This window comes from Nonomuraea sp. NPDC050663 (genome assembly GCF_044456985.1).
Lineage (GTDB): Bacteria > Actinomycetota > Actinomycetes > Streptosporangiales > Streptosporangiaceae > Nonomuraea.
In genome coordinates this window covers 53,762-109,226 of the sequence record NZ_JBITGL010000005.1, presented here as the reverse complement: position 1 = coordinate 109,226, position 55,465 = coordinate 53,762, and the positions used below count along the sequence as shown (strand labels likewise).

The 55,465-nt window shown below is 69.2% G+C and carries 55 protein-coding genes and 1 riboswitch (1 of these 56 only partly in view); of the genes, 30 read left to right on the top strand and 25 right to left on the bottom strand.

Annotated elements, in window-relative coordinates:
- Positions 1–26: 26 nt before the first annotated feature.
- Positions 27–1,526, bottom strand: a complete 1,500-nt coding sequence (locus ACIBH1_RS17495) for a GH25 family lysozyme (protein WP_397314791.1) — start codon at positions 1,524–1,526, stop codon at positions 27–29.
- 6 nt (positions 1,527–1,532) lie between these two features.
- Positions 1,533–1,696, bottom strand: a riboswitch (cyclic di-AMP (ydaO/yuaA leader).
- A 213-nt stretch (positions 1,697–1,909) separates the two neighbouring features.
- Here ACIBH1_RS17495 and ACIBH1_RS17490 point away from each other — a divergent pair.
- The 3 genes from ACIBH1_RS17490 to ACIBH1_RS17480 are packed head-to-tail and all read left to right on the top strand — an operon-like array spanning position 1,910 to position 4,531.
- The gene (locus ACIBH1_RS17490) at positions 1,910–3,103 is read left to right on the top strand and encodes a cytochrome P450 (RefSeq protein ID WP_397314790.1); all 1,194 of its coding nucleotides are present in this window, start codon (positions 1,910–1,912) and stop codon (positions 3,101–3,103) included.
- A gap of 6 nt (positions 3,104–3,109) precedes the next feature.
- On the top strand, positions 3,110–3,547 hold the full coding sequence (locus ACIBH1_RS17485; RefSeq protein ID WP_397314789.1) for a GNAT family N-acetyltransferase: 438 nt from the start codon (positions 3,110–3,112) through the stop codon (positions 3,545–3,547).
- A gap of 27 nt (positions 3,548–3,574) precedes the next feature.
- Complete coding sequence (locus tag ACIBH1_RS17480) at positions 3,575–4,531, top strand: hypothetical protein (protein ID WP_397314788.1); 957 nt, start codon at positions 3,575–3,577, stop codon at positions 4,529–4,531.
- Positions 4,532–4,699: 168 nt separating this feature from the next.
- On the opposite strand, the gene ACIBH1_RS17475 is transcribed toward ACIBH1_RS17480, so the two are convergent.
- Entirely contained in the window at positions 4,700–5,494 is a 795-nt protein-coding gene (locus ACIBH1_RS17475) for an AraC family transcriptional regulator (protein ID WP_397315326.1), read from the bottom strand.
- Between the two features lie 70 nt (positions 5,495–5,564).
- Here ACIBH1_RS17475 and ACIBH1_RS17470 point away from each other — a divergent pair, with 70 nt between their 5' ends.
- The 4 genes from ACIBH1_RS17470 (at position 5,565) to ACIBH1_RS17455 (ending at position 9,530) form a co-directional block, all read left to right on the top strand.
- Positions 5,565–5,978, top strand: coding sequence for a DUF2000 family protein (locus ACIBH1_RS17470; protein ID WP_397314787.1), 414 nt, complete (start codon positions 5,565–5,567; stop codon positions 5,976–5,978).
- 398 nt (positions 5,979–6,376) lie between these two features.
- The gene (locus ACIBH1_RS17465; RefSeq protein WP_397314786.1) at positions 6,377–7,114 is read left to right on the top strand and encodes a hypothetical protein; all 738 of its coding nucleotides are present in this window, start codon (positions 6,377–6,379) and stop codon (positions 7,112–7,114) included.
- 466 nt (positions 7,115–7,580) lie between these two features.
- A complete protein-coding gene (locus ACIBH1_RS17460; protein ID WP_397314785.1) occupies positions 7,581–8,744 on the top strand; it encodes an L-histidine N(alpha)-methyltransferase in 1,164 nt (387 codons plus the stop codon).
- Positions 8,745–8,747: 3 nt separating this feature from the next.
- Entirely contained in the window at positions 8,748–9,530 is a 783-nt protein-coding gene (locus ACIBH1_RS17455) for a hypothetical protein (RefSeq protein ID WP_397314784.1), read from the top strand.
- A gap of 37 nt (positions 9,531–9,567) precedes the next feature.
- Here ACIBH1_RS17455 and ACIBH1_RS17450 read toward each other — a convergent pair whose 3' ends face one another.
- Positions 9,568–10,590, bottom strand: coding sequence for a GDP-mannose 4,6-dehydratase (locus ACIBH1_RS17450; RefSeq protein WP_397314783.1), 1,023 nt, complete (start codon positions 10,588–10,590; stop codon positions 9,568–9,570).
- A 241-nt stretch (positions 10,591–10,831) separates the two neighbouring features.
- Here ACIBH1_RS17450 and ACIBH1_RS17445 point away from each other — a divergent pair, with 241 nt between their 5' ends.
- The 4 genes from ACIBH1_RS17445 to ACIBH1_RS17430 all read left to right on the top strand — a co-directional run bounded on the left by ACIBH1_RS17445 (position 10,832) and on the right by ACIBH1_RS17430 (position 14,951).
- Positions 10,832–12,070, top strand: a complete 1,239-nt coding sequence (locus ACIBH1_RS17445) for a glycosyltransferase family 4 protein (protein ID WP_397314782.1) — start codon at positions 10,832–10,834, stop codon at positions 12,068–12,070.
- Positions 12,071–12,091: 21 nt separating this feature from the next.
- The gene (locus tag ACIBH1_RS17440) at positions 12,092–12,802 is read left to right on the top strand and encodes a class I SAM-dependent methyltransferase (protein WP_181612921.1); all 711 of its coding nucleotides are present in this window, start codon (positions 12,092–12,094) and stop codon (positions 12,800–12,802) included.
- Positions 12,799–13,839 (top strand): prenyltransferase, encoded by a 1,041-nt coding sequence (locus tag ACIBH1_RS17435; RefSeq protein ID WP_397314781.1) that lies wholly within the window; start codon positions 12,799–12,801, stop codon positions 13,837–13,839. The genes ACIBH1_RS17440 and ACIBH1_RS17435 overlap by 4 nt, the downstream gene beginning before the upstream one ends.
- Before the next feature lie 215 nt (positions 13,840–14,054).
- Entirely contained in the window at positions 14,055–14,951 is an 897-nt protein-coding gene (locus ACIBH1_RS17430; RefSeq protein WP_397315325.1) for a DUF1702 family protein, read from the top strand.
- 14 nt (positions 14,952–14,965) lie between these two features.
- On the opposite strand, the gene ACIBH1_RS17425 is transcribed toward ACIBH1_RS17430, so the two are convergent.
- On the bottom strand, positions 14,966–15,580 hold the full coding sequence (locus tag ACIBH1_RS17425) for a class I SAM-dependent methyltransferase (RefSeq protein ID WP_397314780.1): 615 nt from the start codon (positions 15,578–15,580) through the stop codon (positions 14,966–14,968).
- A gap of 68 nt (positions 15,581–15,648) precedes the next feature.
- On the opposite strand from ACIBH1_RS17425, the gene ACIBH1_RS17420 reads away from it, so the two are divergent.
- From ACIBH1_RS17420 to ACIBH1_RS17400, 5 genes are all read left to right on the top strand, one after another.
- Positions 15,649–16,089 (top strand): pyridoxamine 5'-phosphate oxidase family protein, encoded by a 441-nt coding sequence (locus ACIBH1_RS17420; RefSeq protein ID WP_397314779.1) that lies wholly within the window; start codon positions 15,649–15,651, stop codon positions 16,087–16,089.
- Positions 16,089–16,280, top strand: a complete 192-nt coding sequence (locus ACIBH1_RS17415; RefSeq protein ID WP_181612926.1) for a ferredoxin — start codon at positions 16,089–16,091, stop codon at positions 16,278–16,280. Before ACIBH1_RS17420 ends, ACIBH1_RS17415 begins: the two co-directional genes overlap by 1 nt.
- Before the next feature lie 7 nt (positions 16,281–16,287).
- Positions 16,288–17,373: a Zn-dependent alcohol dehydrogenase gene (locus ACIBH1_RS17410; RefSeq protein WP_397314778.1), complete on the top strand. Its 1,086-nt coding sequence runs from the start codon at positions 16,288–16,290 to the stop codon at positions 17,371–17,373.
- 93 nt (positions 17,374–17,466) lie between these two features.
- Positions 17,467–18,768: a hypothetical protein gene (locus tag ACIBH1_RS17405; protein ID WP_397314777.1), complete on the top strand. Its 1,302-nt coding sequence runs from the start codon at positions 17,467–17,469 to the stop codon at positions 18,766–18,768.
- Positions 18,765–19,649 carry a hypothetical protein gene (locus ACIBH1_RS17400; RefSeq protein WP_397314776.1) on the top strand — a complete coding sequence of 295 codons (885 nt, stop codon included), beginning with the start codon at positions 18,765–18,767 and terminating at the stop codon, positions 19,647–19,649. Before ACIBH1_RS17405 ends, ACIBH1_RS17400 begins: the two co-directional genes overlap by 4 nt.
- Here ACIBH1_RS17400 and ACIBH1_RS17395 read toward each other — a convergent pair.
- Genes ACIBH1_RS17395 through ACIBH1_RS17385 form a run of 3 tightly spaced genes read right to left on the bottom strand, consistent with a single transcriptional unit; the run spans position 19,646 to position 21,303 of the window.
- Positions 19,646–20,032 carry a VOC family protein gene (locus tag ACIBH1_RS17395; RefSeq protein WP_397314775.1) on the bottom strand — a complete coding sequence of 129 codons (387 nt, stop codon included), beginning with the start codon at positions 20,030–20,032 and terminating at the stop codon, positions 19,646–19,648. The two genes, ACIBH1_RS17400 and ACIBH1_RS17395, sit on opposite strands and share 4 nt — an antisense overlap.
- Complete coding sequence (locus tag ACIBH1_RS17390) at positions 20,029–20,310, bottom strand: ArsR/SmtB family transcription factor (RefSeq protein ID WP_397314774.1); 282 nt, start codon at positions 20,308–20,310, stop codon at positions 20,029–20,031. The genes ACIBH1_RS17395 and ACIBH1_RS17390 overlap by 4 nt, the downstream gene beginning before the upstream one ends.
- A 21-nt stretch (positions 20,311–20,331) precedes the next feature.
- A complete protein-coding gene (locus ACIBH1_RS17385; RefSeq protein ID WP_397314773.1) occupies positions 20,332–21,303 on the bottom strand; it encodes an AraC family transcriptional regulator in 972 nt (323 codons plus the stop codon).
- 70 nt (positions 21,304–21,373) lie between these two features.
- Here ACIBH1_RS17385 and ACIBH1_RS17380 point away from each other — a divergent pair, with 70 nt between their 5' ends.
- A complete protein-coding gene (locus tag ACIBH1_RS17380; RefSeq protein WP_397314772.1) occupies positions 21,374–22,222 on the top strand; it encodes an SDR family oxidoreductase in 849 nt (282 codons plus the stop codon).
- Complete coding sequence (locus ACIBH1_RS17375; RefSeq protein ID WP_397314771.1) at positions 22,219–22,602, top strand: DUF4440 domain-containing protein; 384 nt, start codon at positions 22,219–22,221, stop codon at positions 22,600–22,602. Before ACIBH1_RS17380 ends, ACIBH1_RS17375 begins: the two co-directional genes overlap by 4 nt.
- A gap of 9 nt (positions 22,603–22,611) precedes the next feature.
- Here ACIBH1_RS17375 and ACIBH1_RS17370 read toward each other — a convergent pair whose 3' ends face one another.
- Positions 22,612–23,172: a DinB family protein gene (locus ACIBH1_RS17370; RefSeq protein WP_397314770.1), complete on the bottom strand. Its 561-nt coding sequence runs from the start codon at positions 23,170–23,172 to the stop codon at positions 22,612–22,614.
- Positions 23,173–23,262: 90 nt separating this feature from the next.
- Between ACIBH1_RS17370 and ACIBH1_RS17365 the strand changes: the two genes are divergently transcribed.
- Positions 23,263–23,499 carry a hypothetical protein gene (locus ACIBH1_RS17365; RefSeq protein WP_397314769.1) on the top strand — a complete coding sequence of 79 codons (237 nt, stop codon included), beginning with the start codon at positions 23,263–23,265 and terminating at the stop codon, positions 23,497–23,499.
- On the opposite strand, the gene ACIBH1_RS17360 is transcribed toward ACIBH1_RS17365, so the two are convergent.
- The 4 genes from ACIBH1_RS17360 to ACIBH1_RS17345 form a co-directional block, all read right to left on the bottom strand.
- Positions 23,430–24,434: a sugar phosphate isomerase/epimerase family protein gene (locus tag ACIBH1_RS17360; RefSeq protein ID WP_397314768.1), complete on the bottom strand. Its 1,005-nt coding sequence runs from the start codon at positions 24,432–24,434 to the stop codon at positions 23,430–23,432. The two genes, ACIBH1_RS17365 and ACIBH1_RS17360, sit on opposite strands and share 70 nt — an antisense overlap.
- Positions 24,435–25,568, bottom strand: a complete 1,134-nt coding sequence (locus ACIBH1_RS17355; RefSeq protein ID WP_397314767.1) for a Gfo/Idh/MocA family protein — start codon at positions 25,566–25,568, stop codon at positions 24,435–24,437.
- Entirely contained in the window at positions 25,565–26,692 is a 1,128-nt protein-coding gene (locus ACIBH1_RS17350) for an ROK family protein (protein WP_397314766.1), read from the bottom strand. Before ACIBH1_RS17350 ends, ACIBH1_RS17355 begins: the two co-directional genes overlap by 4 nt.
- 73 nt (positions 26,693–26,765) lie before the next feature.
- Positions 26,766–27,635: an SDR family NAD(P)-dependent oxidoreductase gene (locus tag ACIBH1_RS17345; RefSeq protein ID WP_397314765.1), complete on the bottom strand. Its 870-nt coding sequence runs from the start codon at positions 27,633–27,635 to the stop codon at positions 26,766–26,768.
- Between the two features lie 164 nt (positions 27,636–27,799).
- Here ACIBH1_RS17345 and ACIBH1_RS17340 point away from each other — a divergent pair, with 164 nt between their 5' ends.
- A complete protein-coding gene (locus ACIBH1_RS17340) occupies positions 27,800–28,846 on the top strand; it encodes a dihydrodipicolinate reductase (protein WP_397314764.1) in 1,047 nt (348 codons plus the stop codon).
- A 19-nt stretch (positions 28,847–28,865) separates the two neighbouring features.
- Here ACIBH1_RS17340 and ACIBH1_RS17335 read toward each other — a convergent pair whose 3' ends face one another.
- The 7 genes from ACIBH1_RS17335 to ACIBH1_RS17305 all read right to left on the bottom strand — a co-directional run bounded on the left by ACIBH1_RS17335 (position 28,866) and on the right by ACIBH1_RS17305 (position 34,656).
- Positions 28,866–29,357 carry a flavin reductase family protein gene (locus tag ACIBH1_RS17335; protein ID WP_397314763.1) on the bottom strand — a complete coding sequence of 164 codons (492 nt, stop codon included), beginning with the start codon at positions 29,355–29,357 and terminating at the stop codon, positions 28,866–28,868.
- Positions 29,354–29,866, bottom strand: a complete 513-nt coding sequence (locus ACIBH1_RS17330) for an NADPH-dependent FMN reductase (protein WP_397314762.1) — start codon at positions 29,864–29,866, stop codon at positions 29,354–29,356. The genes ACIBH1_RS17335 and ACIBH1_RS17330 overlap by 4 nt, the downstream gene beginning before the upstream one ends.
- Complete coding sequence (locus tag ACIBH1_RS17325) at positions 29,863–31,143, bottom strand: LLM class flavin-dependent oxidoreductase (RefSeq protein WP_397315324.1); 1,281 nt, start codon at positions 31,141–31,143, stop codon at positions 29,863–29,865. Before ACIBH1_RS17325 ends, ACIBH1_RS17330 begins: the two co-directional genes overlap by 4 nt.
- Positions 31,144–31,310: 167 nt before the next feature.
- Complete coding sequence (locus tag ACIBH1_RS17320; protein ID WP_397314761.1) at positions 31,311–32,369, bottom strand: MBL fold metallo-hydrolase; 1,059 nt, start codon at positions 32,367–32,369, stop codon at positions 31,311–31,313.
- Complete coding sequence (locus ACIBH1_RS17315) at positions 32,366–33,649, bottom strand: MFS transporter (protein WP_397314760.1); 1,284 nt, start codon at positions 33,647–33,649, stop codon at positions 32,366–32,368. The genes ACIBH1_RS17320 and ACIBH1_RS17315 overlap by 4 nt, the downstream gene beginning before the upstream one ends.
- 1 nt (position 33,650) lies before the next feature.
- The gene (locus ACIBH1_RS17310; protein WP_397314759.1) at positions 33,651–34,208 is read right to left on the bottom strand and encodes a helix-turn-helix domain-containing protein; all 558 of its coding nucleotides are present in this window, start codon (positions 34,206–34,208) and stop codon (positions 33,651–33,653) included.
- Positions 34,209–34,245: 37 nt separating this feature from the next.
- Positions 34,246–34,656: a hypothetical protein gene (locus ACIBH1_RS17305; protein ID WP_397314758.1), complete on the bottom strand. Its 411-nt coding sequence runs from the start codon at positions 34,654–34,656 to the stop codon at positions 34,246–34,248.
- Between the two features lie 86 nt (positions 34,657–34,742).
- Between ACIBH1_RS17305 and ACIBH1_RS17300 the strand changes: the two genes are divergently transcribed.
- The 5 genes from ACIBH1_RS17300 (at position 34,743) to ACIBH1_RS17280 (ending at position 40,919) form a co-directional block, all read left to right on the top strand.
- Positions 34,743–35,321, top strand: coding sequence for a B3/4 domain-containing protein (locus tag ACIBH1_RS17300; protein ID WP_397314757.1), 579 nt, complete (start codon positions 34,743–34,745; stop codon positions 35,319–35,321).
- Between the two features lie 204 nt (positions 35,322–35,525).
- Positions 35,526–39,191, top strand: coding sequence for a multifunctional oxoglutarate decarboxylase/oxoglutarate dehydrogenase thiamine pyrophosphate-binding subunit/dihydrolipoyllysine-residue succinyltransferase subunit (locus ACIBH1_RS17295; RefSeq protein ID WP_397314756.1), 3,666 nt, complete (start codon positions 35,526–35,528; stop codon positions 39,189–39,191).
- A 73-nt stretch (positions 39,192–39,264) separates the two neighbouring features.
- Complete coding sequence (locus ACIBH1_RS17290) at positions 39,265–39,441, top strand: DUF6104 family protein (protein ID WP_397314755.1); 177 nt, start codon at positions 39,265–39,267, stop codon at positions 39,439–39,441.
- Positions 39,442–39,480: 39 nt separating this feature from the next.
- Positions 39,481–40,278, top strand: coding sequence for a DUF4097 family beta strand repeat-containing protein (locus ACIBH1_RS17285; protein WP_397314753.1), 798 nt, complete (start codon positions 39,481–39,483; stop codon positions 40,276–40,278).
- Positions 40,275–40,919: a PadR family transcriptional regulator gene (locus ACIBH1_RS17280; RefSeq protein WP_397314752.1), complete on the top strand. Its 645-nt coding sequence runs from the start codon at positions 40,275–40,277 to the stop codon at positions 40,917–40,919. The genes ACIBH1_RS17285 and ACIBH1_RS17280 overlap by 4 nt, the downstream gene beginning before the upstream one ends.
- On the opposite strand, the gene ACIBH1_RS17275 is transcribed toward ACIBH1_RS17280, so the two are convergent.
- The 4 genes from ACIBH1_RS17275 to ACIBH1_RS17260 form a co-directional block, all read right to left on the bottom strand.
- A complete protein-coding gene (locus ACIBH1_RS17275; protein ID WP_397314751.1) occupies positions 40,907–41,704 on the bottom strand; it encodes an oxygenase MpaB family protein in 798 nt (265 codons plus the stop codon). The two genes, ACIBH1_RS17280 and ACIBH1_RS17275, sit on opposite strands and share 13 nt — an antisense overlap.
- Before the next feature lie 15 nt (positions 41,705–41,719).
- Positions 41,720–42,679: a zinc-binding dehydrogenase gene (locus ACIBH1_RS17270; RefSeq protein WP_397314749.1), complete on the bottom strand. Its 960-nt coding sequence runs from the start codon at positions 42,677–42,679 to the stop codon at positions 41,720–41,722.
- A gap of 9 nt (positions 42,680–42,688) precedes the next feature.
- Entirely contained in the window at positions 42,689–43,567 is an 879-nt protein-coding gene (locus ACIBH1_RS17265; protein WP_397314748.1) for a hypothetical protein, read from the bottom strand.
- A gap of 77 nt (positions 43,568–43,644) precedes the next feature.
- Positions 43,645–45,090 (bottom strand): acetyl-CoA synthetase, encoded by a 1,446-nt coding sequence (locus ACIBH1_RS17260; protein WP_397314747.1) that lies wholly within the window; start codon positions 45,088–45,090, stop codon positions 43,645–43,647.
- A gap of 277 nt (positions 45,091–45,367) precedes the next feature.
- On the opposite strand from ACIBH1_RS17260, the gene ACIBH1_RS17255 reads away from it, so the two are divergent.
- From ACIBH1_RS17255 to ACIBH1_RS17240, 4 genes are all read left to right on the top strand, one after another.
- Entirely contained in the window at positions 45,368–46,480 is a 1,113-nt protein-coding gene (locus ACIBH1_RS17255) for a trypsin-like serine peptidase (RefSeq protein ID WP_397314746.1), read from the top strand.
- 141 nt (positions 46,481–46,621) lie between these two features.
- Positions 46,622–47,671: a trypsin-like serine peptidase gene (locus ACIBH1_RS17250; RefSeq protein WP_397314745.1), complete on the top strand. Its 1,050-nt coding sequence runs from the start codon at positions 46,622–46,624 to the stop codon at positions 47,669–47,671.
- A gap of 399 nt (positions 47,672–48,070) precedes the next feature.
- A complete protein-coding gene (locus ACIBH1_RS17245; RefSeq protein ID WP_397314744.1) occupies positions 48,071–49,657 on the top strand; it encodes a trypsin-like serine peptidase in 1,587 nt (528 codons plus the stop codon).
- A 441-nt stretch (positions 49,658–50,098) separates the two neighbouring features.
- Positions 50,099–51,679 (top strand): trypsin-like serine peptidase, encoded by a 1,581-nt coding sequence (locus ACIBH1_RS17240; protein ID WP_397314743.1) that lies wholly within the window; start codon positions 50,099–50,101, stop codon positions 51,677–51,679.
- 277 nt (positions 51,680–51,956) lie between these two features.
- Here ACIBH1_RS17240 and ACIBH1_RS17235 read toward each other — a convergent pair whose 3' ends face one another.
- Both ACIBH1_RS17235 and ACIBH1_RS17230 read right to left on the bottom strand, forming a co-directional pair.
- Positions 51,957–53,309 (bottom strand): hypothetical protein, encoded by a 1,353-nt coding sequence (locus ACIBH1_RS17235; protein WP_397314742.1) that lies wholly within the window; start codon positions 53,307–53,309, stop codon positions 51,957–51,959.
- 130 nt (positions 53,310–53,439) lie between these two features.
- Positions 53,440–54,618, bottom strand: a complete 1,179-nt coding sequence (locus ACIBH1_RS17230) for an NADP-dependent malic enzyme (protein WP_397314741.1) — start codon at positions 54,616–54,618, stop codon at positions 53,440–53,442.
- Positions 54,619–54,821: 203 nt separating this feature from the next.
- Here ACIBH1_RS17230 and ACIBH1_RS17225 point away from each other — a divergent pair, with 203 nt between their 5' ends.
- A protein-coding gene (locus tag ACIBH1_RS17225) for an ABC transporter substrate-binding protein (protein WP_397314740.1) crosses the window boundary here: on the top strand, positions 54,822–55,465 show its 5' portion. 193 nt of this gene lie beyond the right edge of the window; 644 of the gene's 837 nt are visible here — the first part of the coding sequence; its start codon is at positions 54,822–54,824; the stop codon falls past the right edge of the window.

The window sequence follows — 55,465 nt, the reverse complement described above, 5'->3', positions numbered from 1 at the left end:
CATCGCCCGGCCGATGGGGATCGGGCTCAACCGATCGGTGGAGCCTGGTAGCCCAGCTGCCGCAGGTGCTCCGGCGAGACACGGGCGACATTGTGGTCGTGGTCGGTCGAGGCGTACTGGTGCAGGGCCCACTCCTTCCACGGTTGCGGCGCCTCGACCTCGCCCTTGTCCTTGCCGTAGTGGGCGACCCAGAGGGGGTAGTCGCCCAGGCCCTCGCCGTGGGTCTTGGCGAAGGACCAGGAGCTGTAGAACATCGGCCTGACCCCGGTGGCCTCGCGCACGCGCTCCAGCCACCGCTTGGCCCAGGCGTTGACCTCCCCGGCCGGGCGGCCGTCGGTGACCTCCAGGTCGAGGACGAGCAGGTCGCCCTGCTCCAGGCCGTGCTTGCGCACCTCGGCCAGGAACCTGTCGGCCTGCCGCACCGGGTCCTGGCCCGGACGGCCGAAGTGGTAGGCGCCGCGCACCAGGCCGTTCTTCTTCAGCTCCGACCAGTTGCGCGCGAAGGTGCCGTCGGTGAACGTGAGCCCCTCCGTGACCTTGGCGATGCCGAACGACAGGTTGTCGGCGCTCCAGTCGAAGCCTTGGTCGTGGTTGGAGACGTCGACGCCGTACGGCTGGGACGGCTCGGCGGGGGCGGCCTGGACGGCGGCTCCCGTCGCGGCGGCTCCCGTCGCGGCGGCTCCCGTCGCGGCGGCTCCCGCCGTGGCGGCTCCCGCCGTGGCGGCTCCCGCCGTGGCGGCCATGGCGGGTTCCGCCGTGGCCATCGCGGGGATCCCGGCCGCGAGCGCGGCGGCCAGGGCCGATCCGGCCAGCATCGGCCACCTGCGTCGGCGGGCCCGGTGGCGGCCCTGCGCGCTCTGGGTCCTCAGGCGCTTGCGCAGGGGTTGGACGGCGGCGGCCGCGAGGGTGACGGCGAGCGCGCCGGTGACCACGAGCGCGCCCTCGCCGCCGGCGGGAGGGGGTTGCTCCGTACGGCTCAGCGCGATGGGCACGGTCTCGGCCTCCGAGGTCGGGGGTGGAGGGGGTCCGGCGGCCTTCGCCCTGGCTTGTGCCTCCTCGAAAGTCAGGCCGTCGACTTTCACCTTCCTGGGAAGGCCGTAGCCCACGATGGTGCTGTTCGTGTCGCGAACCTTCCGTTTGAGGTGGACGCCTTCGGTGTTCGCCTCGATCGTGTGGATCTTGCCGTTGGCGACCTTCTCGACGATGCCGATGTGGCTGATTCTCGCGCCCGAGAAGTTGAAGAACACGAATGCGCCGGGCTCCGGTTTCGTGGACCATGCGCCCTGCTGCTTGAACCAGTTCGCGTGGGACGGGGTGTAGGCGAACTGGCCGGTGTACTTCCAGACACCCGCCTTACTGGCGGCCCAGGCAAGGAACATGTCGCACCAGGCAGCGGAGTCGTAGCCGCCGGACTGGGCGATGTTCTCGCCATACCAGTCGCCGTACTTGGTGTAGCCGCCCGCTTCCTCTCTGTACGGCAGTTCAGCTTCGATGACCTTGAACAGCTTGTCCGAGATCGGATCCAAGGGGGAGGGTCCTCTCCTTAGGACGCCTACCGGGTTAGCTGACGGGTTCGGGCCAGGAGATGCCCTACCGCGAAATTCGAGCGCGCCGCACAGCGCTCGGGGCTCTCGGATTCACCCCGGAAAGTTGGGTCCCCGGTTCCCCGCGGAGGGGGATTCGGCGATCGGACGTCGCCCCCTGGGTGGAGGCGTATCACCGTCCGATAACGAGGGACCTTAATAACAGTCTGAATAAAACCCAAAATCTGGAAAAGTAAAATCACGCTTCGGTGGCGGATCAGTCACGCCGGGTCACCACTTGACGGTCGTACAGGAGCGGGGTAGAACACGTTTCAATACGGTTGTCTACCAAGCGCTTGATCAAATCTACGCGATGAGGTGGCCCGGTGCACATCGACCTCGTTGACCAGGACCAATACGCCGAAAACGGTCCGCCGTTAGCCCAGCTCGCCTGGCTCAGATCCCACGCGCCCGTCTACTGGCACGAGGGAGAACCAGGTTTCTGGGCCGTCACCCGCCACACGGACGTCGTCCACGTCTCGCGACACTCCGAGCTGTTCTCCTCCTCCCGCAAACTCGCCCTGTTCAACGAGATGCCCGAGGAACAGCGCGAGCTCCAGCGCATGATGATGCTCAACCAGGACCCGCCCGACCACACCCGGCGGCGCGCCCTGGTCAACCGCGGGTTCACCCCGCGCACCATCGCCGCCCTCGAACAGCACATCCGCGAGATCTGCGACGACCTCCTCGACCAGTGCTCGCCCTCCGACGAGATCGACTTCGTCACCGAGATCGCCGCCCCGCTGCCGCTGTACGTGATCTGCGAGCTGATCGGCGCCCCCGTCGAGGACCGCGACAAGCTCTTCCACTGGTCCAACCAGATGATCGGCGCCCAGGACCCCGACTACGCCTCCTCCCCCGAGGAAGGCGGCGCCGCGGCCACCGAGGTCTACGCCTACGCGGCCGAGCTGTCCGCCAAACGCGCCGCCGCGCCGCCGCGCGACGACATCGTCGGCAAGCTCCTGCAGCCCACCGAGGCCGGTGAGCGGCTGACCGACAACGAGTTCGAGCTGTTCGTGCTCCTGCTGGCGGTGGCGGGCAACGAGACCACGCGCAACGCCGCCTCCGGCGGCATGCTCGCCCTGTTCGACCACCCCGACCAGTGGCAACGCCTCGTCGACGACCCCACGCTGGCCCCCACCGCCTCGGAGGAGATCGTGCGCTGGGTCGCCCCGGTCAACCTCTTCCGCCGCACCTCCACCCGCGACCAGGAGCTCGGCGGGCAGCAGATCGCCGAGAACGACAAGGTCGTGATCTTCTACTCCTCGGCCAACCGCGACGAATCCGTCTTCGCCGACCCCGGCGTCTTCGACATCGGCCGCGACCCCAACCCGCACCTCGGCTTCGGCGGCGGCGGAGCGCACTTCTGCCTCGGCAACCACCTGGCCAAGCTCGAGCTCAGAGTGCTGTTCGAGCAGCTGGTGCGCCGCTATCCGAAGATGCGCCAGACCGGCCAGGCCCGGCGGCTGCGCTCCAACTTCATCAACGGAATAAAGGAGTTGCCAGTCCGCCTAAGCTGATTTTTCATGCGCCTCTCCGATATTTCTCCAGATGAGACCCTCTGGAGCCTGCAGCGGCTCTCCTACGCCGTCGAAGCCGAACTCATCGGCGACGACCGCATCCCGCCGCTGCACGAGTCGCTCGACGACCTGCTCGCCGAACCGCTGACCTGGGTCGGCGCCTTCGACGAGGACGAGCGGCTCATCGGGGCGATCGCCTGGTCCTTCGCCGACGACGGGCTGCTCGACATCGAGCGGCTCGTCGTCGCCCCCACGGCCTTCCGCCGCGGCATCGGCCGCACCCTGGTCACCGAGGCGCTGACGCGGGCCGGCGACCGCGGAGCCGTCGTGTCGACGGGCCGGGACAACAAGCCGGCCAGATCGTTGTACGAGCGGCTCGGCTTCGCATGGGTGGAGGACGTCGAGGTGATCCCCGGGCTGTGGATCACCCGCTACGCTCGCTGAGCCGTTCTCCCCAGGGTCTGGAATTTCGTGTTACGTCGCCACCTAGGGCTCGTGGTCGCCGGGCTCTACCTGCTCGCCTGCGCGGCGGCCGCCGTCATCAGCATGCTCGATGGCCGCCTGCGGGCCCTCTGGCTGGCAGTCGCGTGGGACACCCCTTACTCGTTCGCCGCGATCGTCTACCCTCCACCGGCTTCGCCCGGTGTCCAGGTCGCAGGACTGGCCCTGCTCTGCCTGCTCAAAGCATGGATGCTCTGGCAGGTCCTCCTGCCAGGACCGGGCGCCGCTCCGCCCCGCCTGCTGCGGCGCCTGCTGTACATCGCGGCGGCGCTCCACGCGGCCGGCTGGCTCCTGCTCGACCAGCTGCCCGAATACGTGTCGGCTGGCGTGTACCTGCTGGTGTGGGGCCCGCTCGTGATCCTCTTCAGCCGCATCGCGGCCGGCTGGCTTCGGACCGTGCTGCTCGTGCTCGCCGTCCTGGACATCGTGTCGAGGGTCGAGAATCTCGCCGACGAGATCCCCGGACTCGAGTCTCCCGCCGTCCTCGGCCTCACCCGGGTTGCGTTCGTGGTGTGGAGCCTGCTGATCCTGCTGGCCCAGCGGCGCGACGACTGCTTCAGCGTCACCACGCTCAGGATCGGAGGACTCTCCTTCGTCATCGGGCTGATCGCCCCGATAGCCGCAGGCGCGCTCGACCTGAAACTGATCGGCCACCACCTCGACGTCTTCTTCGCCGTCTGGCTCGTGCGCTCCGCCCACGACCTCGGGAGGACCTCTCTGCCCACGAGCCCCCTCCTTTGGCCCCGGCGGCTCCTGATGTCCACCGGCGCCGTGCTGCTCGCCCTCGGCCTGCTCAAGCCCGAGAGCGCATCCTTACAGACTTTCACCGGCCGAGAGATCGACTGCATGGCGTGGACCTTGGAGCACCGCGGAGACAGCGACACCGCCCCGGAGGACAGGGAGCAAGCCTTCCTCTGCCCGAAGTGATCGGCGGGAGGGAATTGCGGATCCTGCAGTCGGAAGTACGCCTGCCGACCTGCGTCAAGGGGCCCCGGCCACTCCCGCGTCAGGGTCCACATGCGCCTGCGAGGAGCACCTGATCCTCGTCTCTACCCGGGAAGGTCCAAGCGCACGGTCCGTCCACCGCACCTCACGCTAGGAGGCCTTCCCCGCCTCCTGGTAGGCGCGGGGCGTGATCCCGAAATATCGTCCGAACCATCGGGTGAGGTGGCTCTGGTCGGCGAACCCCGTCTCACCGGCCACCTGCCCGATCGGCCGGCCCGCCGCGATGCGCCTGCGCGCCTCCCTGAGCCGAAGCTGGCGCTGGTAGTCGCTGGGCGCCATGCCGTACCTCGCCTGGAAGGCCCGGTAGACCGCGAACCGGCTGCCTCCGGCGGCCAGGGCCAGGTCCTCCGCCGTCAGGTCGTCGAGGAAGCCCTCGTGGATGCGCCGCCGCACCCTCTCCGCGATCATCGCCCCGCCCCTGAGTCCTTCGATGGGAAGCGCGGCGGGTCTGGTCGAGGCGCGCCTGACGATCGCCGCCACGGTCGCGTCGAGCAGCTCGTCGCGCCTGAGCGCCGGAGCGTTGCCGAGCAGCGCGCCGTGCAGCGCCCTGAGCGCGGCGGCGAGCACCGGGTCGTCGACCACCGGCTCGGCGAAGAGCGGCATGCCGGGGACCAGCTCCGGGCCGATGTGGACCATCCGGTAGGTGAAGCCGAGCTCGGTCGCCGAGTGGCCGTCATGAGGGTCGTCCGGGTTGAACGCCATGATCATCCCGGTCGCGCTCGTGTGCCTGCCGCCCCGGCACCTGAACGTCTGCGCGCCGTCGTCGGTCACCCCGAACGAGTACGTCTCGTGGCTGTGGCGGTGGTAGACGTGCTCGGTGAAGTGCGCGTGCATCGCCTCCACGGGCTGCTGCCGCGCTCGCCAGTAGCGGGCCCACTCCGGCATCACCCTCCCATTGTGCCTGCCGCACCAGCGTTCAAGACGCGGCCCCGTACGGCAGGCGATGCTGAGGGCCATGCGTTTCGACACCAAGATCGCGATCGTCGTCCGTTCCGACCTGGCCACCTGGCAGAGGCTCAACGTCACCGCCTTCATGGCCAGCTCGGTGGCGGGTGGCGTGCCCGAGACCATGGGGCTGCCCTACGCCGACGCATCGGGCACCGCCTACCTGCCGATGTTCCGCCAGCCCGTGCTCGTCTACGAGGGCGCCGACGCGGCCGCGCTGCGTGCCGTACGGGAGCGTGCGGCGGGGCGGGGGATGGAGGTGGCGGTGTACATCGAGGAGATGTTCAAGACGGGCAACGACGACGACAACCGGGCGGCCGTGGCCGGGGTCGAGACGGACGCGCTGGACCTCGTCGGGGTCGCCGTGTACGGCCCGCGGAACGCGGTGGACAAGGTCATGAAGGGGCTGCCCCTGCATCCGTGAGGCGCCACTTATCCACAGAACCCGTTCGCCCCGCCCCCGGCCGCCTGTCCGCGGCGCATCCTTCCCCCGTGCCTCCCACCGCCCGCCCCAGCCACCCCTCCCCCGAACCCCCCGCTGCCCAGTCCGCCCAGTCCGCCCGGTCCACCCGGTCCACCCGGTCCACCCGGTTCGCACAGTCCTCCCCATCAGCCACAACTTCCCAGTCCTCCCAGTCCTCCCAGTCCTCCCAGTCCTCACAGACCACTCAGTCCGCCCAGACCACCCACCCCTCCCCTGCCCGCTCGTCCCCCGTCGCTCGTTCCTCCCCGGCACGCTCCTCCCCCGGTTCTCCTGGGCGCTCCGCTCCCGGTTCCCTCGCTGCCCGCGCCCGGGTCTTCACCGACCTCATCCCCCAGGCGGTGGCCTGCCGCCAAACCGCCGCCCACCTCTGGGGCCTGACCGCCCTCCCCTGGAGCGCCCCCGAAGCCGCGTGGCCGGTCGAACTGGCCGTCCCCGAGCCCATGGAGCTCGTCGGCTGCCTCACCCACGTCGAAGCCGTCCCCGCCCGTGAGGTCACCCTGCGCGACGGGGTCCGTGTGACCACCCAGGAACGCACCGCCCTCGACTGCGCCCGCTGGCTGCCCCGCCCCGAGGCCGTCGCCGCACTCGACCAGTTCGCCCGCCGCGGCCTCGACCTGGATTCGCTGGCCCGCCAGGCGGGAGGCCACTGGCGCCAACGCGACACCCTCCTCATGGCCGACCGCGGCTCGGCCTCACCCCGTGAGAGCTGGCTCCGCGTCGTCCTCATCGAGGCCTGGCTGCCTCCTCCCGCCACCCAGATCCCGGTCCCCCTCGGCGACGGCCGCCGCGCCTACCTCGACCTGGGCTGGGAGGAGTTCAAGGTCGCCGTCGAGTACGACGGCCACGAGCACCACTCCTCCGAACGCGACCGCGACCACGACTCCCAGCGCCGCAAAAGGCTCCGCGGCCTCGGCTGGCGCGTCTTCCCCGTCGACAGGTCGGTCTTCCCTGCCCGCTGCGGCGACGTGATCGAGGTCGTGGCCAACGCCCTGTTCGAGCGCGGCTGGCGCCCCGGCAGCGCCCGCACCGCCCGCGTCCTGTCCCGCATCCGCGCCCACCGCCGCAGACGCTGGTGAGGAGCCGCGCCAGGGATGCGAGCGCGGCTCGGCATCCCCAGTCCGCCGCGCCCGCCGCCGCAGACGCGCCGCCCCGACCCCACCGTGCCCAGCGACGCAGGAGCAGGTACCCCTACCCCCCTGCCACCCACCGACGCAGGCGCGCCGCCCCGGCCCCACCGTGCCCAGCGACGCAGGTGCGGCGCCCCTACCCCACCGTGCCCACCGACGCAGAGGAGCGGGTGCCCCGACCCACTGCGTCCACCGACGCAGACAGTGGTGATCAACGGACTTCGTGAGGCCGGTGCGGCGGCAGTGGCGCCCTCAGACGGCCAGTCACCCCACCCACCGTGTCCGAGTGTGCTCACCGCCGAGTGAGAAAGCCCGCACCGGGGAATGCTGCCCGCCGTGGGAGGCGCGGGAGCGGAACGATGCGCCCGCGCCACGCGTTCGGCATCTAGGAATCCCGACCAGTGGAGTGTGGTCTGTGGCCGAGGGACTCTTCACCCGCTTAGACAGCGCCCTCGAGAAGGAATGGGGCCGCTGGTCCCTCAACCTCGAAGGCGCCGATCCGCGCGACTTCCTCAACGATCTCGTCCGCGGGTTGAAGGGTAATCCCGACGGGTCGGGCAAGAAGATCGAGAGCAAGCACCGCTACGTCGGTCTCGTGCCGACGATCTCCTGGCTGCTCACCTGCCGCGACCCGTCGTATCCGGTCCTCTACGACTCGCTCAAGTGGTTCGCCAGGCTGTGGGACACCTGCCTGCCGGCCCTCGACGACGCGCGCTACCACTACGTCAGCCTCGGCGTCGGCAGCGGTGAGAAGGACTGGCTCATCCTCAACCAGCTCCAGCGTAACAACCCCGACCTGCTCTACATCGCCCTCGACATCAGCGCCCACATGCTGCGCCTGGGCACCGACGAGATCCGCAAGCGCCTGCCCGGCCGGGTGCTCCCGATCGAGCTCGACTTCGAGGACCGCTCCAGTCTCCGGGCGCTCCGCAAGCTCCTCAACGACATGGTCGGCGACGATCCCATCCTCTTCAGCCTGCTGGGCAACACGCTGGCCAACATCGAGCGCGACAAGGACTTCCTCAAGAACCTCACCACGGTGCTCAGGCCGCAGGACCGGCTGGCCCTGGAGATCGCGACGACTGATGTGCTGACGGAGTCGACCGCGGCGGCCGCGGCGGCCGAGCGGCGTGGAAGCCGCCTCTACAACGAGTTCGCGACGGCATCGCTTGGCACCTATACCGACTTGACGGTCGACACCAACAACCTGGAGTTCGTCGGCAGCGTGGAAGACTCCCACGCGATCAGGATCGAGGCCTCCTACGTCAACAAGTCCGGAGCGACGATCCCGCTGATGCTGCCCAACCGCGAGGTGATCCCGTTCCGCGCGGGCGAGGGGATCCGGCTGTCGGTGGCGCGCAACTACTGGGTCGACGGGCTGCGCACGCTGTTCGGGACCTGCGGTCTGCACGAGATGGCGGTCGACATCGAATTCGGCGACACCAAGGAGGAGGTGCGCGACTCGGCCAACTTCGGGCTGGGTGTGGTGCTGCTGCGGTACGAGCCGCACGTCGATGGCACGACCTCGCCGCTGGGCAGGGTCTGGGGGGCGGGTGGCGGCGCCCCGAGAATCGGGTGAGCCATGGTCCGCCTGGCGATCCGGCTGACGACTCTGGGCGCCCTGGGGCTGGCCCTGGTCTCGGCGTGCTGGTGGTGGTGGGCGGCCGACGGCACGGACACGTGGCTCGAACCGGCCGCCACCGCGCTGGCCCTCACGGCGGCGCTGACGGGCATCCCGGCCGAGCGCTGGGCCGCGGAGGCCGAGCGCCGGCGTCATGCGCTCATCGCGTTGCGCCGCGAGTTCGGGCAGAACAAGCGGATCCTGGCCGATCCCCGCTTCCGGCCCGAGAACCAGGGGGTCGGGCAGGTCTATCCGCGGCTGCTGCTGGGCACGGTCGACACCGTCTTCATTTCCGGCGCTCTCGACGTGGGGCGCGACGAGAAGTTTCTGGAGATGCTGCTCGACTGGCGTAACGTGGCGCAGGATCTCAACCGGCGGCTTGATGTCACCGAACTGCGGTTGTGCACGATCGACACCCTCGATCACCGGGAGCTGGCCTACTTGCGCGGCATCGGTCAGCCGGGCGGATTCCTCGCCGGGGTGACGGCTCGGCTGGAGGTCTGCGAGGCCTGCCTGGAGGAGACGTTGCAGGGTCCGACACGCCGATGGTGGGCCGCCCGCCTGCAGCCTGCCCTCCGGGGGCAGCCGGGACTCCAGGGACAGCCGCTCCAGGGACAGCCGCTCCAAGGGCAGCCCCTCCAGGGACAAAAGCTCCAGGGCCCGGCATTCCAGGGCCCGGCATTCCAGGGCCCGGCGTTCCAAGGCCCAGCGTTCCAAAGTCAAGCGGTGCCCGAGGCGGAGTGATCGAGCACGGGTAGGTCGGCGAGGCGAACGCGACCGATCAGGGCCAGGAGGAGTCCTGGTCCGGGTCGCCCCCCTCGGAAAGGAGACGAATGTCCGATTCGACCATCATCGCCACAAGCTCGTCGAACGAAACCGTGGGCTCCCACCCGAGCTGGACCCGCGCCTTCTTGGGGTCCGCGCACAGCAGGTCCACCTCGGCGGGCCGGTGAAGCGACGAGTCGCAGACCACGTACTGCTCCCAGTCCAGCCCCGCCGCCGAGAAGGCGGCCTCGACGAGTTCGCGCACCGACTTCATCCGCCCCGTCCCGATGACGTAGTCCTCGGGGGTGGCCGCCTGCAGCATCAGGTGCATCGCCCGTACGTAGTCGCCGGCGAATCCCCAGTCGCGTCGCGCCTCCAGGTTGCCCAGGCGCAGTTCGGTGGCCATGCCGAGCTTGATGCGGGCGACTCCGAGCGACACCTTCCTGGTGACGAACTCGGCGCCCCGGCGCGGCGACTCGTGGTTGAACAGGATTCCGGAGACGGCGAACATCCCGTAGGACTCGCGGTAGTTCTGGGTGAGGAAGTGCCCGTAGGCCTTGGCGACGCCGTACGGCGAGCGGGGGTGGAAGGAGGTGCGCTCGGTTTGGGGGGTCTCGCTGACCTGGCCGAACATCTCGGAGGAGGAGGCCTGGTAGAAGCGGATCTGGCGGGAGGTGGCCGAACCTCTGGAGATGCCCGAGCACACCCGGATCGCCTCGAGCATCCGGAGCACGCCCATCCCCGTGACCTCGGCCGTGAGCTCGGCCTGCTCCCACGACATGGGCACGAACGAGATGGCTCCGAGGTTGTACACCTCGTCGGGCTGGACCTTCTCCACCGCGGAGATGAGCGAGCCCTGGTCGAGCAGGTCGCCGCGGGCGATCCGGACGTCGGCCAGCAGTTTGCGCATGCGCGAGACGCGCGGGTTGGCCTGGCCCCGGGCCAGGCCCCAGACCTCGTATCCCTCGCTGAGCAGGTGCTCGGCGAGGTAGGAACCGTCCTGGCCGGTGATGCCGGTGATCAGAGCGCGCCTGGCCAAGAGGTCCTCCAACTGTGACTTTCAGGGCAATGTACCGGCACTTTGGACGTACAGCACAAGATCAGGTAGAACGTGTTCCACAGAATAACGCTCGGTCAGCACAACTTCGCAGTTCGCGAGGCCTGCGCATGCCAATGGGCACAATTCCACGTGACCTACCGAATGGTAGCCTTTCCGGCTAAGGTCATCTTCCACGGTACACACCCGTCTCACGGGTCCTACCGGCGAGAAAGGGGTGTCCGTGAGCGACACGCTGCGGATCGCACTGCTCTCTTACCGCAGCAAGCCCACGTGCGGCGGTCAAGGCGTCTACTTGCGGCACCTCAGCCGCGAGCTGGTCGCGCTGGGCCACCACGTCGAGGTCTTCTCCGGCCAGCCCTACCCGGAACTCGACGAGGGTGTGATCCTCAACAAGGTCCCGAGCCTGGACCTGTACATGGACGAGGACCCGTTCCGCACGCCGAAGCTGCGCGAGTTTCGCGACTGGATCGACGTCCTCGAGTACGGCACCATGCTCACCGCCGGCTTCCCCGAGCCGCTGACCTTCACCCTGCGTGCCCTGCGCGAGCTGAAGAAGCGCCAGGGAGACTTCGACGTCGTCCAGGACAACCAGACCCTCGGCTACGGCCTGCTGGGCATCCAGAAGCTGTTCCCCGTGGTCGGCACGATCCACCACCCGATCAGCGTCGACCGCCGCATCGAGCTCGAAGCGGCCAAGAGCTGGAAGAAGCTGACGATGCGCCGCTGGTACGGCTTCGTCAAGATGCAGGCCAAGGTCGCGCCGAAGCTCAACCCGATCCTCACCGTCAGCGAGTCGTCGCTGGCCGACATCCACCGCGACTTCAACGTCCCGCAGGCCAACATGCGCCTGATCCCGCTGGGCGTCGACACCCGCTACTTCCACCCGCGCCCGCACCTGCCCAAGCGCAAGGGCTCCATCGTGGCGGTGGCCAGCGCCGACTCGCCGATGAAGGGCGTGGCGACGCTGCTGCGGGCGGTCGCCAAGCTCGCGACCGAGCGCGACGTGAACCTGACGGTGGTCAGCAAGCCCACGCCGGGCGGCCCGACCGAGAAGCTCGTCCAGGAGCTGTCGCTGTCCGACCGGGTGCGTTTCGTGCACGGGATCTCCGACACCGAGCTGGGCGAGCTGATCGCCACCAGTGAGATCTCCGTCGTCCCGAGCCTGTACGAAGGGTTCTCGCTGCCCGCCGTCGAGCACATGGCCTGCGGCACCCCGCTGATCGCCAGCCGTACCGGCGCGCTGCCCGAGGTCGTTGGCGACGCCGCCGTGCAGGTGGCGCCGGGCGACGCCGAGGAGCTGGCCGCGGTCCTGCGCCGCCTGCACGACTCCCCCGAGGAGCGCGAGCGGGTGGGCAAGGCCGGCTACGACCGCGCGATGGAGCGCTACACCTGGCAGGTCGTGGCCAAGCGCACCGTCGAGGCCCACCGCGAGGCCATCACGAACTTCAAGCGCCGATAACACCCTAAGGAGATCTCCAAAGTGCTGACCGTTGACTTCGCCCGGCTGCCCGTGGGGCCCGGGGTGCGGGTGCTCGATCTGGGCTGCGGCGGTGGCCGTCACGCCTTCGAGGTGCTGCGGCGGGGCGCGGACGTGGTGGCCTTCGACATGGACCAGACCGAGCTCGACAGCGTGAAGTCCATGTTCCTGGCCATGGAGGAGGCGGGCGAGGTCCCCGAGGGCGCCCACGGCGAGACCGTGCACGGCAACGCCCTGGAGATGCCCTTCGAGGACGCCAGCTTCGACAAGGTGATCGCCGCCGAGATCCTGGAGCACATCCCGGACGACATGGCCGCGATGCGCGAGCTGCTGCGCGTGCTCAAGCCGGGCGGCACCGCCGCGATCACGGTGCCGGCGTTCCTGCCGGAGCGCATCTGCTGGGCGCTGGACGAGGCGTATCACACCGCTCCTGGCGGACATGTCAGGATCTACACCCTGGCCGAGCTCCAGGCCAAGCTCAAGGCGACCGGGTTCGAGATCGGCCCGCACCACCACGCGCACGGCCTGCACGCGCCGTACTGGTGGATCAAGTGCGCGGTGGGCGTCAACAACGACGACCACCCGCTGGCCAAGGCCTACCACGAGCTGCTGGTCTGGGACATCATGAAGCGCCCCGCGGCCACGAGGATCGCCGAGGCCGTCCTCAACCCGCTGATCGGCAAGAGCGTGGTCCTCTACGTCAGGAAGCCATGATCTCCCGCTCTCAGGTCGTCCAGACCGCCAGGAGCATCGCGGCGATCCAGGGCGACGACGGCGGCGTGCCGTGGCCCGAGGGGCACGTGGACGCCTGGAACCACATCGAGTGCCTGATGGCCATGTCGGTGGCCGGACTCGGCGCCGAGGTCCGCAAGGGCTACGAGTGGCTCGAGAACCACCAGCGCACCGACGGCTCCTGGGCTTCCAAGATCCTCGACGGCCGTCCCGTGGAGGCCAACGGCGAGTCCAACCACGCCGCCTACATCGCCGTGGGTGTCTGGCACGAGCTGCTCGTCACCAAGGACCAGGCCTTCGCCGAGCGCATGTGGCCCGTGGTCAAGAAGGCGCTCGACTACGTGGTCGGCCTGCAGGCCCCGCGCGGTGAGATCGTCTGGGAGCGCGACGCGGTGGGCCGCGCCTCCGACTACGCCCTGCTCACCGGCAGCTCGTCGATCCACCAGGGGCTGCGCTGCGGCGTGCTGCTGGCCGATCACCTCGACGACCCGCAGCCGCACTGGGAGCTGGCCGCCGACCGGCTGGCGCACGTGATCAAGGCCCATCCCGAGGCGTTCGCCGACAAGAGCCGCTTCTCGATGGACTGGTACTACCCGGTGCTCGGCGGCGCCGTACGCGGCCCCGACGCCTTCGAGCTGCTGCACCGCGAGTGGGCCACCTTCGTCGTGCCGGGCCTGGGCATCCGCTGCGTCTCCGACCAGCCGTGGGTGACCGGGGCCGAGACCTGCGAGCTGGTGCTGGCGCTCGACGCGCTCGGTGACCGTTCGCGGGCGGAGCGGCTGTTCGACGACATGCAGCATCTGCGCCACGACGACGGCTCGTACTGGACCGGCTGGCAGTTCGCCAACCGCAAACACTTCCCGCACGAGCGGTCCGGTTATACGTCCGCCGCGGTGGTGCTGGCCGCCGACGCCCTGTCGGGGCTGACGCCGGCGGCGGGCATCTTCCGTGCCGCGGCGGCGCCGGGCGTGGTCCCCGCCGACCCCGAGGCCTGCGGCTGCACGCCCGCGCGAGCCTGATCCGCCAGGACCCGGGTACGGCAGAGCAAGCCGATTTGCCGTTCTTTTACGGCGAATCCTCGGAGTGCCGTCCGCCGATCCCGTCATGCCCTTACTAGTTTCGGGACTGGCCACAAACGGGCGTCTTCGGGGGAACAGTGGGCGCAACATCGCTCTTGGACCAGGTCTGGACCGAACCGGCACCAACCACGCCCCGTGGCCTGAGGCGCTTGCTGGTGATGGAGCCCGCCGAGGCCGAACTGGCCCGGTACCGTTTCCGCCTGCGCCCGGGCCCATCACGAGAGATCCTCGAAAGGGCGGAGAAGTCGTACATCTTCGGCTTCAACTCCGCCCTGGCCGACGAGACCCACACCATCGACACCATCTCCCCTGACCAGCGAGGATTCGCCTACGAGGGCGCGGCCAGCGCCTGCACGCTCCTCGATCTGGCCACACCGACCCGGGGCCGGCGCCTGCACGAGCTACAAACCGGCCCCGCCAAACGTCACTCGCACGCCGTCCACCTGGGCGCCGGCCGGGCTTACGCCCGGGTGCCGGTGCGCAGGACCTTCGCCCGCCTGGATCCGCTGCTGAGGTGGGCGGCGCTGGACGGCTACGGGTTCCAGCGGGCGCTCACGCTCACCGACCAGACGGTGGGCAGGCGCATCATGCCGAGCCTGCGCACCCGCGCCGAGTGCGCGATCGCCGACCAGGGGCTCGGGCGCCTGCTGTGGTTCCACGAGTGCGCGGCGCCCGAGGACGTCGCGGCCCGCATCTGGTCGTTCCCGGCGATGCGGCGCGGCGACCTGTGGAGCGGGGCCGGGTTCGCGGCCACCTCCGTCGGCGGCGCCGACTCCGACGAGCTGTGCAGCCTGGCCTTCCACGCCTCGACCGACGGCTTCCGCGCCCACCTGGCGCAGGGCAGCGCCTTCGCTGCGGCGGCCTCGCTGCGCTCCGGGCACCTGCCGGCGCACACCGCCCAGGCGGTGCAGCTCCTGACCGGGGCTGAGGCCGACGACGCGGCGGCGCGCGTGGACCGGGCGATGATCGCGCTGGGCCACGACCCGCGCACCGCCGACGACTACCTGAGCTGGCGCGCGCACACCAGGAAAGCGTTCACCAGGCGGGGCTGAGCACGCTCGGAAAGCTAGACGCGCTCCAGCACCCGCAGCGAGCCCTCCACCCTGACCTCCTTGAACCCTTCGTCGAGCGCCCGAAGGTACACCCGGTAGGGCGCCTGGCCGCCGTCGGCCGGGTCGGGGTAGATGTCGTGGAAGACCAGAGCGCTGCCCGGCTCGACGAAGCGCGCCCAGCCCTCGTAGTCGCGGGTGACCGGCTCCTCGGAGTGCCCGCCGTCGATGAAGAGCATGCCAAGCGGCGTGTTCCACAACGCCGCGACCCGCTCGGAGCGCCCGACGATCGCGACGACCTCCTCCTCGAGCCCGGCCGAGGCGATGGCCGCGCGGAAGAAGGGCAGCGAGTCCATCTTGCCGAAGCGCGGGTCGACGAGGGTCGGGTCGTGGTAGGCCCAGCCGGGCTGGATCTCCTCCGAGCCGCGGTGGTGGTCGACGGTGACGACCACGGATCCCGCCTCGCGGGCGGCGGCTCCCAGGTAGATCGCCGACTTGCCGCAGTAGGTGCCGATCTCGCAGATCGGGCCCCGCGTGCCGTACCGGACAGCCGTCTCGTAGAGGGCGAGTCCCTCGTTGTCAGGCATGAAGCCCTTGGCCTGCGCGGCGGCGCGCCGGAGATCCTTGTCCATGGTCGCCCACCCTATTCCACCCGAACAAAGCTCTTGTACGACATTCTGGAACCTGTTCTACTTGGCTCGTGAATCAGCGCGCCCGCATCGCGATGACCGAGGACGAGGTGGCCGCCTTCCTCGCCGCGTCACGCAAGCTCCAGCTCGCGACCATCAATCCCGACGGCACACCGCATCTGGTGACGATGTTCTACGCCCTCGCCGACGGCAAGATCGGGTTCTGGACTTACGGTAAGGCCCAGAAGACGCTCAACATCGCACGAGACCCCAGGGTGAGCTGCCTGATCGAGGCCGGAGACGATTACAACGAGCTGCGCGGCGTGCTGCTGTACGGCATCGCCAAACAGGTCGAGAAGACCCTCGACCTGGGTCTCGACATCGCCAGGCGCATGACGCCCGGCGTGCCGGACGACCTGCTTCTGCCGTACGTGGAACAGACCGGGAAAAAGCGCGTGGCCTTCGTCGTCGAGCCCACCCGGGTGGTCTCATGGGACCACAGGAGGCTGTGATGAAGATCAAGGTCGACTACGACGTCTGCGAGGCGAACGCCGTCTGCATGGGCCTGGCGCCCCAGGTGTTCGACGTGGACGACGACGACAACCTGCACGTGCTGATGCCCGAGCCACCCCCAGAGCTGGCGGACCGCGTTCGACACGCGGTCCGTTCCTGCCCCAAAGCCGCCCTCTCACTGGAGGAGTGATCCGAGTATGCGCGCCGCTCTCGTCCACGCCGCAGGCCATGACAAGCTCGATATCCGTGACGACGTCACCCTGACCCCGCTGGGGCCGACCGACGTCCGAGTAAAGATCAAGGCGACCGGCGTCTGCCACTCGGACCTGTCGGCCATGAGCGGCATCCTGCCCCAGCCGATGCCGCTGGTGCCCGGCCACGAGGGCGCGGGCGAGGTGCTCGAGGTCGGCGACCACGTGGAGACCGTCAAGCCGGGCGACCACGTCATCATCAACTGGCGTCCCGCCTGCCAGCAGTGCGAGCTGTGCGTGGGCGGCCAGCCGTTCCTGTGCATGAAGTACGTCATCGAGTCGTTCACCACCGCCAGGCTGCGCTACGACGGCGACAAGCAGGTGTTCGGCATGGCCGGTTGCGGCACCTGGGCCGAGGAGGCCGTGGTGCCGTGGCAGGGCGCCATCAAGATCGACGAGGACGTGCCGTACGAGGTCGCCGCCCTGATCGGCTGCGGCATCACCACGGGCGTCGGCGCCGCGCTGAACACCGCCAAGGTCAAGCCGGGCAGCACGGTCGCGGTGATCGGCTGCGGCGGCGTGGGCCTGTCGGTCATCCAGGGCGCCCGGATCTCCGGCGCCCGCGCGATCCTGGCCGTCGACCCGCTGGAGTCGAAGCACGCCCTGGCCAAGAAGGTCGGCGCCACCCACACCTGCACCCCCGAGCAGCTGATGGAGGCGATCGGCGAGGTCACCGGCGGCACCGGCTTCGACTACGGCTTCGAGGTCGTCGGCAAGTCGGCGTCCATCATGAGCGCCTGGCAGGCGACCCGCGCGGGCGGCGACGTGGTCGTGGTCGGCGCGGGCGCGATGGACGACATGGTCTCCATCTCCGCCTTCAGCCTGCTGTTCGAGGGCAAGCGGCTGCTGTCCAGCCTGTACGGCGAGTCCGACGTGCGCCACGACTTCCCCCGCTTCGCCAAGCTCTGGCGGTCGGGGCACCTGGACCTGGAGTCGATGATCAGCGCCAGGATCAAGCTGGCCGACCTCAACGACGCCGTGGACGCCCTGCGCGGCGGCGACGTGCTGCGCCAGATCGTCGTCATGGACTGATCGTCCGGGTTAATCCCCATACAGCGAAGCCCGCTGCCCCTGATAGACCAGTCAGGTAGCAGCGGGCTCACTGTGTCAGGAGCAGCCGTGGCCGTGGAACTCGTGATTGTCGTGGTCATCGTCGGTGCGGTGATCTGGCTGATCGACCGAGCGCGCAAACGCCGGCGGCAGACCGCCCCTGCGGCGGCCTCTCCCGTACGGCAGGCGGCCCAGCACCTGCTGCCCACCTTCAAGGTGGTCGCGCTGGGAGTGCCGGGATCGGGCAAGACGGCGCTGCTGGCCAGCATGTTCTACCGGCAGTGGGCGCCCAGGCCCGAGCTGGGCAACTACTACTTACGCCTGCCCCACTCCGACGCCTACTACCTCAGCTCCCTCTACCGCGAGATCTCCGACCCGACCGGGCTCTGGCCCTCGGGCACCGGGGTGGGCCAGGAGCGGGAGTTCGAGTTCGGCTGCATGCTCCAGCTCGACGGCGCCCACCACGAGCTGGCGCGGATCAAGTACATCGACTACGCGGGCGAGCTGCTGACCGAGGCGAGTCCCGAGCACCTGTCGTCGTTCGAGGTGCTGCTGCGCCACGTCGAGGAGGCCAGCGTGATGCTGGTCATCATCGACGGCCTGCGGCTGCGCCAGTACTTCGACGGCCACGTCAACGCCGCGTTCCGCCTCGACCTGGCCATCCGCCCCTACATCCAGCTCGCCCTGCGGGCCACCTGCCCCGTGCAGTTCCTCATCACCAAGTGGGACCTGCTGCAGCCGATCGGCTTCGACGACCGGGAACGGCTGCGCAAGTGCCGCGACGCGCTGCTGTCCAACGAGGCGTTCCGCGCGCTGGTGTTGACGCACAACCGCGACCGGATGTTGCGCCTCATCCCGGTCTCCGCGGTCGGGTACGGCTTCGCGGATCTGGCCCCCGGCGGGCACGTGGTCAAGCGCGCCGACGCCGAGGCCAGCCCCACCTACGTCGAGATCCCGCTGTGCGCGGTCGTCCCCGATCTGTTCCAGCAGGTCGAGCACGCGCTGGACGAGGCCGCCCGCACCCAGGTGATGGGCGAGCTGCAACGGCTGATGGGCCGTGGCGGCGGCTGGGCGAACCTCGCCGCGCCCGGCATGGCCCAGACTCCCGCCCGCCGGCTGCTGCGGAGCCTGGCCGGGACCGTCCCCAACGGCGGCCTGGCCGCCGAGTCGGTCGAGCTGCTCGCCGAATGGCTGGCCAGGCCCTTCCTCCAGGAGCGCGAGGACGCCTTCCGGCAGGTCGACGCCTTCGCGGCCCAGCGCGCCACCATCCTGCGGGCTCGCTCGGCGCTGCTGGAGATCATGCGGCGCCAGGTGGTCTCGCTGCAGGAGCAGCTGCCGGAGTCGGTCCTCTCGTACGAGCTGCGGTACCTCCCGTGAGCCGGGTCTGGCCATTCCTCTACGGCAGGGGGCGCGAGCGCGGCTACCGGTTGCTGATCGTGCCGGACCTGCTCACCGATCCGGGCGCGCTGGGCTGGCTGGCGCGGGCCGCCTCCAGCGGGCGCGACGGGGAACGGGCCGAGCGCCTGCCCGACGGGCCGGCCGTACGGCTGGCGGTCAGGTCGGAGGTCGTCGACGGGGAGTTCGACGAGTTCGGCCGGCCGCTCAGGATCAGCTACGGGGTGGTGAGCAGGACCGCCGTGTCGATGCGCGACGTCGATGCGGCGCGGGAGCTGGCGGTCGGCGTCTATCGGGAGTTCCTCGACGCCGAGGAGTCCTTCCGGCCCCGCACGGCCCAGGCCCTGCCCGGCGGGAGGCAGGTGCCGGCTGCCCGCCTGGCCGCCGAGCCGCCTCCCGTCCCGAGTGTCGCGCCGCCCGTCCCGAATGTCGCGCGTGCCGTGCCGAGTGCCGCGCGTGCCGTACGGCCCGGCCGGGTGTCGCGCCTTCGCCTGGTGGCCGTCGCGGGGGCCGTCGTCGTGGCCCTGCTGGCCTTCCTGCTCGTCAGGACCCTGCTCGGAGGCGCCGCCGAGCACTCGCTGCCCACCGCGGGCACCGTCGACCTGGACCTCCTGACCGGCGCGAACACCCCGGGCGCCCCCGATCTCACCGTCACCAGGAGCGACGGGAAGATCTACTTCGAGCCCCCGCCGGGAGCGGCCCTCACCCAGGGCGACTGCCGCCGCCCGGAGGGTCCGGAGGGGCGCGCGCAGGCCGTGCCCGGCAGCCGGTTCTGCGTGACGACGCCGGACGGCGCGGTGTACGACCTGCGGGTGCGCGCCATCACCCCGCAGGAGATCCTCGCCGAGGTGGACGAACCCTAGGCCATCGCGGCGATCTGGATCAGGTTGCCGCAGGTGTCGTCGAACACGGCCGTGGTGACCGGTCCCATGGCCAGCGGCTCCTGCGTGAACCGCACGCCCAGCGCGCTCAGCCGCTCGTACTCCGCCTGGACGTCGTCCACAGCGAACGACGTCGCGGGGATGCCGTCGTGCAGCAACGCGTCGCGGTAGGGCTTGACCGCCGGGTGGTCCGACGGCTCCAGGACCAGCTCGGTCCCGTCGGGGTCGCCGGGCGAGACCACGGTCAGCCAGCTGGCCTCGCCCATCGGGATCTCGGTCTTCTTCGCGAATCCCAGCGTCTCGGTGTAGAAGGCCAGAGCCTTGGCCTGGTCGTCGACGTAGACGCTGGACAGGTGGATCCTCATGGCCGGTCCTTCCTGAGCCATCGCGCGAGGACGCGCTCGATCGGCTCGGTGTCGATGTCGTGGAACTTGTAGCGGCCCTGCCTGCGGGTCCTGACCAGGCCCGCCGCCTCCAGCACGGCCAGGTGCTGGCTGACGGCCTGCCGAGAGGAGCCCAGGCCGTGCTTGGTCGCCAGCCGGGTGCAGATCTCGAAGAGGGTCTGCCCGTCGCGCTCGCTCAGCTCGTCGAGGATGATCCGGCGAGTCGGGTCGGCGAGCGCCTTGAACACATCATCGGGCATGACTCCACAATAGGCAAGTCGCTACTTGCCTATCAAGGCCGATCTCCGATACTGCCCGGGCGTGCCGCCGCTCCAGGCGCGGAAGGCCAGGTGGAAGCCGACGTCGGAGCCGTAGCCGACCCGCTCGGCGATGCGGCCGTGCGACAGCCCGGTTTCCACCAGGAGCCGGGCGGCCTCCTGCATGCGGCGGGCGGCCAGGTGCTGCATCGGCGGCTCCCCCACCAGCTCGCGGAAGCCGGAGGCGAAGGCCGAGCGCGACATCCCGGCCTCGGCGGCCATCGACTCCAGGGTCCACGGCTCGGCGAACCTGGTGTGCACGGCCAGCAGGGCTTTGCCGATCGCGGGGTGGCGCAGGGCCCGCAGGACCGGCACGTCCCGTTCCTCCAGGGCCGCGCGCAGGGCCAGGATGAAGATCAGCTCGAAGGCGCGCAGGGCCACCAGGGCGGCGCCCGGCCGGTCCTCGGCCCACTGCTCCCCCAACTGCTCCAGAGTCCCGGCCAGCAGGGGCTGGCGCTCGACGACCTCGCGTTCGAGCACGATGAGCTCGGGCAGCGCCCGATAGAGCGGGGCGGCGGCCAGGGGCTCGTAGTGCAGGCCGCCGCACAGCAGCTCGGTCGCCTCGCCAGGACCGTCGATCCGCAGAGCCCTGACGGCGCCGGGCTCACGATCGGGGAGCACCTGCGCCAGCGGCACCGTCACCTGCCCGGCCCGGTCGGCGAGCCGGTGCGAGACGCCGTGCGGGAAGATCGCCAGATCGCCGGCCCCGAGGCGGACCGGCTCGCCGTGCCGCGGACCGCAGTCGTCGCCGGCCACCACGCACAGCGGATCGCCCGGCGCCAGCTCCACCACGCACGAGCCCCGCTGCACGTAGTGGAGGATCGCGCAGTCTTCCCGCTCCCCCACCACGCCCCACGGCGCGCGCAGCGACCACGAGCTGTGGAAGACGCCGCGCAACCTCATCGGGGTGAGCAGCTCGCTCAGCAGGTCAGCCATGGACGATCCTTAAATGTTTGCAGATCTCGCTTTATCGAGCGTAGCCCGCCGCCTCACCATAGTGGTCTCCATGACGACATATCTGGTCCTTGGCGCCCGGGGCAGCCAGGGCGGCGCGGTGGCACGACGGCTGGCCCTCACCGGACATGAGGTGCGCGGCCTGGTCCGCGGTCCCGGCGGCCTGCCCGGCGGGGTGAACCCCGCGATCGCCGACCTGGCCGACCCCGCCCAGGTGAAGGCGGCCTTCGACGGCGTCACCCACGCCTCGGTCACCCTCCCGATGGTCTTCGACGCCGACGCGACCGCCCGCTACGTGGACAACATCGCCGGCGCGGCCCAGGCCGCGGGAGTGCGGCGCCTGGTGCTCAACACCTCCAACCGGCAGCCCGACCGGCCGACCGGGGTGCTCATGTTCGAGACCAGGCGGGCCGCCGCCGAGACCCTGCTGGCCTCCGGCGTGCCCACCGTCGTGCTGCGCCCGCCCCTCTACCTCGACAACCTGCGCGCCCCCTGGGTGGCGGAACGGTTGGAGCGGGAAGGGACACTCAGCTACCCCCTGCCCGCCGGCCTGCCGGTGGCCTGGCTCAGCCACGACGACCTGGCCGCGCTCACCGAGGCCGCCCTGCACCGGCCGGGCATCGAGGGCGAGGCGCTCGACATCGGCGGCCCCCGGACGGTCACGGGACCCGAGCTGGCCGCCGCCTTCTCCGCCGCACGCGGACGCGAGATCACCTACCAGGCCCTGGCGCCCGCGGACTTCGAGGCGGGCCTGACCTCCACCTTCGGCCCGCACGTCGCCGCGGGCATCGCGGCCACCTACCACTGGATCGCGGAGCACGGAGACGACCAGATCTTCGCGGGCACCGCGGCCGACCGGCTCGGCGTCTCGCTCACGCCGCTCGAGGAGGCGCTGCGATGAACGACAGGGACGCCTGCGAGGCGGAGATCGTGGCACACCACGAGGTCATCGAGGGGTGGCTGCGCGGGACGCTCGACGACTTCGCGCCGTTCGAGAGGGCCCAGGCGCCCGGCTTCACCCTCAACGAGCCGGGAGGCGCCCGGCTCGACCGGGATCAGGTGATGGAGTGGGTCGAGGGCGCGCGAGGCTCGGCGCCGGACCTCAAGATCACGATCTTCGATGTCCGGCTGGTCGCCGCGGGCCAGACGCATGTCGTGGCGGACTACATCGAACGCCAGCCCACCGGCGACCGCCGCGCCACGGTCGTCTTCGTCAGGGACCCCGAAGCCCGCCACGGGCTGCGGTGGCTGCATCTGCACGAGACCTGGACCCGGGACTGATCCCGGGGATCAGGACCGGCGCAGGTAGAGGTCGCGCAGCAGCGCGATCTCCGAGCCGTGGTGGATGGCCTCCCGGTTGATGTGCAGCACCAGCGCGGCCCGCGGCGCGTCGGGGAAGAGAGGCTCGGCCTCGCGGCAGGGCTCGGCCAGCCCGGCGGCGTCGAGGGAGCGCGCCCCCGCCGCCCACGCCGCGTAGGCCCGGTCGAGCTGCTCCAGCGCCTCCTTGGCCGTGCCGGAGTACGGGTGGGTCTCGTAGCCCGTCTCCGGCCCGCCGAAGTGGCGTGCTGTGCGGGTGCCGAAGACGCCCACGATGACGTGGGCCATGCGCCAGGCGATCGTGGTGACGGGCGGCGGCGACGGCTCCGGGTAGGCGAAGTCGATCACCCAGTCACCCGGGCCGAAGACGGCGCGGCCCTCGGGGACCTGGTCGCGGGGGCGGATGTTCCAGCAGTCGGCGACGGGCTCCCAGAGGTACTCCTCGTCGGTGAGGCCGTCGAGGCGGGGGCGCAGGTGGTGGGTCCAGTGCCAGTCGAGCTGGTCGTACAGCTCCTTGGTCCAGTCGACGCTCATGCACCAAGCATTACCCCAACGGGCCGACAGAATCGGCGTAGTAGGCGCTGGAGAGGTGGCGGGCTGCGGGCCTCGTCGAGGTCGGCATCGGTGAACGAGGCCAGGTCGGCGGGAGTGGCGACCGTGGAGGCGCGCCAGGCGTCGGGCAGCGGCTGCTGCCCGACCAGGCGCGCCTCCAGCTCGGCGACATGGTCGGCGAGGTGGTCGGCGATGCGGCTGGGCGCGGAAGACTTCGGCGGGCGGCGAAGTGTCGCGGGTCAGTCGCTGGAGAAGGCGGCGTCGAAGGCGGCCGTCGGCGGGGTGATCGCGTTGAGCCGCCTGATGTAGGCCAGCGCCTCGGGCGCCCCGTCGAGGCGGTCCATCCCCGCGTCCTCCCACTCGATCGAGATGGGTCCGTCGTAGCCGATCTGGTTGAGCGCCCGGAAGCAGTCCTCCCACGGCACGTCACCGCGTCCGGTCGACACGAAGTCCCACCCGCGGCGCAGGTCGGCCCAGGCCAGGTGCGAGGAGAGGCGGCCGCGGCGGCCGTCGCCCACGCGGACCTTGGTGTCCTTGCAGTCGACGTGGTAGATGCGGTCGGCGAAGTCGAGGATGAAGCCGACCGGGTCGAGGTCCTGCCACACCATGTGCGAGGGGTCCCAGTTGAGGCCGAAGGCGGGGCGGCGCCCGATGGCCTCCAGCGTCTTGACCGTGGTGACGTAGTCGTAGGCGATCTCGCTCGGGTGCACCTCGTGGGCGAAGCGCACGCCGACCTCGTCGAAGACGTCGAGGATGGGGTTCCACCGGTCGGCGAAGTCCTGGTATCCCGCATCGACCATGGAGGCGGGCACGGGCGGGAACATCGCCACGGTGTGCCAGATGGACGAGCCGGTGAAGCCGACGACGGTGTCGACGCCGAGCGCCGCGGCGGCGCGCGCGGTCGTCTTCATCTCCTCGGCCGCCGCCTGCCGCACCTCCTCGGGGTCGCCCGAGCCCCAGATGTGCGCGGGCAGGATGCCCTTGTGGCGCTCGTCGATGGGGTTGTCGCAGACCGCCTGGCCGACGAGGTGGTTGGAGATGGTCCACACCTTGAGGCCGTACTTGTCGAGCTGGGCCTTCTTGGCGGCCACGTAGCCGGGGTCGGCGACCGCCTGCCGTACGTCGAAGTGATCGCCCCAGCAGGCGATCTCCAGCCCGTCGTAGCCCCACTCGGCGGCCAGCCGGCACACCTCGTCGAAGGGCAGGTCGGCCCACTGTCCCGTGAAAAGTGTCACCGGTCTCATCTAGATCTCCCTGTAGGTGCCGTTGCTCTGCTCGACCGCTTCGAGGACCTGCTGCACGCGCAGCCCGTCCGCGAAGGAGGGGGAGGGGTCGGCGCCGGTGCCGATCGCCTCGAGGAAGTCGCGGATCTCGTGGGTGAAGGTGTGCTCGTAGCCGAGGCCGTGGCCGGGCGGCCACCACGCGCCGACGTAGGGGTGCTCGGGCTCGGTGACGAGGATCCGCTCGAACCCTCCGGAACCGGACGACACCCACAGCTCGTTCATGGCCTCGAAGTCGAAGGCCAGCGAACCGTCGGATCCGTTGACCTCGATGCGCAGGGCGTTCTTGCGACCGGTGGCGAACCTGGTGGCCTCGAAGACCCCCATCGCGCCGCCCGACAGCCGCGCCACCCAGGCGGCGGCGTCGTCGACGGTGACCGTGCCCTTGTCGGCGGCGGCCGAGGCGCCCAGGCCGTCGGAGGCGCCCGCGAGGGGCCGCTCCTTGACGAAGGTCTCGGTCAGCCCGGTGACGCCGACGATGTCCTGGCCGGTGATGAACTGCGCGGTGTCGATGATGTGGGCGCCGATGTCGCCGAGCGCGCCGGAGCCTGCCTTGTCCTTCTGCAGCCGCCACACCAGCGGGAACTCGGGATCCACGATCCAGTCCTGCAGGTAGACGGCTCGCACGTGCCGTACGGTCCCGAGCTTGCCCGTGGCGACCAGCTGCCGGGCCAGCGCGACGGCGGGCACGCGGCGGTAGTTGAAGGCCACCATCGACCTGCCGCTCGACTTGGCGGCGGCCTCGGCCATGGCGGTCGCCTCGGCCACCGTGTTGGCCAGCGGCTTCTCGCACAGGACGTGCTTGCCGGCCTCCAGGGCGGCGATGGCGATCTCGGCGTGGGAGTCGCCCGGCGTGCAGATGTCGATGATGTGGATGTCGTCGCGCTCGATCAGCGAGCGCCAGTCGGTGGTGTGCCCGGCCCAGCCCATGCGCTGCGCCGCCTGCGCGGTGGCCTCTTCCGAGCGCCCGCAGACGACCCGCATGGCCGGGGCGACCGGCAGGTCGAAGAAGGCGGTGACGTTGCGCCAGGCCTGGGAGTGCACGCGTCCCATGAACGCGTACCCCACCATCCCGACACCGAGCGTGGAGTCAGTCATACGTCCTCACAAGCCGATACGAGCCGATTGATGTTCTCGGGCGACAGGTAGTGCTCCCGGGCCAGGATGCCCGCGCCCCACGCGGCGGCGTCGACGCCGGTACGGCTGGGCACGATGGTCAGGTGCTGGGTCGCCAGGGGCAGCGAGCGGCGGTAGACCGTTTCGCGGATCCCGGCGAGCAGGTGGTCGTGGACACGCGACAGCAGGCCGCCCACGACGACGACCTCGGGGTTGAAGAAGTTGACCAGGCTCGCCAGCACCTCGCCGATGAGCCTGCCCGCCTCGCGGACGGCGCGCAGCGCCTGCACGTCGCCCTGCTGCACCAAAGCCACGACCTCGGCGCCCGATTCGACGCCGAGCCCGCGGGCCAGGGCGGCCCCGCCCGCGACGGCCTCGAGGCAGGCGCTGTTGCCGCACCGGCAGCCCGCCTCCTCGTGGCCGCTGACCCTGATGTGCCCGATGTCGCCCGCCGAGCCCTGGGCGCCCCTGTGCAGCCTGCCCTCGGCGACGATGCCGCAGCCGATGCCGGTGCCGACCTTGACGAACAGCAGGTGGCGGGTGTCGGGGAAGGCGTGCCGGTGTTCGCCCAGCGCCATGAGGTTGACGTCGTTGTCGACCAGGACGGGCACGTCGGGGAAGAAGGCGGGGACGGGGTAGTCGTTCCAGCCGGGCATGATCGGCGGGTTGTTGGGCCGGCCGGTGGCGAACTCGACGGGTCCCGGCACCCCGATGCCGATGGCCGTCAGGGTGCGCTCGCCCAGCAGCTCGTCGACGCGCTTCTTGACGTGCGTGAGCACGGTCTGCGGGCCTTCCGCGATCTGCAGCTGGTCCTGGGCGGTGGCCACGGTGGCGCCGCCGAGGTCCGTCAGCGCCACCCGGCAGTGGGTGGCGCCGAGGTCGACGGCGGCGATGGTGTGGTCTTCCGTGCGCAGGCGCAGCTGCCTCGGCGGCCGGCCCCCGGTGGACTCGCCGCCGGTGGTCTCCTCGACCAGGCCGCAGTCGATCAGCGCGTCGACGCGCTGGGAGACGGTCGATCTGGCCAGACCGGTGAGCCTGGCCAGATCGGATCGGGTCGTCGCGGACCCCGCGCTGATGAGGGTGAGCACATCACCGGGGGAACCCATGGCGCGACTCTAGAAGCCCGCTTCCGCCGAATCAAGACGGACTTTCGCCGATCGTCGAACAAAGTGCCAGGAGCTAGAGCATCGCCTTCATCGAGTCGGCGGCCGACAGCACGTACGGCTGCTCGGCCATGATCGAGGACCAGTTCTCCGCGATCGCCTCCGGGGTGTCGACGCCCTTGGCCCCGGGGCCCTCGGCGACGAACACGCGCGCCACCTTGCCGCCGCCGACGCTGAAGACCTCGCCCGAGGCCTCGCAGCTGTCGTGTGCCAGGTAGGCCACGAGGGCGCTGACCCGCTCGGCGGTGAACTTGGCCTCGAACTCGGCCGGCAGCAGCGACTCGGTCATCCGGGTCCAGGCGATCGGGGCGATGGCGTTGGCCTTGATGCCGCTGCGGGCGCCCTCGATGGCCAGGGTCTTGGTCAGCCCGACCAGGCCCATCTTGGCGGTGGAGTAGTTGGCCTGACCGAAGTTGCCGAACAGGCCGGCCGGGCTCGACGTGTTCACGATGCGGCCGTAGCCCTGCTCCTTGAGGTAGGGGTAGGCGGCCTGGCTGACCAGGTAGGAGCCGCGCACGTGCACGGCGAGCACGCCGTCGAACTCCTCGACGGTCATCTTGCCGAACGACTTGTCGCGCAGGATGCCCGCGTTGTTGATGACGATGTCGATCTTGCCGAAGGCCTCGACCGCCGCCGCGACGATGGCCCGCGCGCCCTCGGGGGTGGCGACGTTGTCGGGGCTGGCCACCGCCTGGCCGCCGTTCTTGGTGATGAGCTCCACCACCTCGGCCGCCGGGCTCGCCGACGCCCCGGTGCCGTCGAGCGCGCCGCCCAGGTCGTTGACGACGACCTTGGCGCCCCGCTCGGCCAGCAGCAACGCGTGTGACCTGCCCAGCCCGTGCCCGCCGCCGGTGACGATCGCGACCTTGTCCTCGAACCGCAACATGCCAGCCCTCCAGCTCTGCTCCGAAAGAGAACATCATTCTAGTACGGGTGCTGATCGTTGCGGATAGTGATCGAACCGCTCTTTCTCTGCTAAAGTTTTGGGCCCCGCAACGGGGCGGTGGCAACGGCGGCCTCTGCCCTCCCCTCTCGCGGGCTGGAGGACTTATGCCCTTCCGCGTGGTCCAGTGGGCGACTGGTGCTGTCGGCAGATACGCCCTGAGAGATGTCCTGGCCCGGGCGGATCTGCAACTGGCGGGAGTCCTCGTCTACGACCCCGACAAGATCGGCCTCGACGCGGGCGAGCTGGTGGGCGCCGCACCCACGGGAGTGGTCTGCACCGACGACGTCGAACAGGTCCTCGCCCTCGACGCCGACTGCGTCCTGCACATGCCGCTGCCCTCGTCGTACTTCGACGGCAGCCACGGCAACGACGTCGAGACCATCTGCGCCCTGCTCGCCTCCGGCAAGAACGTCATCACCACCACGGGGTTCGTCTACCCCAAGAACTACGGGCACCGGGTTCTGGAACGTATCGAGGCCGCCTGCGCGCGCGGCGGCACCTCCCTGCACGGCACCGGCATCAACCCTGGCTTCATGAGCGACTTCCTGCCGCTCGCCCTGTCGGGGCTGTCGAGCCGCATCGACCACCTGTACGTCCGCGAGTCCTCCGACTTCCGCGGCCACCCCTCGCGCCAGATCGTGGTCGACCTCATCGGCTTCACCCGCTCGGCCAAGGACTACACCGCCGCCGTGCGCCCCTATCGAGCGTTCCAGCGCGCCCTGTTCGCCGAGAGCGTCCAGCTCGTCGCCGACGCGCTCGGCGTCGTCCTCGACGAGGTCGAGGAGACCGACGAGTTCGAACTCGCCACCGAGGAGTTCGAGATCTCCGCCGGCCTCGTCCGCGAGGGCACCGTCTGCGCCTCCCGGTGGATCTTCTCCGGGCTGGTGCGCGGGCGGCCCTTCATGACGATCGAGTGCGTCTACAAGGCCGACTCCACCCGCGTCGAGCGCTGGGCGGAACCCGGGTTCACCATCCACATCGAGGGTGTGCCGCAGATGACGGTCGCCGTCGAGGAGGTCAGCCACGGGCTGGCCGCCGCGGCGGCGCACGCGGTCAACGCCATTCCGGCGGTGGTGACCGCGTCGCCCGGCATCAAGACCCTGCTCGACCTGCCCCTGCCGACCGGCCGCGGAACGGTCCGCCTCGCCTGACGGGCCGCCGCGCCGCGACCTACAGGGGGCTCTCCCTGAACTGCCCGAACCTGCCCCGGTGGTAGAGCAGCGGCCGTTCCTGGTGCACGGCCGTCTCCAGCACCTCCCCCACCACCAGGACGTGGTCGCCGATCTCGTGCGTGGCGTACGGCCGGCACACGATGTGCGCCGCGGCTCCCTCCAGCAGCGGCGTCCCGTACTGACATGGCCGCCACCTGGTCGGCTCGCCGAACCTGTCGATGCCGCGCCTGGCGAACCTCGTCGCCAGCGGCGCCTGGTCGCCTCCCAGCACGTTGACCGTGAAGTGGTCGGCCAGCCGCAACCACGGCCACGTGGTCGACTCCCTGTCGATGGAGAACTGCACCAGCGGCGGGTCGAGGCTGGCCGAGGTGAACGAGGTGGCGGTGAGCCCGACGGGGACGCCCTCCGAGTGCGCGGTGACGATGACGACTCCGGCGGCGTGCTGGGCCAGCGCGCTCCTGAAGCCGTCGGCGTCGATCATCACGGTCATCGCGTCACCTCCTGGGCGACCCGGATCTGCGGCGCGACCCGCCGCGCCCAGCCGTCAAGCACGTCCAGCTCCGCCAGTTCGGATTCCAGCAGCGCCAGCCCTGGTGTCGGCACGTGGGCGCCCAGTTCCACCAGAAGCGGCCGGAAGTGGGCCTCGACCGCCAGCGCGTGCCTGGCGTCACCCATCACCAGCACCGGCACCGCCGTCCGCCCGGCCAGCGCGTTGGGCGGCAACCGGTCCACGAACGCCTTCAGCAGCCCGGTGTAGGTCGCCTTGTAGGTCGGGCTGGCGAACACGATCACGTCGGCGCCCCGCACCAGTTCCAGGGCGATCTCCAATGCGGCGTGCGCCCCGGGCGCCAGGAGCGCGGGGCCCAGCGCCGACAGGTCGACCGTGTCGCGCGGCCCGGCGTATTCCAGGCGCTCGACCAGCGCGTCGGTCACCGCCTGCGCGGCGGCTGCGGTACGTGACCCCGCTCGGGGGTTTCCGATCACGGTGACGATGCTCACGCTGCCTCCAGCCCGTAGTGGCCGCGCAAGGTGCGCGACTCGTACTCCTTGCGGAACAATCCGCGAATCTGCAGTTCGGGCACCACGTAGTCGACGAAGTCGGCCAGCCCGCCGGGCAGCAGGGGCGGCATGATGTTGAAGCCGTCCGCCCCGCCGTACTCGAACCACTCCTGGAGGTGGTCGGCGATCTGCTCGGGGGTGCCCGCGACCACGCGGTGGCCGCGCCCGCCTGCCAGGCGCTTGATGAGCTGGCCGATGCTCAGCCCTTCGCGCCTTGCCAGGTCCAGGACCAGCCGCTGCCTGCTCTGCTGGCCGTCGGGGTTCTGGGTGAGGTCGGCGGGCAGCGGCCCGTCGAGCGGATGGTCGGACAGGTCCACGCCGAAGATGTTCGACAGCTGCTGCACGCCGTAGGCGGGGATGATCAGTTCTTCGAGGTCGCGTTCCAGCCTGAGCGCCTCGCGTTCGGTCGAGCCGATGATCGGCGAGGCTCCCGGGAGGATCTTGAGCTCGTGCGGCTCCCGGCCGTACGGGTGCAGGCGGGCTTTCAGGTCGGCGTAGAACTCCTGGGCGTCGGGCAGGGTCTGCTGCGCGGTGAAGACGGCCTCGGCGAAGCGGGCGGCGAACTCCTTGCCGTCCTCCGAGGAGCCGGCCTGCACCAGCAGCGGGCGCCCCTGCGGCGGGCGCTGGACGTTGAGCGGTCCCCGGACCCTGAAGTGCGTGCCCTCGTGGTCCAGCGGGCGGATCTTGCCGGTGTCTGCGAAGACGCCTGCGCGCCGGTCGGCCACGACGGCGTCCTCGCTCCAGGAGTCCCACAGGTTGATCGCGACCTGCAGGAACTCCTCGGCCCGGTGGTAGCGCACGCCGTGCGAGGGGCGGGTGACGCCGAAGTTGGCCGCCTCGGCCTCGCCCGCGCTGGTGACGATGTTCCAGCCCGCCCGGCCGCCGCTGATGTGGTCGAGGCTGGCGAGCTTCCTGGCGACGTGGAAGGGCTCGTTGTAGGTGGTGGAGACGGTGGCGATCAGGCCGATGTGGTCGGTCACCGTGGCCAGGGCGGCCAGCAGGGTGAGCGGTTCGAGGCCGCCGAGGGCGTTGTGCCTGGCGTTGCCCCACAGGGCCAGGCCGTCGGCCAGGAAGAGCGAGTCGAGCTTGCCCCGCTCGGCGGTCCTGGCCAGGTCTTGGTAGTGGCGGATGTCGGTGATCCGGCGCGGCTCCGTACTCGGATGGCGCCAGGCGGCCTCGTGGTGGCCGACCCCCATCAGGAAAGCATTCAGGTGCATGGTCACGATTTGTCCCTAGAGAGATACGAGTAGGGGCGGAATCGGGATCAATGACACTGGGCGCTCGCGACGCGGCAGTAGTCGACGTGCGCGCGCCGGGTCAGGACCTGGCTCATGTCCATGAAGCTACGGAACGAGTGGCCCTAAGTCAATATTTCCTACAGGATTTACATGGAATACCACAGGTCCGGTTCGCCCACGACCCGACGCACGAGCCCCTTGGCCTCCAGCCAGGCCAGGTGGGCCAGGGTCTCGTTGTTGGCCGCGCGCTTCATGAACGGCGGGATGGTGTCCCACGGCCGCGACCAGGTGAGCTGCGTGGCGACCTCCCAGCACGTCACGCCGTCGCCGCCGGTGACCACGCGCTCCACCTCGTCGAGCCGCTCCCGGTGGTGGGTCATGACGTAGTCGACCCGCTCGGCCAGCTCCAGGAAACGGTATTCGTGCGCGGGGAGCACCTCGTCGACCTCGAAGCGCTTCATCGCCTTCAGCGAGTCGAGGTAGTCGGCCAGGGGGTTGGCGCCCGACTGCGGGTGCACCGCGACCATCGGCGTGATCTTGGCCAGCACGTGGTCGCCCGAGAACAGCAGCTTGCGCTCCGGCGACACGAAGCACAGGTGGCCGGGCGAGTGGCCCGGCGTCCACAACGCCCGCAGGTCCCACCCCTTCAGCCCCACGGCCTCGTCGTGCTCGATCAACCGGTCGGGGATGGCGGTGGAGACCATGTGGCGGATCATCATCGACGCCCCGGCGAGCTCGTCGAGCGTGAGCTCCGGCACGCCCGACCTGACCAGCAGTGCCCGCTCCCGCGCGACCAGCGACTCGATGAACTCGTCGTCGTAGCGGTCGCGCAGCAGGCCCGCGTCGGCGGGGTGCAGCCCGATCCAGGCGCCCGACACCTCGCGGATGCGCCCGGCCAGCCCGTAGTGATCGGGGTGGATGTGGGTGACGAGCACCGCCTTCACATCCGTGATCTCGTACCCAGCCACGGCCAGCCCGTCGCCGAGCGCCTGGAAGGCCTCGTCGGTGTTCCACCCGGCGTCGACGATCGCCACGCCGTCGGGCAGTTCGAGGGCGTAGACCAGGACGTATCGCAACGGATTCACGGGAATCGGAACCGGGATGGACCACAGGCCGGGCCGTACCTTCTCGACCGGGGGCAGCTCGCCGCCCAGCCATGCGGCCCGTTGCGCTTCGTTGGCCGCCGTCACCACGAACTTCGTCATCCCACCATTCTTACAGAACCTTGTTCTGCTGTGGCGGGCGCGGGGGACTTCGGCATCCGGACGAACAGCAGGAGCGACAACGTCACGACACCCGCCGACAACGCCCACGCCACGCTCACGCCGTACGCCGAGGCCATCGTCCCCAGGAGGAGGTTGGCCATGCCGCCACCCGCCTGGAGGGCCAGGGAGCTGATCGAGGTGACGGTGGTGCGCTGGGCGGAGGTGACGGCGTTGTGGGTCATCTCCTGGAAGAAGAGCCCGGCCAGCGCGAGACCGGCGAACATCACGACGTAGGCCCCGGCGGCGCTCACCATGCCGGCGGCCCCGGTGAGGCCGGTCGTGGCCGACAGGGCGGCGATGGCCAGCGCGACGACGGCGACACCCGCCACCGCTCCCCTGCGGCCCCCGCCGAGCACGCGGGCGGCCCGGGGGGCCAGGGCGGACCCGGCTGAGCTGCCGAAGAAGCCGAGCGCGGCGACCAGGGCATAGGCGGTGGCGCCCAGCTCGGTGCCGCCCGCGAGCGACGCCAGCCGTCCCGGCGTCAGCAGCTCGACCGAGACGAGCGCGACGCCGTCGGCCACGGCGAACAGGGTCAGGCGCCGCAGCAGGGAGCCGCCGAAGGCGAGCCGTACGCCGGAGACGACGGTGAGGGGCACCTCGCGCAGCACCCCGCCCAGCCCGCGGCGACCGTGCGGGGGCTCCGGCATCGCGAACACTGTCACGACCAGCAGGCCGACCGCGGCGACCGCGGCCAGGATCGGTGGTACGGCCAGCGGCTCGATCGTCGCGTCCGGCACGATCAGCGGCACGAAGCCGCCCACCAGGACGCCGATTCCCAGCGAGAGCGAGCCCATGGAGGCGCCCAGCGAGAGTCCCGGCTTGAGGTCGGCGGATGAGCCGCTGGCGGCGTGGAGGGTGTCGACGTACCACGCCTCGGCGGGGCCGCTGCTCAGCGCCCTGGCGACGCCCTTGAGCGCCGCCGACAGCACGAACAGCCAGATCGTGGTCGCGAAGGCCAGCGTCAGCAGGCCCGCCGCCATGATCGCGGCGGAGGCGATCAGCACGTTGCGGCGGCCGATCACGTCGGACAGGCCACCGGTGGGCAGCTCCAGGCTCAGCGTGACGACGGAGTAGACCGTCATGACCAGGCCGACCTCGGCCAGCCCGAGCCCGCGCTCCGACATCAGCAGGACCATCGAGGGGATCATCAGCGCGGCGGGCAGCCACATGAGGAAGCTGACCAGGGCGAAACGGCGGCGAGCGGACTCGGGGGTGATCATCTCAGTCGGCCTCTTCCGTGTGACGCGGATAGGCGGCGATGAACAGGTTCACGTGCTCGCCACCCTCGCCGTATTCACGTTCCAGCTCGTCCTTGAGAGCCTCCATCCGCCGATGGAGCTCCCTGAGCCCTTCGGCGCTCAGCCGGACGAAGTAGTCGCTCATTCCGGCCGCGCTCACCCACTCGGCGGGCCACGTGGCGTTCCTGAAGTCGCCCATGACCCTGGCCAGGGCCTCGACCTGGCGCGCCTCCATGATCGACAGCGCCTCGCGGCCCTCGGGCGTCTCCGACATCTGCCGGGAGTCCCACGACGTGTACTGGTGTCTGGCACGCCAGACCCGCTCGCGGCCGTCGGAGGAAGGCTCCTCCTCGATGAAGCCGAACTTCGCCAGCTCGCGCAGGTGATAGCTGGTCGAGCCCGAGCTCTCGTCGACCTTGCGCCCGAGCTGGCTGGCGGTGGCGGGGCCTTCCGCTCGCAGCAGGCCCAGGAGCCTGACCCGCAGAGGGTGGGCCACCACCTTCAGGACCCTGGGGTCGCTGATCACATAGGACTCGTCCATGCCTCCACGATAAACCGCAAAGGCATTTTTGCAAAGACTATTTTGCGATCATCAGATAGATCATGAAACCGAGCACGCCGAGGAGGATGAGCACGGCCATGCCCGCCTGGACCGCGTAGAAGACGATCATCGCCGTCGAGCCCGGCCACTGCTGCGGGGCGGGGCCGAGCGCCCCGGCGTTGAACATGGTCAGCGGGGCGCGATACTCCAGCTCCACCGTGTCGCCCGGCATCATCCGCAGCGGACCGCCCGCGTGACCGATACGTCCCATGTACGGGACGTGCATCGCCAGGTGGTGCTGCCCCGGCACCACCGGTATCACGTTGCGGCCCCACCTGACGGGCACCGGCTGGTTGTTGAGGAACAGACGCGGCTTGACCAGCATGAACAGGAAGGCCATCGGGTGATGCTTGATGTCGACGACGAGCCATGACTGAGGGGGATTCATAACGGGATAGCCTGCCATTCATGCTGGACGACATTCTGGTTGACGAGGCAATTCACACGATTCGCCCTGATTTCGCGGTGCTTGTCATGACGGCTCACGGCCTGCGCAACGGACCCACCGACGACCGCTCGCGCGCCCGGCTGGCCGAGGCGTCGGAGCAGGGCGTGCAGGCCGACAAGATCGAGTCGTGGCGCGAGGCCTACAAGGCCTTCGGCGCCAAGCCCTCGCGCACCAGGCCGAGCGTCGACGCGCTCACCCGCCGGCTGCCGTTGCCCGAGATCAACCAGGTCGTCGACGCCTACAACTCGATCAGCGTCAAGCACTGCCTGCCGATCGGCGGCGAGGACCTCGACAAGTACGACGGCCCCGCCCGCCTGACGGTGGCCACCGGCGACGAGGCCTCGGAGGAGGCCCTCGGCGCCCCCGAACCGGGCGAGGTCATCTGGCGCGACGGCACCGGCGTCACCTGCCGCCGCTGGAACTGGCGCCAGGTCGTGCGCACCCGCCTCACCGAGGAGACGGTCAACGCACTCTTCCTCCTGGAGCGGCTGGAGCCGATGTCGATCGAGGAGCTGGAGCTCGCCGGCAAGGAGCTGGCGGCCCTGCTGACCGAGCTGTCCCCAGACGTCCGGATCGCCACCCGCTTGATCACAAACGGGAAGTAAACCCGCGTTTCCTAGGTTGATACTCAAAGGTGATAAAGCGCACACCCCCCGGATTGACTAGGTAGACGTGACTCCTTTGGATCGTCCTGAGAGGATCGGGCCATCCCTGCTCGCCCGACGGGCGCATCCTGCCAGTTCGGGCGAGTAGCCTTGGACAGGTTCTCTAACATCAACGCCGATCTGCGGAAGAGGGCGATTTCCGCCGTGTCGTCAGAGTCGTCGCGGTCAAACCCGCTGGCAAGCTTTGGACAGAACGAGTGGCTTGTCGACGAGCTGTACCAGAAGTACCTCCAGGATCCCGAGTCTGTGGACAAGGCCTGGTGGAACTTCTTCGCTGACTACAACCCTGATTACGGACCGGGTCGAACCCCGGTCAGGGAGGCGGCGAACGGCCCGGTGACCACCGCGCCCGCAGCGGCTCCCGCACCAGCGAAAGCAGCCGGGAGTGCACCCGCGGCTGCCCCACCGAAAGTTGCCAAGCCTCCCGTGAGCACGCCGATTCCGGCAGGGGCCGAGGAAGTCAAGATGCGGGGCGCCGCTGCCCGCACGGCCCAGAACATGGACCTCTCCCTGTCGGTCCCGACCGCGACCAGCGTCCGGGCCATCCCGGCCAAGCTGCTGATCGACAACCGCATCGTGATCAACAATCACCTGAAGCGGGGTCGCGGCGGCAAGGTCTCCTTCACGCACCTGATCGGCTACGCGATCGTCAAGGCGCTGAAGGCCATGCCGGAGATGAACTTCTCCTACGCCGAGGTCGACGGCAAGCCGACGCTGGTCAAGCCCGAGCACGTGGGCTTCGGACTGGCGATCGACGTGCAGAAGAGCAACGGCGAGCGCCAGCTGCTGGTGCCCTCCATCAAGGGCGCCGACGACATGGACTTCCGCCAGTTCTGGATGGCCTACGAGGAGATCGTGCGCAAGGCGCGCGGCAACAAGCTCGGGGTCGACGACTTCCAGGGCACGACGATCTCGCTGACCAACCCCGGCACGATCGGCACCGTCCACTCCGTGCCGCGCCTGATGCCCGGACAGGGCGCGATCGTGGGCGTCGGCGCGATGGAGTACCCCGCCGAGTACCAGGGCGCCTCTCCCGAGACGCTGTCGCGCCTGGCGGTCTCCAAGGTCATGACGCTGACCAGCACCTACGACCACCGGATCATCCAGGGCGCCCAGTCGGGCGACTTCCTGCGCCAGATCCACCGTCTGCTGCTGGGCGAGGACGGCTTCTACGACGAGGTCTTCGAGTCCCTGCGCATCCCGTACGAGCCCGTGCGCTGGATCCAGGACATCTCGACCTCCCACGACGACGACGTGGCCAAGTCCGCTCGCGTGATCGAGCTGATCCACGCCTACCGGGTGCGCGGCCACCTCATGGCCGAGACCGACCCGCTCGAGTACAAGCAGCGCAAGCACCCCGACCTCGACATCCAGTCGCACGGCCTGACGCTGTGGGACCTGGAGCGCGAGTTCGCCACGGGCGGCTTCGGCGGCAAGCCGCTGGCCAAGCTGCGCGAGATCCTGGGCGTGCTGCGCGACTCCTACTGCCGCACCATCGGCATCGAGTACATGCACATCCAGAACCCCGAAGAGCGGGCCTGGATCCAGGCGCGGGTGGAGAAGCCGTACAAGTCTCCCGACCGCGGCGAGCAGCTCCACATCCTGGAGCGTCTCAACACCGCCGAGGCCTTCGAGACCTTCCTGCAGACGAAGTTCGTCGGCCAGAAGCGTTTCTCGCTGGAGGGCGGCGAGTCGCTGGTGCCGCTCCTCGACTCGGTGATCGGCGAGGCCGCCGACGAGCAGCTCGACGAGGTCGTCATCGGCATGGCCCACCGCGGCCGCCTCAACGTCCTGGCCAACATCGTGGGCAAGTCGTACGCCCAGATCTTCGGCGAGTTCGAGGGCAACATCGACCCGCGCACCGCCCACGGCTCCGGCGACGTGAAGTACCACCTGGGCGCCACCGGGCAGTTCACCGCCCACAACGGCAAGACCATCACCGCCTCCGTGGTCGCCAACCCCTCGCACCTCGAGGCGGTCGACCCGGTCCTGGAGGGCGTCGTGCGCGCCAAGCAGGACCTCCTGGAGCGCGGCGAGGAGGGCTTCACGGTCCTGCCGATCCTGGTCCACGGCGACGCGGCCTTCGCCGGCCAGGGCGTCGTGGCCGAGACGCTCAACCTGTCGCAGCTGCGCGGCTACCGCACCGGCGGCACCGTCCACGTCGTGGTCAACAACCAGGTCGGCTTCACCACCTCGCCCGCCTCGTCGCGGTCGAGCGTCTACGCCACCGACGTGGCGCGGATGATCCAGGCGCCGATCTTCCACGTCAACGGCGACGACCCCGAGGCCGTCGTCCGCGTGGGCAAGCTGGCCTACGAGTACCGTCAGGCGTTCCGCAAGGACGTCGTGATCGACATGATCTGCTACCGGCGCCGCGGCCACAACGAGGGCGACAACCCCGCCTACACGCAGCCGCTGATGTACGACATCATCGACGCCAAGCGCTCCACCCGTAAGCTCTACACCGAGGCCCTGATCGGCCGCGGCGACATCACGGTCGAAGAGGCCGAGCAGGCGCTGCGCGACTACCAGGCCAAGCTGGAGCAGGCCTTCACCGAGGTCCGCGAGGCGGCCAAGAAGCCGCAGGAGACCGCCGACGCCGAGCTGCGCGTGCCGCCGACCGAGGTCGTCAAGTGGAGCCACGACGACACCCCGACGGCGATCACCGACGAGACGCTCAAGCGCATCGTCGACACCCAGCTCAACCTGCCCGACGGCTTCACCGTCCACCCGCGCCTGGGCCCGATCATCCAGCGCCGCGGCCAGATGGTGGAGCAGGACAGCATCGACTGGGGAATGGGCGAGACCCTCGCCTTCGGCTCGCTGCTCATCGACGGCCACCCGGTCCGCCTGGTCGGCCAGGACTCCCGCCGCGGCACCTTCGTGCAGCGCCACGCCGTGCTGGTCGACCGCGTCACCGGCGGCGAGCACACCCCGCTGAAGACCTTCAACCAGGGCACCACGAAGTTCTACGTCTACGACTCGCTGCTCAGCGAGTTCGCGGCGCTGGGCTTCGAGTACGGCTACAGCGTCGTGCGTCCCGACGCCCTGGTGTTGTGGGAGGCCCAGTTCGGCGACTTCGTCAACGGCGCCCAGACGATCATCGACGAGTTCATCTCGTCCGGTGAGCAGAAGTGGGGCCAGAAGTCGGGCGTCGTCCTGCTCCTGCCCCACGGCTACGAGGGTCAGGGCCCCGACCACTCCAGCGCCCGCATCGAGCGCTTCCTGCAGGTCTGCGCCCTCGACAACATGACCGTCGCCCAGCCGACGACCCCGGCCAACTACTTCCACCTCCTGCGGTGGCAGGTCGAGTCCGGACGCCACAAGCCGCTGGTGGTCTTCACGCCGAAGTCCCTCCTGCGGCACAAGCTGGCCACCTCGAAGGCGGCCGACTTCACCGCCGGCACCTTCCAGCCCGTCATCGGCGACGCCACCGTCGACCCGGGCAAGGTCACCAGGGTCGTGATGGTCTCCGGCAAGCTCTACTACGACCTGGTCCAGGGTCGCGACAAGTCGGGTCGCGACGACGTGGCCATCGTCCGCCTGGAGCGCCTCTACCCGTTCCCGCAGGAGGAGCTGAGCGCCGAGCTGGCGCGCTACGGCTCCGACGTGGAGCTGGTGTGGGCTCAGGACGAGCCGGTCAACATGGGGCCGTGGCCGTACCTCACCCTGAAGCTGGCGGAGAACCCGACCCTGTTCGGCGGGCGCACCCCGCGCAGGGTCAGCCGCTCGGCCAACAGCTCTCCCGCGGTCGGCTCGCACGCCGCCCACGACAGGGAGCTGGAGGAGATCCTCCACCAGCTGTTCTGACCTCGTCAGCACGCGACGCCCCCGTCTTCCCCGGAAGGCGGGGGCGTTCGCCTTCCCCACTAGGGTGACCTGTATGTACTTCACCGACAGGGGCATCGAGGAGCTCGTCCAGCGGCGGGGCGAGGAGGAGGTCAGCCTCGGCTGGCTGGGCGAGCGGCTGCGCGAGTTCGTCGATCTCAATCCCGAGTTCGAGACTCCGGTCGAGCGTCTGGCGACCTGGCTCGCCCGGCTCGACGACGAAGACGAGTAATATCTTGAGTTATTCGGAGACGCGACATATCGTGTAGATATGGAGTGGACGATTGACGAGCCCCAGCAGCTGACCTTCGACGAGGTTCGCGAGCTGAACGTGCGAACGGTGGCCGGACGGCTGAACGTCCTGGCCAGCGATGCGACCCCCACCCTTCACGTGGCGGAGATCGACTCGGCCCCCTTGATCGTCACCCTCGACGACGAGGGCACGCTGACGGTCGCCTACCAGGACCTGACCTGGGACGGGCTGCTGAGCTGGCTGAAGCCCTCCGGCCCGCGGCACTGCGACCTGACGATCACGGTCCCGAGCGGCTGCCAGGTCAGCGTGGGCGTGGTGAGCGCCCATGCCGTGGTCACCGGCTTCACCAGGAAGACCAGGGTGAAGAGCGTCGCTGGCGACATCGTCCTCGACGGCGTGAGCGGCGACGTCTCGGCCGAGACCGTCTCCGGGGCCCTCGAGAGCCGGGCGATGGAGGGCGATCTGTCCTTCACGAGCATCTCCGGCGACCTGACGGTGGCCGGGGGCACGCCGCGCCGGCTGAAGGCCAAGACCGTGTCGGGCAGGATCACCGCCGACCTGCGGCTGCGGCCCACCGGGCACGTCACGGTCAACACCGTCTCCGGCGACAGCCTGATCAGGCTCCCCCACAACGTCGATGCCGACGTGACGATGCGCTCGACCGTCGGCGAGCTCAACTCCTCCTTCGAGGGGCTGGACCACATCGGCAAACCGGGTTCGAGAACCATGCGCGGCAGGCTCGGCGGGGGGATGGCGTCGGTGTCGGCCAACTCCGTCAGCGGCAGGGTCGCGCTCATCAGGGGGGAGAACGAATGAGCCCCGTCTTCGGGCACGGACGGCTGCGGCTGTACCTGCTCAAGCTGCTGGAGGAGAGCCCGCGCCACGGGTACGAGGTGATCAGGCTGCTCCAGGACAGGTTCCTGGGCGTCTACTCCCCCTCCCCCGGCACGATCTACCCGCGCCTGGCCAGGCTGGAGGAGGAGGGCCTGGTCACCCACGAGGTGATCGACGGCAAGAAGGTCTTCTCCCTGACCGACAAGGGGCGCGCCGAGCTGCACGCGCGCCTCGACGAGCTGGCCGACCTGGAGCAGAGCCTGACCGAATCGGTGCAGGACATCGCCCGCGAGGTCAAGGAGGACGTGCGCTCGACCGTGCGCTCGCTGCGCGAGGAGCTGACGCAGGCGGCCAAGGACGTGCGCTCGCCCGACCTGTCGAAGAGCTGGACCCACTGGCAGGAGCGCGACTGGCGCAACACCTGGGCCAGGGTCTGGTCGACGTTCGGCGACGCCCCCGAGAACCGCGCGGAGCTCGACGCCGCCCTGGGCGAGGTGCTGGCCGACTTCGTGGCGCAGGTGCGCCAGGAGGCCTCGGCGGGCAACCTGACCCGGCAGTCGCTGGAGCAGTGCCGCCGCATCCTCGACGAGGCGTCGGCGAAGATCGGCGATCAGCTCCGATAGGCCGCCCGGCGCGCCCGGTAGGCGATGGGCATGTAGCGCAGCCGTTCGGGAAGCCGGGGCGTCACGGCCGCGACCGAACGGCCCAGCGCCAGTAACATCCGCTCTTGCCGTACGGACCACGACAGGCCGAGTTTCTTCCGTACGGCGGGCGGCAGGGTGCCCACGGTGACGAACTGGTTGAACTCCCCCGAGGCCATCCCCAACGGCCGCCATAACGCCCGGGGCAGTCCCGCCGGCGCGGGCGTGGCCTTGAGGGCGGCCAGGACCTCCAGCGCGGTCGGGTGCGCTTCGAGCCGGTCGGCGATCATGTGGTCGAAGTAGACCCAGAACGCCTCCAGGTCGGCGGGCACCTCGCGCTCCGGCACCTGGAGGATGTCGCCGAGCAGCATGAACTCCTCGTACAGCCGGGCCGTGTCGACGGGCCCGCCGAAGATCCGCTGCACTGCGAGGAAACGTTCGAAGAGCGTGAGGTGCACCCAGGCCCACGCCTCGCCGTTCAGCGCGTGGTAGGTGCGGCCCTGCTCGTCGACGCCGCTGATCGGGCGGTGCAGCTCGCGCAGGCGCGCCCCCTCGGCCGGGCCGTCGGCGTAGACCCACTTCTGCACCGAGGTGAGGGTGCGGTTGAGCCGGCCCCAGGGGTCGCTCTTGTAGTCGGAGTGCTCCCGCACGGCGGCGCCGACGGCCGGATGCATGGTCTGCAGGATCAGTGCGCTTCCGGCGGCGAGCAGGTTGCGGTACTCCCCGGCCAGGTCCCACTGGACCGAGCCGGGCCCGAAGGTCTGCATGCCATAAGTATTCGCTTACTCGACGCTGAAGACAACCTTCCCGAAGAGGTCGCCGCCGGCCATCGCCGCGAACCCGTCCGCGGCCTGCGCCAGCGGCAGCACCCGGTCGATGAGCGGGCGCACGCCGGTCTGCTCCAGGAAGACGGCCAGGCGCTGCAGCTGGTCGCGGGTGCCCATGGTCGAGCCGACGACCGACAGCTGCAGGAAGAAGACGCGGTTGAGGTCGGCCGGCGGCACCGCGCCGCTGGTCGCGCCCGAGACGACGATGCGCCCGCCGGGACGGAGCGACTTCAGCGAGTGGTCCCAGGTCGCCTGCCCGACGGTCTCCATGACCGCGTCGACCCGCTCGGGAAGCCGCGCGCCCGGCTCGAAGACCTGGTCGGCGCCGAGCTCCAGGGCCCTGGAACGTTTCTCCTCCGACCTGGAGGTCGCCCACACCCGGTAGCCTCCGGCGCGGCCGAGGGCGATCAGCGCGGTGGCCACGCCGCCACCCGCGCCCTGGACCAGCACGGTCGAGCCCGGCTCCAGCCCGGCCTTGTCGAACAGCATGCGGTAGGCGGTCAGCCACGCGGTGGGCAGGCAGGCCGCCTGCTCGAAGCTGAGTGCGGCGGGCTTGGGCACGAGGTTGCGCCGGGGCACGGCGACCCGCTCGGCGAAGGTGCCGTCGTGCGTCTCCGACAGCAGGCTCCGGCGCGGGTCGAGCGTCTCGTCGGGTCCCGTGCCGATGACCGAGTGCACGATGACCTCGTTGCCGTCCTCGTCGAGCCCCGCCGCGTCGCAGCCGAGCACGATCGGCAGCCGGTCCTGCCGGATGCCGACGCCCTTGAGGGTCCAGAGGTCGTGGTGGTTGAGTGCGGCGGCCTTCACCGTGACGGTGGTCCACCCGTCGGGAGTCTTGGGCTCCGGATGCTCACCCAGGGTCAGCCCGGCCAGGGGGTTGTCGGGATCGGTCTGTGTGGCGGTTACGGCGAACATGTCGGCAATCTACTTGAGCCGGACCCGGATTCCCTCGATCGCCTGCGTCACCCAGTCGCCGGTTCCCGACGCGCCGATCGAGAGCCCGTCGCGGCACAGGTAGGTGAAGCGGCCGCGCGACTGGATCAGCGCCGACGGCGGGCGGGGGTTCGCGCGGCACACCGGAGTGGGCACCAGGACCACCGTCGGCCCTTCCGGCGGGCCGAACCACAACTGGGGCCCGGCGGGCTCCCTGCTCCAGCCCGACTCCCCCGGCTCGGCCAGGCGCAGCGGCTCCTTGGCCGACAGCACCAGGAAGCCGTCGTCGGTCACTTTGCCGGTCAGGTTGCGCGCCCAGGTCATCCGCTGCTCGAAGGTCAGCCCCTGCGAACGGTCGTACAGGGCCAGGCGCCAGTCGCCGAACGCGAACAGCAGCACCTGCCCGGACCCGCCGCCCGGCTGCCGCGGCCACAGGGTGACGTTGTCGGTCAGGTTGCGCAGCGCCTGGCCGCCCCTGCTCACCTCGGCCTGGCCCGCGTAGGGGGCGACCAGCTGGCGGTACATGGTCATCTCGCCGTCGAGCCAGCCGCCCAGCATCGGCCGCACGCCCATCGCCGCCAGGCCCAGCTGACGGGGGTAGCGCACCTCGGCGGCCGTGCCGTCGGGGAAGACCACGTCGATGACCTCGTCGTCGCCGTCGCGGCGGGCCACAGGGCTGATGACGTTCGGCGTCGTCACCACGGCCGTCGGGGTCGGCGTCGGGCTCGCCTTCGGCTCCGGGGGCCCGGAGCCGCGCGTCGACAGGAGGCCGATCACCACGATGACCGCGAGGGCCAGGAGCAGCCCGGCGCCGAGCCGGCGCCGGCGGTCCTTGCTGCCCGCCTCGATGACGTCGAACGGCTCGCTCACGCCGCCAGTTCAGTTGAGGTGGGACCTCGCGCGCAAGGGTTCGGATCTGGCGAAATCGTCACGAAATCCGAACCTGATCACCAGGCGGCCCGGTTGACCCCTCCCTCGGACGAAAGCCGCACCTCCTGACCGACGAGCTCACGCCCCAGGGCGTCGGCGATCAGGTCCGCCTGCCGTACCAGAGCATGAGCACGCCTGCCGTCCGGCAGGTCCACGACCAGGATGCCCTTGTCGGGGCGGCCCTCGCGGTCGTGGGCGATCGTGTAGCCGGCGACGGTGGCGGGCCCCTCGTGCACGTCGGCGATCGGCACCGGATCGGCGACGAAGACCGGGGCGCCGTCGGAACGATCCGTGCCGGGCTCGCTGGACCACACAGCGTAGGCGTGCTTGGTCAGGTGCATGCCGACGCCGGTGACCAGGCCGTGCCCGCCGTCGCGCAGCAGGGCGGCCATGGTGGCCGTGGAGTGCAGCACGTAGCAGCTCGAAGGTCCTCCCGCGTACGGCAGGCCGCCGGTCACGGTGAGCCCCCGCCGGTCCAGCGGGTCGAGCCCCAGCGTGTCGCACGCCTGGCGCAGGGCGATGGCGAAGCAGCTGTAGAGATCGAGCGCGTTCATGTCGTCCAGGCCCAGCCCCGCGCGCTCGAAGGCGGCCCGCGCCGCGTGCCCGAGCGCCTGGCTGCCGCCGAGCGCCGGGCGGGCGGCCACCTCCCAGGTGTCCTCGGCGTAGGCCCAGCCGCGCAGGTAGATCCGCTGGTCGCGGGGGACGTTGAGGCGGTCGGCGAGTCCGGAGCTGGCCAGGACGAGCGCGGCGGCCTGGTCGACCTCGATGACCGCGACCGTGTTCCTGGTGTACGGCCAGCCGACGAACCGGTTGGCGGCGGTGGGGGTGGCCAGTTCCTGAGGAGTCATGACCTTGCGGCGCCAGGCGTGACGGTTGGCGGCGGCCACCTCGGTCATGGGGGCCATCATCTCGCCCCTGTCCAGCATTTCCTCTTTTATGTCGATATTTCTGAATTTACGGCGGGCGGTCTCCATGATGGCGTACGTATGCACCGGCATGAACAGCTCGTGCGCCAGCTCGCTGGCATGCGGAGGGCGTTCCCAGCCATAGGGCGGTTTGGGATTGGCCGCATGACTCCACGGCACATGTTCGCCTTTGTGCCGATAGGCGCGCCGGGTCGCCAGCGCCTCGGCTCCGACCACCAGCGCGGCGTCCAGCTCCCCTCGCGCGATGCGGGCGGCCGCCTCACCGATGAGCAGCTGCGGCGCCGTACCACTGACCTTCGAGTAGACGCGGTGGCGCGGGTCGGCGCCGAGCCGGCGGGCCAGCCGGTCGGCAGGGGCGTCGTACTGCCAGGAGTCGCTGTAGACGATCTGGATCGAGTCCAGCCGGTGCAGCGGAAGCCGCGCGTCGCGGGCCGCCTCTCTGGCCACCAGTTCCCAGAGATCCAGGGGCTCGGGTCCGGGTTGCTCGCGAACGGTGTGCTGGGCCACACCGATGAGACAGGGGGTGCGAGGATCCATGGCGCAATCTAACCAGAACATTATTCGAGTGGCTATTGTTCACTTTGTTGCGCCTGTTTCCAGTGAGATTTTCCGGCCCCTTCGACCTGCGGAAATGCTTTCTCGGAATATATGCGCTCTGGTTATTTCAATAACAGGATGGAACCGTCCCAGACTTTTTCACGTCGTTTCATGGATTTCCGGGAGCGCCTTTCGTTAGCGTCTCGCTCGTTTTCCTGGCCCATCCGGGGCGACAGTCCCCCGCTCTGGGCCGCCGAGAACTGGAAGGAGCTCCACCATGTCCCGAGCAAGGAAGGCACTGGGTGTCGCGATCCCTCTCGCGGCCCTCAGCGGTCTGGTCAGCCTGCCCGCCGCCAACGCCGGCGCGACGGCTGACGACGTCGTCTCCGCCGCGGCGAAGACGACCACCAGCGGTTCGGCGGTCTCGTTCTGGACCCCGGACAAACTGCGCAAGGCCGAGAACGCCGACTACGCCCTCGACGTGACCGGCCGCAGCGGCAAGGCCTCCAACTCCACCCCCGACGGGCCGCCCGGATCCGTGCCCCCGATCGGCCAGGAGGGTGCCAAGTCGCCCAAGGTCAAGCAGGTCAACCTGCCCAACACCGTCGGACGCGTCTTCTTCATCGACGGCAAGGGCGACTGGAAGTACTGCTCGGCCACCTCGATCCAGGGCAAGTACCGCAACCTGGTGGCCACGTCGGCGCACTGCGTCTACGACACCAAGTACAACCGCTTCCACTCCAACTGGGTGTTCATCCCGTCGTACTGGGACGGCAACCAGGCATGGGAGGGCAAGGCCCCGTACGGCATCTACGAGGCCAAGACCTTCAACGCGCACGACGACTTCGTGGTGAAGGAGGACTACGACTTCGACTACGCGTTCGTCAACGTCTTCAGCGGCTACAAGGTCGAGTGGAAGAAGCTGCCCGGCGGCGGCTGGGAGCCGGTCCAGAAGCTCATCGGCCGGCTCGGCGACAACGTCGGCGGCCAGGGCTTCACCTGGAACCGCAGCACCAAGGCCAACGTCTTCTCCTTCGGCTACCCGGCCGGCGAGCACCCCGACGGCGACAAGCCGTACACGGGCCGCACGATGAAGTGGTGCTACGGCAAGACGGCTCCGATGCCGGCTGCCGCCAAGTTCCGCATCGAGGAGCACGTCGGCTTCAAGTGCAGCTTCACCGCGGGCGCGAGCGGTGGTCCGTTCATCTACAACTACCGCAACACCTCGCGGACCGGTTACGTCATCGGCGTCAACAGCGTCGCCTGGGACACCGACGGCAACGACCGGTACGACCACATCTCGTCGCCGTACTTCAACAGCGACACTTACAAGATCTACAAGGCGGCGGCGAACCGGTGGACCGGTAACCCGCCGAAGTGGACCCCGTAAGCACCATCTTGAGGGCCCGTAAGCGCCTTTCACCGGGCGCTTACGGGCCTTCGGGCATAGTTGCCCAGATAACGAATCTCGATCCGAGCTGCAATAGTCCAGTTGATCTGGAAAAATCACCCCAGAACGGAAGGTAGTTACATGATCCCCCGAGTCAGGCACCTAGCGGCAGCCGCCCTCAGCGGCGCGCTGCTGATGCTGCCTGCACTCGTTTCCTCCCCTGCCCTCGCGGCCCCCGCCGACCGCGTCTTCGCCATCGACATGGCCAGAACCGACTCCCAGCTCAAGTCGGTCCTCAAGCAGTGGAGCCCGCAGAAGCTCGCCGAGGCCGAGAAGGCCAGCCCGGCCACGCCCGGCCCCAAGAGCGAGTCCTCCGGTACGGCAGGCAACGGCAAGCCCGTCACCCTCCCCTCCAAGGTCGACCCGCGCGACGTCGAGCCCGTCGCCCCCTCCTCGGGCAGCGCCCGCACCTTCGGTAAGGTCTTCTTCTCCTTCGGGGACAAGGAGTACTGGTGCTCGGCCAGCTCGATCGCCGCCAAGAACGCCAGCGTGGTCGCCACCGCCGGACACTGCGCCTACGACATCCGCACGCTGAAGCCGGCCTCCAACTGGATCTTCGTCCCCAACCCGGGCCCCGACGGCTCCGCCCCCGACGGCATCTACGTCGGCGCCTCGGTCGCCGTCCACGAGCAGTGGCCGTGGACGGGTGACTACGACTACGACTACGCGTTCGTGACGGTGCACTCCGGCATCAAGTGGGAGAACAAGAACGGCGAGCCGGCCCCGGTCTCCGTCGGCAAGCTGCAGGACAACGTGGGCGGTCAGGGGCTGACCATCCTGCGCAAGACGGGGAACACGGTGCACGCGTTCGGCTACCCGGCGGGCGCGCAGCCCAACGGCACCCGGCCGTTCGACGGGCGCGGCCTGAAGAGCTGCACCGGGGCCACGAGCTGGACGAAGTCGCCGAGCTTCATGGTGAAGTACGGGGTGCTGCTGCCGTGCAACTTCACCAGCGGGGTCAGCGGCGGGCCGTGGCTGATGGAGTACAACGCGGGGACCAAGCTGGGCAAGCTCAACGGGGTCAACAGCCTGACCTGGTACAGCGGGGCCAACGGGGTGTACGACGGGATCTCGTCGCCGTACTTCAACAAGGACACGTTGTCCGTCTACCTCGCGGCCGCAGCGGCCTGACGCTTCCTTCCCCAAGGCCCCCGCGGGGGCCTTTTTTCGTTGCAGGACACGGGCTGATGACGCTTAGGTAGATCAATAAGCCTATTTAGACGGAGCGGACCCGAAATCGGTGCCATGTTGGCGATGTGATCTGAGTCACATTTTACTATTCACGCACCGTGTCGTCTCGCTCACACCCCTCGAGACACTTCCGTAACATTCCCAGCTAGGGCCGCGAAAACGGACATCTCTCGGCGCGGCCTCTGACAGATAACGGCACGGTCACGAGGGTAAGCCAGCCTTCCGGATGCTCCGAAGTGGCTTTTACCTGCGAAGATCCCCCGATATGTTCCTTGCTGTCCCTTTACTGACGCATGGGACGCCAGTTGCGTCCCACGACAGAGCAAGGAGCAAGTTCCCTTGAAGCGCATCCTCATCCCCGCCAGCGGTGCCGTCCTGGCCACCGGTCTGCTGGCTGCCGGCCTCGCCACCTCGGCGCAGGCCGCCCCCGACGTCGCCGCCGACGCGCTGGCGAAGAACGCCGCCGCGGCGCAGGAGATCGCGAAGTTCTGGTCCGAGAACAACAACGCCGCTCTCAAGGCTGCGACCGCCTCCAACGTCTGGGACAACTCGGACGTCACCAAGCTGAAGAGCTCCGGCGGCTACTCCGCCGACAGCAAGCCGGGCCTCATCGGCACCCCGGTCACCAAGTCCTCCAAGGTTCACAACGTGAACCTGCCGAAGACCATCGGCAAGGTGTTCTTCGTCAACAACAAGGGCGAGAAGAAGTGGTGCTCGGCCACCGCTATCCAGTCCAAGTACAAGAACCTGGTCTCGACCGCCGGTCACTGCGTCTACGACGTCGCCGACAACACCGACGTCATGTCGAAGTGGGTCTTCGTCCCCGGCTACTACCAGGGCAAGGCGCCTTACGGCATCTACGTCGGCAAGCAGGCGTTCACGCACTACGACTTCGACGTGTACGAGGACTTCGACCGCGACTACGCGTTCGTGACCGTGTACAACGGCATCAACATCTCCTCGAGCACGCCGAAGGAGGTCACGAAGAGCGTCTTCACCGCTCACACGGGGCCGAAGTTCGTCAAGGCCAAGGAAGTCACCGAGGCCGAATACCTGGCCGGTGTCGAGAAGTACGGCGTCAACGGCCCGTTCCAGGCCAAGCCGGTCGACCCGACCGTCGAGACCGTCGCCAAGCCAGCCGACGTCACCAGCAAGAACCTCGAGGAGTACATCTCCAAGGGCATCAACGGCGTTCAGCTCGTTGGCGTCGAGACCTCCGCCTCGGAGTACGAGAAGGCTCCGAAGGGCCTCGAGAACGGCTACAAGTTCGAGCGCCTCAGCGTGCCCGTGCCGATCAGCCAGAACGAGTACGACAAGCTCGTCGCCGACAAGGCCGACGGCAAGCTGCCCTACATTCAGCTCCGTCAGCTGAAGGACGACAAGGGCAACGTCATCGGCTGGGAGAAGCAGCAGTTCTTCGTCAAGCGGTGGACCAAGACCACCGTGAAGATGAAGTACTGGCAGGAGTCGTACTTCACGGTCGACGTCGCCGTCAAGGACGCCGGTCGCCTCGGCGACAACGTCGGCGGCCAGGGCTTCGCCTGGAACCAGCCCACCGGCAAGTACATCCGCGTGTTCGGCTACCCGGCCCTCGCGCACCCGGACGGCAACAAGAACTTCACCGGCGTGACGCCGAAGTGGTGCTACGGCAAGACCTCCGCCAAGGTCGTGCAGGCGCCCGCCAAGAAGATCGAGGAGCACGTCTCCATCCGGTGCTCGATGACCGAGGGCGCCGACGGTGGCCCCTGGCTGTACAACTACAGCAACGCCAAGCGCATCGGTTACGTGAACGGTGTCACCAGCACCTTCGCCGACCAGGACGGCAACAACCGCATCGACACCATCACCTCGCCGTACTTCGACGGCGAGACCGCCACCGTCTACCGCTCCGCGGCCAACGTGTGGTCCGGCAAGATCGTCGGCTGACGCATCTCGCACCCGCTGTGAGCCCTCGGTCACCGAGGGTTCACGGCTAGAGACACAAAGAAGGGGTCTCGGCTTCATGCCGAGGCCCCTTTCGTCGTTTCTGTGGGCTCTTTGGACGCGCGGGAGCCGGATCTGGTGCCATCGAGCTGATGTGATCTGCGTCACATAGCGATGTTGCCCATCGTCACGGGGTCGCTGCAGTCACACGGGACACACTAACAACTCTCTTATCCTGATCTGCGGAAATGCCCACAAACGAACCATGGATCCCTGAGCCCGCTTCAGCCGCTTAAACATCACAGAACGATCACGCCCGACTTGGCCTCTCTTTTCCCTCCAAAGCGGGTTCCTGTTTTCAAGATCGGCACTGTATGTTCCTGGCTATCCCTTTACTGACGCATGGGGCGCAAGAGGCGCCTCACGACAGCGCAAGGAGTTACCTTGAAGCGCATCCTCCTCCCGGCCACCGGCGCCCTGCTCGCCACCGGCCTGCTGGCGGCCGGCCTGGCCACCTCGGCTCAGGCTGAGGCCGAAGTCGACATCAAGAACCTCGCCCCCAGCGGCAAGGTTCAGGAGGCCGTCGACTTCTGGCTCGCGGCTGAGGGCGCGGCCCTGATCGCGGCGGACGAGTACCGCTACGACTACAAGGCCGTTTCCAAGCTGGTGCACACCGGTGGTTACACCACCGACACCAAGCCGGGCCTCATCGGCCAGCCGAAGACCACGGTCTCCAAGGTTCACAACGTGAACATCCCGCGGACCATCGGTAAGGTCTTCTTCACCAAGAACGGTGGCAAGGACCTCTACTGGTGCTCGGCGACCTCGATCCAGAGCTCCTACAAGAACCTGGTCGCGACCGCTGGTCACTGCGTCTACGACGTGGCCGGCAACCAGGACACCCTTGAGAACTGGGTCTTCATCCCCGGCTCCTACCAGGCCAAGGCGCCTTACGGCATCTACGTCGGTAAGACCGCCTACACCCACTCCGACTTCTCGGTGTACGAGGACTACGACCGCGACTACGCGTTCGTGACCGTGTACAACGGAATCGGCGGGACCGTCAACAACGCCAAGCAGGTCACGAAGTCGGAGTACGACGCCTACACGGGCAAGAAGTACATCGACGAGAAGCCGATCACCCAGGCTGAGTACCTCGCTGGTGTTGAGAAGTACGGCATCAACGGCCCGTACCAGCAGAAGGCTCTCGACCCCAAGGTCGAGACCGTCGCCAAGCCGGCCGACGCTGCTACGAAGATCGAGGCTTACATCACCACCGGTGTCAACGGCGTCAAGCTCGTTGGTGTCGAGGTTGTCGAGTCGGTCTACAACGCCGCCCCGGCTGGTCTCGAGAACGGCTACAAGTTCGAGCGCCTGAGCAACAAGGTTGCCATCAGCAAGGAAGACTTCGACGCTCTGTCGAAGGCGAAGGCTGACGGCAAGTTCCTGGGCGTCCTGGCTGAGGTCAAGGACGACAAGGGCAACGTCATCGGCTGGACGAAGCAGCAGTTCTTCGTGAAGAAGTGGGTCAAGAGCACCGTCGAGGTGCGCTACTTCGTCGAGAGCTACTTCGTCGTCTCGCACGCCATCAAGGACGTCGGCCCGCTGGCCGCGAACGTTGGCGCCCAGGGCTTCGCCTGGAACCAGCCGACCGGCAAGTACGTCCGTACGTTCGGTTACCCGGGCGCGGAGCACCCCGACGGCAGCAAGCCCTTCTCGGGCCGCACGCCGAAGTGGTGCTACGGCAAGACCAGCGCCAAGACCCCCGCGGGTGTCTCGACCTACAAGGCCGAGGAGCTGCTGGCTCTGAAGTGCGCCGTGACCCCTGGCTACAACGGCTCCGCGTGGCTGTACCAGTACAGCAACGCCAAGCGCGTTGGCTACGTCAACGGTGTCACCACCGCGATCTACGGTGACGCTGACGGCAACGGCCGCATCGACACCATCTTCTCGCCGTACTTCGACGGTGAGACCAAGCAGGTGTACGACGCTGCTGCCAAGAACTGGTCGGGCAACGCCGGCTGATGACGGCTACTGACCTGTGAGGTGGGGCCTCAAAACCCCACCCCGCAAGTTCTAACCGTAGGGCTCGGCTTTGCCGAGCCCTACGGGCTTTTCAGCCCAAAGAAGATCCTTTACGGCTCCCCAGTCCTCTGCCCCCGGATGGTGCCTCCGGTGCGGGCGTCACAGACCTCTTATGGGGAGCGCCTTTCACTAAAGGGATAAGTAAAGGGAAGAGGGCCCGGTCATGCGCGGACCGGGCCCTCGCTTCGTCTCCAAACAGAAGCTCCAGACAGAAGCCTCAGACAGAGGCGAAGTCCTGCCCGAACAGCGCGCGTACCGATGCCACGTTCCGGTACGGCTGCAGCCTCCGCCGCAGGTCTGCCGCATATGACCGGCTGCGGGCCGACTGCAGTTCCCCGGCGACCGAGAACGCCTCCGCCGCGGCCGTGCAGGCCTCCTCGATCTCCCCGCACTGGAGTAACCCGCCGGCCAGCAGGGACAGGTTGAACATGCGTCCGCGGACGTAGCGCCCGTCCATGTCGAGCGATCGCCGGGCGAAGCGGACGGCGTTGACTCCCTCCCCCAGGTCCCTGAAGCAGTGGGAGAACTTCGCCGACAGGTAGGCGGAGTCGAAGTACCCCAGCCACGAGGGCTCGGAATCGGCCGATCGCGACTCGAACGCCGCCTCGGCCGACGACAGCGCCGCCGAGCAGGCGCGCGAGTCGTTCAGCCCGGCGTGGGCGTGGGCCTCGAGGACCCAGGCGGCCGACAGCAGCGTGGAGTGCCCCGATCGCTGGGCCGACAGCTGGGCTGCGCGGGCGAGGTCGAGGGCGTGCGACGGCTGTCCCATGTAGATCGCCTGGTGCGCCATCCCTGACAGGATCTCGCTGCCCAGCGAGTGGTCGTCGGCGCTGCGCGCGAGCCTGAGCGCCTGGATGAGGTAGCGCTGGGCGAGGCCGTGCTGTTCGAGGTCGTAGGCCATCCAGCCGGCGAGCCGGGTGAGTTCGGAGGCGGCCCCGGCGAGGGCGCGTCCGGTGGTCTCGGAGTAGGAGCCGTCGGCCAGCAGCGGGGCGACGGCGGTGTCGAGGTATTTGACGACCGACGAGCGCACGCGCCCGCTGCCGAAACGGTTGTCGAGCTCGCTGAAGGACCGGGTGACCTCCTGGATGGCCGCGACGTCCGATTGGCCGACCTTGCGTCTGCCGGTGCCGTGCGGGCTGCCTCCGGATGGTGCGGTGAGCCACCGCACCGCTCCTGCCGCCCCTGCTCCGATCGCGAAGGTCGAGTCGACCAGGAATCTGCGCCGTTCAACGTCCGCCCGCCACAGTGCCGTCACTGTCGCGACTCCCTCCCGCCACGTGTGCGTGAACTCTTGTCCGAGATGGAGGGGGGTGGTGATGACCGGCATGCCCAGGTCTTCCGGGAAGACCGGCCGGCCCAGCCGGAGAGCGAAGATCTCTGCGAGGAGGCAGGGAACGGGTTCTCGTGGCCGCTGCCCGCCGATCCAGCGCAGGACGGAGCTGTGGTCGTATTTCAGACCGGGGATGCCGCGGCTGGAGCCCAGATCGTTCAGGCGCCGGGCGAGCCCTTTGCGTGAGAATCCCGCTTCGTTGATGAGCCGCTGAAGTGGTTGGTTGGGCTCGCGTTCCATCGCTCTCCTAGATGAGCCCTTACAGAGAGCATTAGTTATAACACGAAGAGTAAAGAGAGTTTCGGCATTCCCTAACACAGCACCGAGGGGTACGGCATGCGTGCCGTACCCCTCAGTGGAGAGCGAGACTCTAGATGCGCGCGACCCCGTCGAGTCGTGCCTGCTCGGCGACCGCGCCGGCGACGGCGGGGGCGACCCGGGCGTCGAACGGCGACGGGATGATGTAGTCGGCCGACAGGTCGTCGCCGACCACGGCGGCGAGCGCGTTGGCGGCGGCCACCTTCATGGACTCGGTGATCGTCGAGGCCCGCACGTCGAAGGCGCCGCGGAAGACGCCGGGGAAGGCGAGCACGTTGTTGATCTGGTTCGGGAAGTCGGATCGCCCGGTGGCCACCACGGCGGCGTGGCGGCGGGCGGCGATCGGGTGGATCTCCGGGTCGGGGTTCGACAGGGCGAACACGATCGAACCGGGCGCCATCGAGGCGATGGCGTCCTCCGACACGGTGGATCCCGACAGGCCCACGAAGACGTCGGCGCCGGCGAGGGCCTCCTCGGTGGTGCCGGTGTGCCCGGAGCGGTTGGTGTCGAAGGCGAGCGCCTCCTTGAAGGAGTTCATGCCTTCGCGTCCGCTGTAGAGCACGCCGCGGGAATCGGAGACGCAGATGTCGCCGATGCCCGCTTCGAGCAGGATGCGGCTGACCGCGACGCCGGAGGCGCCCGCTCCCGCGACCACGGCGCGCAGCTCCGACAGCGGCCGGCCGGTGAGGCGGGCGGCGTTCTTGAGCGCGGCCAGGGTCACGATGGCGGTGCCGTGCTGGTCGTCGTGGAAGACGGGGATGTCGAGGCGCTCGCGCAGGCGGGCCTCGACCTCGAAGCAGCGCGGGGCGCTGATGTCTTCGAGGTTGATGCCTCCGAAGGAGGGCGCCAGCCTGACGACGGTCTCGACGAGCTCGTCGACGTCGGTGCAGTCGAGGCAGATCGGCACGGAGTCGACCCCGCCGAACTGCTTGAACAGCAACGCCTTGCCCTCCATGACGGGCATGGCGGCGGACGGGCCGATGTCGCCCAGGCCCAGGACGGCGGTGCCGTCGGAGACGACCGCCACCACGTTGGAGACCCAGGTGTAGTCGTTGGCGAGCTCGGGCGTCTCGGCGATGGCCGTGCAGACACGGGCCACGCCGGGTGTGTAGGCGAGAGAGAGGTCGTCCGCGTTGCGGACGGGAACGGTCGAACGGATCTCCATCTTGCCGCCCCGGTGGAGGGCGAACGCGGGATCGAGATCCAGATCTTCGAGTGAGGTGACAGCCACAGCGACCCCTGTACTTCATTGGACGGAAGGGAACGTGCGACGAGGAGTGGTCGTCTCGTGTGCGGAACCGGGGGTCACCCGGTTCTCGATTGTGCCACACGCGGCCACCGGCGTTCCGTTGACACATTGTTAAATCCCCGGTGACTGACCGCTATCTGGCAGTCCATAAACTGTCAAAAACGACATATCTCCTGGAGGTCATCTTGAATCGCCGAACCCTGGCCCTCGGTGCCGCCGCGCTGACCGCCGCTCTCGCGCTGAGCGCATGTGGCAGCTCCGGTGGAACCGACACCGCGCAGACCGGCTCGACGGCCGCCGCGGGCGGGCCCAAGCTTGTCCAGGCGGGCAAGCTCACCACCTGCACCAACATTCCTTACGAGCCGTTCCAGTTCAAGGACGACACCGGCAAGGTCGTCGGCTTTGACGTGGACATCGTGGACCTTGCGGCCAAGAAGCTCGGCCTCACTCAGGAGATCGTCGACATCGACTTCGCGGTCATCAAGAGTGGTGCCGCGATGGCGTCGGGCAAGTGCGACGTCGCCGCCGCCGGCATGACGATCACCGATGAGCGCAAGGCGAACATCGATTTCAGCGTGCCGTACTTCGACGCCACCCAGGCCCTGCTGGCCAAGAAGGGCACCGGAGCCACGTCGCTGGACGACGTCAAGGCCAAGGGCCTGAAGCTGGGCGCCCAGGCCAGCACGACGGGTCTCGACTACGTCAAGGAGAAGGGCTTCGACCCGAAGGAGTACGCGGACTCCGCCAAGGAGCTGCTCGCACTCCAGTCCGGCCAGGAGGACGTCATCGTCCAGGACCTGCCCGTGGTCCTCACCTGGCTCAAGAAGCC

Bases quoted from the DNA above. Each gene is read 5' to 3' on its own strand.
- ACIBH1_RS17485 (WP_397314789.1), top strand. From the start codon at position 3,110: ATGCGCCTCTCCGATATTTCTCCAGATGAGACCCTCTGGAGCCTGCAG.
- ACIBH1_RS17475 (WP_397315326.1), bottom strand. From the start codon at position 5,494: ATGCCGGAGTGGGCCCGCTACTGGCGAGCGCGGCAGCAGCCCGTGGAG.
- ACIBH1_RS17470 (WP_397314787.1), top strand. From the start codon at position 5,565: ATGCGTTTCGACACCAAGATCGCGATCGTCGTCCGTTCCGACCTGGCC.
- ACIBH1_RS17455 (WP_397314784.1), top strand. From the start codon at position 8,748: ATGGTCCGCCTGGCGATCCGGCTGACGACTCTGGGCGCCCTGGGGCTG.
- ACIBH1_RS17435 (WP_397314781.1), top strand. From the start codon at position 12,799: ATGATCTCCCGCTCTCAGGTCGTCCAGACCGCCAGGAGCATCGCGGCG.
- ACIBH1_RS17425 (WP_397314780.1), bottom strand. From the start codon at position 15,580: ATGGACAAGGATCTCCGGCGCGCCGCCGCGCAGGCCAAGGGCTTCATG.
- ACIBH1_RS17415 (WP_181612926.1), top strand. From the start codon at position 16,089: ATGAAGATCAAGGTCGACTACGACGTCTGCGAGGCGAACGCCGTCTGC.
- ACIBH1_RS17410 (WP_397314778.1), top strand. From the start codon at position 16,288: ATGCGCGCCGCTCTCGTCCACGCCGCAGGCCATGACAAGCTCGATATC.
- ACIBH1_RS17395 (WP_397314775.1), bottom strand. From the start codon at position 20,032: ATGAGGATCCACCTGTCCAGCGTCTACGTCGACGACCAGGCCAAGGCT.
- ACIBH1_RS17390 (WP_397314774.1), bottom strand. From the start codon at position 20,310: ATGCCCGATGATGTGTTCAAGGCGCTCGCCGACCCGACTCGCCGGATC.
- ACIBH1_RS17385 (WP_397314773.1), bottom strand. From the start codon at position 21,303: ATGGCTGACCTGCTGAGCGAGCTGCTCACCCCGATGAGGTTGCGCGGC.
- ACIBH1_RS17380 (WP_397314772.1), top strand. From the start codon at position 21,374: ATGACGACATATCTGGTCCTTGGCGCCCGGGGCAGCCAGGGCGGCGCG.
- ACIBH1_RS17375 (WP_397314771.1), top strand. From the start codon at position 22,219: ATGAACGACAGGGACGCCTGCGAGGCGGAGATCGTGGCACACCACGAG.
- ACIBH1_RS17370 (WP_397314770.1), bottom strand. From the start codon at position 23,172: ATGAGCGTCGACTGGACCAAGGAGCTGTACGACCAGCTCGACTGGCAC.
- ACIBH1_RS17360 (WP_397314768.1), bottom strand. From the start codon at position 24,434: ATGAGACCGGTGACACTTTTCACGGGACAGTGGGCCGACCTGCCCTTC.
- ACIBH1_RS17355 (WP_397314767.1), bottom strand. From the start codon at position 25,568: ATGACTGACTCCACGCTCGGTGTCGGGATGGTGGGGTACGCGTTCATG.
- ACIBH1_RS17350 (WP_397314766.1), bottom strand. From the start codon at position 26,692: ATGGGTTCCCCCGGTGATGTGCTCACCCTCATCAGCGCGGGGTCCGCG.
- ACIBH1_RS17345 (WP_397314765.1), bottom strand. From the start codon at position 27,635: ATGTTGCGGTTCGAGGACAAGGTCGCGATCGTCACCGGCGGCGGGCAC.
- ACIBH1_RS17340 (WP_397314764.1), top strand. From the start codon at position 27,800: ATGCCCTTCCGCGTGGTCCAGTGGGCGACTGGTGCTGTCGGCAGATAC.
- ACIBH1_RS17335 (WP_397314763.1), bottom strand. From the start codon at position 29,357: ATGACCGTGATGATCGACGCCGACGGCTTCAGGAGCGCGCTGGCCCAG.
- ACIBH1_RS17325 (WP_397315324.1), bottom strand. From the start codon at position 31,143: ATGCACCTGAATGCTTTCCTGATGGGGGTCGGCCACCACGAGGCCGCC.
- ACIBH1_RS17320 (WP_397314761.1), bottom strand. From the start codon at position 32,369: ATGACGAAGTTCGTGGTGACGGCGGCCAACGAAGCGCAACGGGCCGCA.
- ACIBH1_RS17315 (WP_397314760.1), bottom strand. From the start codon at position 33,649: ATGATCACCCCCGAGTCCGCTCGCCGCCGTTTCGCCCTGGTCAGCTTC.
- ACIBH1_RS17310 (WP_397314759.1), bottom strand. From the start codon at position 34,208: ATGGACGAGTCCTATGTGATCAGCGACCCCAGGGTCCTGAAGGTGGTG.
- ACIBH1_RS17305 (WP_397314758.1), bottom strand. From the start codon at position 34,656: ATGAATCCCCCTCAGTCATGGCTCGTCGTCGACATCAAGCATCACCCG.
- ACIBH1_RS17300 (WP_397314757.1), top strand. From the start codon at position 34,743: ATGACGGCTCACGGCCTGCGCAACGGACCCACCGACGACCGCTCGCGC.
- ACIBH1_RS17290 (WP_397314755.1), top strand. From the start codon at position 39,265: ATGTACTTCACCGACAGGGGCATCGAGGAGCTCGTCCAGCGGCGGGGC.
- ACIBH1_RS17285 (WP_397314753.1), top strand. From the start codon at position 39,481: ATGGAGTGGACGATTGACGAGCCCCAGCAGCTGACCTTCGACGAGGTT.
- ACIBH1_RS17280 (WP_397314752.1), top strand. From the start codon at position 40,275: ATGAGCCCCGTCTTCGGGCACGGACGGCTGCGGCTGTACCTGCTCAAG.
- ACIBH1_RS17275 (WP_397314751.1), bottom strand. From the start codon at position 41,704: ATGCAGACCTTCGGGCCCGGCTCGGTCCAGTGGGACCTGGCCGGGGAG.
- ACIBH1_RS17270 (WP_397314749.1), bottom strand. From the start codon at position 42,679: ATGTTCGCCGTAACCGCCACACAGACCGATCCCGACAACCCCCTGGCC.
- ACIBH1_RS17260 (WP_397314747.1), bottom strand. From the start codon at position 45,090: ATGGATCCTCGCACCCCCTGTCTCATCGGTGTGGCCCAGCACACCGTT.
- ACIBH1_RS17255 (WP_397314746.1), top strand. From the start codon at position 45,368: ATGTCCCGAGCAAGGAAGGCACTGGGTGTCGCGATCCCTCTCGCGGCC.
- ACIBH1_RS17250 (WP_397314745.1), top strand. From the start codon at position 46,622: ATGATCCCCCGAGTCAGGCACCTAGCGGCAGCCGCCCTCAGCGGCGCG.
- ACIBH1_RS17235 (WP_397314742.1), bottom strand. From the start codon at position 53,309: ATGGAACGCGAGCCCAACCAACCACTTCAGCGGCTCATCAACGAAGCG.